Genomic DNA, 57,671 nt, shown 5'->3' on the forward strand with positions numbered 1-57,671 from the left:
CCATCCCATAAACCAATGTATCCTTTTTATCTTTTATATCTCTCCATTTAACAATTCTCAATTTCATTATATTGCCATCCTTATCAATAGATTCTTCTATAGTTTCAATAATAGCTCCAGTTACAGAAACCGCAATATCATTTTCATAATATAGTTGTGCAATTTTAGCTGGAAATAAATCAAAATTATTTTTACCTATAACTCCATATTTTCCTTCTTCAAAATTATGACCAAATTTATTTAAATATTCAGGATTAACATAATTTATAATAAACTCATCACCTCGTTTAACTTTTTGCCAAACTGGTAACGGAAAGTCTTCATAACTTCTATTAAAAATTACCATATTGTCTTTTAAATTGGCATTTCTCTCTTGTAAAGTAGCAAAATCTACTTTTATATCTTGGTTTTCTGTTCTTAAAAAATAAGTAGATACAGTTAAAAACAATAACGAAGCGTACGTAATTACTTTATGTTTTTTTCTAAATTAGAAACCCTAGACAAAAGTCGTCTAGATCTGGTAGTTAAATTACTCATACTTTTTCATTTTGGGGGTTAAATAAAAAAGAAACCAAATTAAACAAAATACTTTCAAATGTATTTGTATATAATTTCGATAAATTTTTAAGATTAAAAGAAATTCTATTACTTATTTTTCTAAAAAAATCAATAAAAAAGAATCTAGTAATAGATTTAGATTGAAATTTTAAAAAATTATTTCTTGAATAAATACCACTCTTATAAGAATACATGTTAAAAAAATATTTTTTAACAAATACAGCAAGTGACTCAATATTAGTTTTTATCTTATCCATAATTGGGGGGATTTGGATCCTTTAAATAACTAAATACCTATTTTGTATAGATAAATGTATAGAAACAAATATAGAAATATATTATACAACTACCAACAGTATTTTTAAAAAAATCTATCTTTTATTAAAAAAGAATTGAGCCTTTATTAAAAAGCAGAAAACTCATCTAAAAAAGATGAGTTTTTGTGACCATGGCAGGATTCAAACCTGCAACCTCTTGAGCCGTAATCAAGTGCGCTATTCAGTTGCGCCACATGGCCTTAAATCGGCTGCAAATATAATAGCATTTTCTGAAACTAGAAAATCTACACCCACTTTTTATGAGTTTATTTTTTCTTTATAATTTTCTACAATAATTTTTGCTTTTTCTAAGTCAGAATTTAATACATGTACTTCAACAGAACTCCTGTTTTCTCCAAATCCTCCCAATCTTGCAGATTCGAATTTATCTTTTATAATAGAACTGATTCCTTCTGTTTCTAATAAATTTTTCAATCCATTAACTATAATATTGGATCCAGTAAATAATTTAGTGTGTTCTGTTTTCATAATTTTTAGTTTTAATCAAGTGAATTTATAGTTACAAAAGCTCTCCAACCAATAATTGCTAATTGAAGTTTTGAAGCTTTAGAAATATCCAACTCTCTTTTTGTGAAAGAAGGTAAAAGTAATTTATTAACTTTAGCTAATGATCTAAATATCGGTTTTTTCATTATTGTTTGATTAGTCGTCAAATTTAATGAAAAATAACAACTCAATCTATTAAGAATGAGTTGTTTTAATTAAACTACTTTTTCTTACTCATTAAACCTTTTGCAATGTCTGCGCCTATTAAAGATTGTAATAAGTTATTATTACTTCCCTCTTTACCACCAGAAATATATGTAGATGGTAAATTTAATTCTTTAATTTGTTGTGCGACACCTACAGCTGTTTTGTATTCCCATTCTGCTTTTTCCTGAGGCGTTAAACCAGCACTAACTAATTTAGCGTTCTCGTAATACTGTGCATCGGCAGCAACTTTTTTACTTTTAGCTTTAAACTGTTCTACCTCATATTGTTTCTTTTCCATAATTAAATTAAAACCTGCAACTTTAGCTGCCGTTTCTGCTTCAATCGTTTGTTGAATTTGAATTTTTTCTAAACGAGCACGTTCTTTTGCTTTTTCAGATTCTCCTTTTGCAACCTCTTTTTTTGCTCTATAATACTCGCGTTCTGCTTGTTGTTTTTCTAATTGTGTTTGTGCAACTTCATTTTTTTGTAAATCTAAACGTTCATCAAACGAAGTTTCCCAATCGATACCAGTAACCTGAGCTTGGTAAATTTTTAAACCGTATTGTTTTAAAGAGTTTGTATTATCTCTAATAATGTTTCCATCTGTTCCTCTTTTAATTCTAAATTTTTTCTGTTTACTCGATTTTCCAACGTTTATTTTTCTAACAGTTGTTGTATCCCCAACAATTTCATTTGAATTTTCTGCTTCATAATATTGTTCCACTTGATACATCCCATTTTCTAGTTGATCTCTAAAATACCTATCAAAATCAGATGCTTGTCCAGAAATATAATCTTGAGCATCCATTAATTTACAAGTGTTTTTTATAGCTGCATCTATGTTTGGTAAAACCCTACCAAATATCAGTTTAGATTCGCTTTTATTTCTATCTGCCATGTTTAAAAACACTTCTTCATCATTAATATTTACTCCAACAATAACAGAAGTACTTATTTCTGCTTTAATAGCATCGCTAAACTCCCACTTTTGAGCTTTTCTATTATAAATACCTTGGGCATTTTTAGGTAATTCATTACTATTTTCTACAATAATGTCTTTTATAGAAGTTTCATAAGAAAGAGGAATTATTCTTCCCCACCATTTTAATTTTAATCCCTGTGTGGTAATCATTTTGTCTCCACCTGTTACATATTGTACTGCATAAGCTGTACCTGCATCAGCATAAAAAAACATTCCGTTTAAGATTGCAATAAATACACCCAAAACAATTATTTGAAAACTTCTTTTAGAGTTTGGAATATTAAATTTTGGGTTATTTGTAAAAACTTTTTTAAAATAAATGTTGCTATTCCAATAACAACAAGTGTAATTCCGATAAATTTTAGCATAGTTAGTTTGTTTTAAAAGGTTAATTAGAATAAGAATAGAAATATTATTTCTGAAATAAATTTGATAGTTTCTAGAGCAATAAGAATCATAATTAATAGTGTTAAATAGTTAGTAAATATGGGTAAATTGGTAATTGTTTTCTCAATATATGAGAATTAGATTCTTACTACCAAACTTTTACTAACATAATAATTAATTTAATTTACAATATTAAATCATAAAAACTATTTTAGTTATAAAACATAACTTCATTACTACAGTATAATAGTAATTAATAACAAATAAAATTAAAAAAGATATAAAACCATTAGTAAATAAAGGGATATATTTTCACTTTTATAAAAAGTAAAGGGTAAAGTGTTTCAAAATAACACGAAATAGCGCTTTTTATCTTTTCACTATAGCATAAAGTGATAAAAATGTATCTTCGCAAAAAAATGAAAATAGATGAATTTTCTACTAATTATTATCGGTTTAGTTTTATTAATTTTTGGCGGAAACTGGTTATTAAAATCTGCTGTTGCCTTATCATTAAAACTTAACATTTCTAAAGTGGTTATTGGTATGACTGTAGTTTCTTTTGCAACATCTGCTCCAGAACTTATTGTTAGTATTAATGCAGCTTTAAATGGGTCTTCAGATTTAGCTTTAGGTAACGTTATTGGTTCTAATATTGCAAACCTTGGATTAGTTTTAGGCATTACATTACTCTTAGGGGCAATGGAAGTTTCTAAGGGCTTCTATAAACTTGATTGGCCAGTTATGATGATTGCTTCTGCACTACTCTTCTTATTTTTATCAAATGATAATATAATTACTCAATTTGAAGGAATACTCTTATTCTCATTTCTAGTGATATTTTTAATCTACCTTTTAAAAACTCAGAAAAACGAAATTCCGGATGAAGTTAGTGAAAATGAAACTCCTTTATCAGCAAGTAAAACAACATTGTTTTTTATTTTAGGCGGCCTAGGTCTTTGGGGTGGATCAGAATTATTAATAAAAGGCGCTACTTCTTTAGCACAAGATTTTGGTGTAACAGAACGCGTTATAGGTGTTACCATTATCTCTATTGGAACTAGTATACCAGAATTAGCAGCCTCAATTATAGCTGTCGTTAAAAAAGAAAAAGCTATTTCTTTAGGTAATTTAATTGGATCAAACATTTTTAACATATTAGCCGTTTTAGGCATTACATCTATAATAACACCTATTTCTCTTTCTGATCAAAGACTTTTAACAAGCGATATTTATTGGATGCTTGGTATCTCTTTTATTGTTTTACCACTCGTTTTTATCCCTAAAAAATTTAATTTAACCTGGAAAGAAGGAAGTCTTTTACTAATAGGATATTGTATATTTATTTATCAAACCTTATAAAATAAAAAAGCCATCAATTTAGATGGCTTTTTTATTACACAGTTTTTTCCTTTTTTAGAAGTATAAGTAACCAAAATAAAATAGCAACTCCAATTAATGCAAATATTGTAATCATGTTCCAAGTGAATTCAAAACCATATTTATCTACCATTTGCATACCAGCGTTATGACTAAATATATGTGATAATGAAAAAGCTATTGCATACAACGCCATATATTCACCTTGATTTCCTTTTTGTGCTCTTTCTACAGCAAATGCATTCGAAAAAGGGAAAGCAATCATTTCTCCTATTGTCATAAACAACATTCCTATTATTAAAATTCCTAACCAAGAAGATATATTTAAAACAACAAAACTAACAGCTACTAAAAACAACCCGATAGCAATTAACTTAATTTTTGAATTCTTAGAATCTTCTAACCATTTTATCAATGGCATTTCGAATAAAAAAATAAAGAAGCCATTAAAGCCCATTAACAACCCAATATCTAATTCCGATAATAATCGAACGTCTTTGTAATACAATGGCATCGTAGAAAAATATTGTAAAAACACAAATCCGAATATAAACATGGCAACAAAAAACACCCAAAATGCTTTATCTGAATAAGCAGATACAGGGTTTTCTACTTTTACTTCATCTTGTATTTTTGCTTTCTTCGGATGCAATACTTGCAATAACAAAACAGCTGCTAAAACACAAGTAACGCCATCCATCCAGAATAAACCATTGTATCCAATACCTGTAATAATTAAACCACCAACTGCAGGACCTGCTGAAAAACCTAAGTTAATTGCAAGCCTTATTAAAGTTACAGAACGAGTTTTATTTTCTGGTTTACTATACGCACTTAAAGCTACAAACATTGCTGGTCTAAACGCATCTGCTACCAACATTACTAAGAATATTCCTGCGCAAAATCCTTGAAAAGTGGTTATAAATTGCAGTAAAACAAATAAAACACCTGTTAAAACTAAACTTACTAGCATTACTTTATAATAGCCAATTTTATCTGTTAACTTACCTCCTAACCATGTACCAACAACAGAACCTAAACCAAAGAAAGACATAATCCAACCAACATCTGATAATGTAAAATCTAAACTTTTAGTAAGATATAATGATAAAAACGGAATTACCATTGTACCTGCTCTATTAATAAGTGTAATTAACGATAACCACCAAACCTCTTTAGATAAACCTCTAAAAGTATTGATATAATTGTGAAATAAGTTTTTCATTTTTACTAATTAATTTCTATTACAAATTATTATTTGCAATTATTATAAAATAAAAAAGTCCGACTTTGAAGTCGGACTTTTTTATTTGTTTTATTTAATATTGATAATATCAAAACATATATATAGACCGATTGTTTCGTGAAATCCACGATTTTTGGGTTAAATATGTAATGACAGTTTTCATTTTGTTTTTATTTGAAGGTATAAAACTACATAAAATATTTGAATGTTGTATTTTTATAGGATGAATTTTAAAAAAAGAATCTTTTATGCAGTTGTTATTCTGTTAATCCTTTTTATTTCTAATATTTTTATATCTACAGGATATTTTAGAACAATTGAAAATAAATTTGATGGTAAGATTGTTAAAAAAATAAATATTGTTGGCGCAGAAGATATTATGATAAGCAAGAAAGATAGTTTTGCAATCGTTTCTTCTACCGCAAGAAACAAAAGACCAAATACAGAACAAGAAATTGGTGGTTTGTATTTAATCGATTTAAAAAATGACAATTTCAAATCAATACATTTAACCAAAAATTTAAAAAAATCATTTGCTCCTCACGGAATTTCTATGTTTCAAGAAAAAGGTAAAACTACAATTGCAGCAATCAATCATACTTTAGAAGGCGAATTTATAGAAATTTTTACGCTTAAAGATGAACAACTAACACATCAAAGAACATTAAAAAACGAATTAATATTTAGTCCGAATGATATTGTTTTATTAGATGAAAAGCGTTTTTACTTTACAAACGACCATAAATACAAAGAAGGAATAGGAAGACTTGCAGAAGATTATTTAGGAATTGCAGCTTCAAATGTAATCTATTTTGATGGGGAAAAGTATCTAGAAGTTACAGACGAAATTGCTTACGCAAACGGAATTAATATTGACTCAAAAAGGAATTTAGTTTTTGTAGCATCACCAAGAAAATTTTTGGTAAAAGTGTATAAAAAAATAAAAATGGAACCCTTACATTTATAGAAGACATCGATTGTAAAACAGGTGTAGATAATATAGAATTTGATAAGGATAATAATTTATGGATTGGTGCTCACCCTAACTTAATGCATTTCGCTTCTTATGCAAAAGGTGATAAGAAAATAGCTCCGTCAGAAATTATAAAAATAAAATACACCAAAAAAGGAGATTATAAAATTGATCAAGTTTATATGGAAGATGGCACAAATATGTCTGCTTCTACAGTTGCTGCTCCTTTTGGAAATCTAATTTTAACAGGAAATGTAATGGACAATCATTTTCTTATTTTAGAAAAAAATTCTAACTAATTATATACTTTAGCAGTTATGAAAAAAATAAGTTTTGTTTTTGCTCTATTTCTTCTATTTACATCTTGTGGAAGCAGAAAATCATTCCAATCTTTTTTAACGATCATAAAAGTGATTTAGGGGTAACAGCTTTTCAAGTCCCTAATTTTATGAGAGCGTTATTAACAAATATTTCGCCAGAAATAAATGACTTATTTGGTAATGTTAGAGATTTTAAATTTATCACTTTTAAAGATATATCAATAGAAAAACAAACGCAGTTAATTTCTGAAATGAATTTAGTTACAAATAATAATTTTACAGATGTTTTAAGAACAAATACTGTAGAAAAAAGAAAAATTGTTTCGGTAAAAGAAGATGGCAATGTAGTTACACAAGCAATTATTTTTAATTCTACTTTAGCAAAAACTTCTGTATTTTATTTAAAAGGGCGTTTTAATCCTGATAAAATAAAGGAATTATCAAAAACAGATCAGTTCGAAAACTTGTCTTCTAAACTGATACAGAACTACCAATCTGCACCTTTAACTCCAGGATTTAACCCTAATTAATCATGAAAAAATTTATATTTCTTTTTTCTTAGCACTAATAATTTCTTGCAATTCGCAAGATAAACGTCCTGTAATTGGAGAAACCGAGTATCAGCAAGAACTTAATGCTAGTTATAAAGACGCTTCTAAATCGCCTTTAAAAAAGAAGGATTTAAAACAATTTAAAGGATTAGATTTCTTTCCTATAGATTCTACTTTTATAGTAAATGCAAAATTAACAAAAACAGAAAATGCACCTATTTTTGAGATGGCTACAACAACAGATAGAAAGCCATTATATAAAGAATACGGAATTTTAGAATTCAATATAAAAGGCACAAATTGTACGTTAACAATTTACCAAAGTCAGGCTGAAGCAGAAGACGAAAAATATAAAAACTATTTATTTTTACCTTTTACAGACGATACTTCTGGTGAAGATTCTTATGGTGGCGGGCGATATATGGATGTTTTTACTACAGATGAAAAACCCAACGGAACGATTGAATTAAACTTTAACAATACTTACAATCCGTATTGTGCTTACAACGAAAAATATTCTTGCCCATTAACACCAAGAAAAAATCATTTAGATATCGAAATTAAAGCTGGTGTTAAGGTTTTTAAGAAGCATTAATTTTAGAAGCTATTTCCTGCTTTACGTTCTATCTTTTTTCTCAAAAAAGGATGCCACTTCAATCAGGGCTAAGCTAATTTATAAATTATAGGCTTAAATATAAACACAATAGTTTGCAAACATATCTAGCCCTGATTGAACGACTTGTTTGAGCTCTTTTTTGAGATGCTGATTTTTATCAGCACGAAGAAAAAGCGAGTAGTGAAAGCAGGAAATAGCTTCAAAAAAGACTATGAATTCAACGAAATTTCAGCTTTTAAATCCAACTCAATCGCATTTTCTAAAGCTTCTAAATGTGGTTTTCTAACTTTTAATTTTGTTGCAGCGTGTGCTTTCTTATTCAGTTTAGTAAACATTTCTGCAACTTTAATTGCAGTAGGCAACAAATGTGTTTCCGGAACAATCACATCTAAAAAACCTGCTTTTAAAGCATCTTTAGAACTAAATATTTCTGCATTATTTACACTTCTATTTAAATAAACTTCAGATAGACGAGATTTTGCAATTGCAATACCAGCATTGTGCATTGTCATACCAATCATTACCTCGTTTAAACCAATTTTAAAATCGCCTTCTACACCAATTCTATAATCTGATGATAGCAACAAAAATGCTCCTTTTGCGATAGCATGACCGTTACAAGCAATAATAATTGGCTTCGAAAAAGACAACATTCTTAAAGACAGTTTTGAACCTTTAGTAACTAATTCTTTAGCAGATTCAGCTGATTTTGTCATCACTTTTAAATCGAATCCACCAGAAAAAATACCTGTTGTTCCTGTTAAAATTACAGTTTTATCGTCTTGTTCCGCCTTATCTAAACCAGCATTTAAACCAGCGATAACATCATGAGAAATTGCATTTGCCTTTCCGTTATTAATAGTTATTATAGCATAATTTTCTTCTGATTGGTAATTTACAAATTCGTTCATTGTTTATATTTTATTTACATCAACTTATTAGAAGTAGATTTTTAAGGTTACTTTTTTATATAAATTTTACTAAATAAATCCCTGCAAAAACCGCCAAAAATCCAACTACAAAACTTGCAATTGTATAAAAAGCGAAAGAAGTAAAGTCTCCAGATTTTAAAAAAACTTGATTTTCATATGCAAATGTAGAAAAGGTAGTAAATCCTCCACAAAAACCTGTTGCTAACAACAATGTATGGTTTTGATTAATTGCATCATTTTTAGCCACATAACCTAAAATTACACCTATTAAAAGACTTCCTAAAACATTAGCAACAAAAGTTCCTAATGGAAAATTCCCCTCTGAATTATTTAACCACTTACCAATTAAAAAGCGTAAAACACTACCAAAACCTCCTCCAATAAAAACAAATAGTAAGTTTTTCATTATAGCTTTATATCTTCAGCATCTCTCCAATTTTTCTTTTGAGTAACTGTTCCTTTATTTAAAATCATAATTCCAGGATTTGCTCTAATCATCGTTTTTAAAGTTGTTTCATCACAAAATAAAAACTCAAAAGGAAGTTTAAATTTTTTCTCGGTTAATTCAATAATATCAGAAAAAGAAGCTGAGACACCATATACTCTATAGCCTTTTTTTATAGCTCTATCTGCTAATTTTTTAACCTCTGTAAACCCCTCAAAATCAGAGCCGTTTAAATTATATGCAATTACTAACATTACTTTTTTCATCTTAAAAATCTCTGGTGCTAAATCATTTTGAGAATTTTCTAAAACAAAATCGTGAACAGGAGGCATTTCTCCATCATCTTTATACTCCATCCCTTTAGGTATACTTTTACCAATAGCGTAAGCTCTAAAATCTACAATAGGTAAATGAACTAAAACATAATAGGTAACAAAAGCAGATAAAACTAAAGACCAGAAAGTAATTTTACCTGGCAACCAAGTTGTTGTAATTGGTTTTATAAGTTTAGTTTTATAACTTAGAAAAACAATTAAAACAGTAAGTATAACATCCTTATAAAAAGAGGTCCAAGGTGTTAGTTTTAAAAAATCTCCAAAACAACCACAATCTGTAACTTTATTATAATATGCAGAATACCAAGTTAAAAATAGAAAAAGTAATATTGTAACCAATAAACTTCTAACTGTAAATTTTGCGCGCCAACCAACCAATAATGCAACGCCTAAAACTATTTCTGCAATAATTAGAAATATTGCAAAGGGTAAAGCAAACGGAATTAAAAACTCCATATTTAAAACACCGTCAGAAAAATATTCTTCAAACTTGTATTTAGAGCCAATTGGGTCTACCAGTTTTACAAAACCAGAAAATATAAATAAGGCTCCTACTATTATTCTTACTAATTGGACTAGTATTTTCATAAAATAAATTTTAAACTTCTCAATGCAAATTTTCTTTTAAATAAAAAAGATCGCTTAGTTCCTCGCAATTACGATTTCTAACCTTGTACTCTACTACTTTACAACTTTAAGACTTTGCAACTCTAACACATTTTTTATCCTAAATGAATCATTGCAAAAACTGCATAATTAATCATGTCTTGGTAATTAGCATCAATACCTTCAGAAACTAGTGTTTTCCCCTTGTTGTCCTCAATTTGTTTAACTCTTAATAATTTTTGTAAAATTAAATCTGTTAAGCTAGAAACACGCATTTCTCTCCAAGCTTCACCATAGTCATGATTTTTATTTAACATTAACTCTTTAGTTATTTTACTATGCTTATCATATAAAAGTGCTGCTTGTTCAGTTGTTAAATCCGGATTATCTACAACACCAAGTTCTAACTGAATTAGCGCCATTATCGAATAATTAATAATTCCAATAAATTCAGATTTTTCTCCTTCATCTACTTTTCTTACATCATTTTCTTGTAACTGACGAATTCTTTGCGCTTTTATAAAAATTTGATCAGTTAAAGAAGACAAACGTAAAATTCGCCAAGCAGAACCGTAATCAGACATTTTTTTGATGAATAAACTTCTGCAACCTTTAATTACAGCATCATATTGTTTGGATGTATCTTGCATTTTTATGTAAAAAGTATTTGCGTAAAAATAGTAAATCTTAAATCCAATTCATTTATTTTTACAATGAATTTATCAACCGTTAATTTACTTAAGAATGAAAAGAATTGTAGTTTTTTGTGGATCTAGTTTAGGATATAATTCTATATACAAAGATGCCGCCATAGAACTTAGTAATTATTTTGTAAAAAAATATTGGATTGGTTTATGGTGGTGGAAAAATAGGAATGATGGGTGTTTTATCTGATACAGTTCTTGCTCAAAATGGCGAAGTTATTGGTGTAATTCCTAAATTACTGGAAAAAGAAGAGGTTGTGCATTCTGGAGTTGAAGAAATGATTGTTTGTAAAAACATGAGCGAACGCAAGGTAATTATGAGTAAATTGGTTGATGGCTATATTACGCTTCCGGGAGGTTTTGGAACTTTAGATGAACTTTTTGAAGCTCTTACTTTAAATCAATTACATATAGAGCAAAAACCAATTGGTATCTTAAATGTAAATGGTTTTTTTAATGCTATTTTAGTACAATTAGATAAAATGGTTGAAGAAGGCTATTTAAAACAAACCAATAGAGAAATGCTAATTGTTGGAAATTCTGTTAATGATTTAATGCAAAAAATGAATGCTTACAAAGCTCCAAAAATAAGCCATGTAATTAATAAAGTAGTAAGATAAAATGACAATAAATTGTAAAGGCTCCTTAATAGATTTGTCATCTCCAAAAGTAATGGGAATTTTAAATATTACTCCAGATTCCTTTTTTGATGGTGGAAAGTATAAGAATGAAAATGCTATTCTTAATCAAGTTGAAAAAATGCTTTTAGAAGGAGCTACTTTTATAGATGTTGGAGCTTATTCTTCTAGACCTGGAGCAAAACATATTTCTGAAACAGAAGAATTACAAAGAATTATTCCTGTTATTGATTTACTAATAAAAAACTTTCCAGAAATTATTATTTCTGTAGATACTTTTAGAAGTAAAATTGCCTATGAAAGCGTTAAGTCTGGAGCAGCAATTATCAATGATATTTCTGGTGGAAAAATGGATGATAAAATGTTTGAAACTGTTTCTAAATTACAGGTTCCGTATATTTTAATGCACATGTTAGGCACTCCACAAAACATGCAATTAAATCCTGTTTATAAAAATGCAACAGAAGAAATTATCTCCTTTTTTGCAGCACAAATTTTTAAATTACATCAACTAAAATTAAACGATGTTATTATAGATGTTGGTTTTGGTTTTGGAAAAACTATCAATCATAATTTTGAAATTTTAAAAAACTTATCGCTTTTTAAAAACCTAGATACTCCTATTCTAGCAGGAATTTCCAGAAAATCGATGCTATACAAAACCTTAGATATTTCTGCACAAGAAGCCTTAAACGCAACCACTTCTGCTAATACAATCGCCCTTTTAAATGGTGCAAATATACTTAGAGTTCACGATGTAAAAGAAGCAGTAGAAACCGTGAAAATTGTGAAGCAAGTTCTCTAAACAATTACTAAAGTTAAGATTTAACTCCCTTTTTTTAAGAAGCTATTTCCTGCTTTTCGCTATATCTTTTTGTAAAAACAAAAAGGATGTCGCTTCAATCAGGGCTAAACCTATTTGCAAATTAGTTGCATAAAATAGAAGCCCTTTTTTATTAAAAATTTACAGTAATATCTTCACCAAATACAATTTCTTATCAAACAGTAAAATCACTTTACTATTTATAATAACAATATATTATTAAAATTTTGTGGCACTCTTTTTGTTAAAGTTATGTTAACGCCAAAAATCTACCTAGACAAACTTTAAACATTCCTTTCAAAATATTTTGAAATAAAAAACCATTTATTAACTTTAAAACTAGGTATTATGAGTAGAAAAGACACACCAGAAATTAATGCTGGTTCAATGGCAGACATCGCATTTTTATTATTAATCTTCTTTTTAGTAACCACAACTATGGATACAGATTCCGGAATTATTAGAAAAATTCCTAAAAAAGAAAAAAATTACAGATAATATCCTCATCAAAGAAAAAAACATTTTAGAAGTAAACATTAATCTAAAAAATGAATTATTTGTTGATGGAGAAGTTATTCTATTAAACGATTTAAAAAAGGTAGCCATCGATTTTATAGATAACGGAGTCGGTGTTGATAAAAACAAACAACCTTGTAATTGGTGTAACGGAAAGAAATTAGAAACATCTTCAGATCATCCTTCTAAAGCTTTTATATCTATTAAAGCAAACAGAAATACAAATTACGAAACTTATATTTCTGTTTTAGACAATTTAAATAGTGCATACACCCATTTACGAAATAAGTTATCTGTAGATGTATACAATCAAAATTATACAAGTTTATTAGATGAGTTTAAAAATTCGAATAACAAAAACAAGCAGATTGAAGCTAAAATTAAAATAATTCGTGAAAAATATCCACTCTTACTTTCAGATTCAGAAATAAAAAACTGATATTGTACACACAAAATTTATTAGTACTTTTACCTCAAATCATTCAATTTTAAATGCTAGATTTTATTCCTTTTTCAATTTTAGATGTGCTAGATATTTTGCTAGTTGCTACACTACTCTACTACATTTATAAATTATTAAAAGGTACTGTTGCTATTAATATTTTTATTGGAATTGCATTTATTTTCCTAATCTGGAAAATTACACAAGCCCTAAAAATGGAAATGTTAAGTGGTATTTTAGGCTATTTACTTTCTGGAGGTGTAATTGCTCTTATTATTGTGTTTCAGCAAGAAATTAGAAAGTTTTTATTAATGATTGGTACTACAAACTTTTCATCTAAAAAAGGTTTTTTAAATCAACTAAAGTTTTTACAATCAGAAATTAGCTCGGAAATAGATACCGAGAAAATAATAAGAGCATGTAGTAATATGTCCAAAACTAAAACTGGTGCTCTTATTGTTATTGAAAGAACTAATGGTTTAGACTTTTTAATAAACAATGGCGATGCTATGAATGCGCTTGTAAACGAAGTTATATTAGAAAGTATCTTTTTTAAAAATAGCCCTTTGCATGATGGTGCAACTATTATTAGAGATAATTTTGTAGTTGCTACACGTGTAGTTTTGCCCATATCCGATAGCACAAAAATACCCGCAAGATTTGGATTAAGACATAGAGCTGCAATTGGTGTTAGTGAAAAAACTGATGCAGTCTGTTTATTAGTTTCTGAAGAAACAGGAGAAATATCATATATAAAAGATGGCGGTTTTGTTTTGCACTCAACAATAGACGAATTAAACGAAAAACTTAAAAACGATTTGGCTTCATAAAAAAAAGGTTCTCTAAACGAGAACCTTTTTAATATTAAATAAAATGTAATTCCTTATTTAGAAGGAGCCATTTTAGATTGAATTTGACTTAATACACTTTTAAATTTAGCTTTAGATGAATCATCTAAACCTGCAACTAAACTTTTTCCTTGTGCTAATAATTCAGCTCCTTTTTTTACTAAAGCTGGTTTCTTTAAAACATCACCTTTAGCAGCAATATAATCTTTTGCATACGTTGCGTAAGATTGTAAGTGCTCAGTAACTTTTGGATTATCAAAACTAGGGATAGAAATACCTTCTAAAGCAGATGCAACCATATCAGAAACTTCTTTTTTAGCTTCTTCTACTTTAGTTACTACATCTGTTTTAACTTCTTCGATTTCTGTTACAACTTCTGTTTTAACTCCATCTTTAGCTTTTTCAGCTTCCTTTTTTTCTCCTTTACAAGATGTTGCTAATAATGCACCAACAACCAATACTGATAATACGATTTTTTTCATTTTTGTTTTGTTTTAGATTGAAACGTAAAGGTATATCAATATATATGATATTTTATCTTTTTAGAGAAAAAACGACAAAAATATCCATCGAAGTAAACTTACCTTAAAAAAGATAAAACACTGATAATAAAAATTTTAAGAAGCCTTATCTAAGCTAAATTGCTTATCATATAAATTTTTGTAGTAACCATTTTCTTTTTCTAGTAATTCTAAATGAGAACCTTCTTCTACTATAAAACCTTTATCCATAACAATAATTTTATCAGCCTGTTTTATAGTTGCTAATCTATGTGCGATTACTATTGATGTTCTATTTTTGGTAATAGTTTCAGTTGCAAACTGTATCATTTGTTCTGCATAAGCATCTACAGAAGAAGTTGCTTCATCTAAAATTAAAATACTTGGTTTACTAACATACGCTCGTAAAAAAGCAATTAATTGTCTTTGACCAGAAGATAACATAGCTCCTCTTTCTTTTACGTTGTAATGATAACCATTAGGAAGTGTCATTATAAAATCGTGAATTCCTATTTGTTTTGCTGCTTCTTCTACTTCTTTTAATGAGATATTCTCATTTTTTAAAGTGATGTTATTTAAAATAGAATCTGAGAATAAAAAGACATCTTGAAGTACAATAGCAACTTGATTTCTTAAATTTTCTAAATCATATTCATTTACAGAAACTCCATCAACAGAAATCGTACCACTATCTATTTCGTAAAAACGATTTATTAAGTTTATGATTGTTGACTTTCCTGCTCCGGTTGCCCCAACAATTGCTATTGTTTGTCCGCTTTTAACATCTAAAGAAATCCCTTTTAGAACTTCTTCTCCTTTAATGTAACTAAACCTTACCTCTTTAAAACTGATATCTCCCTTTAACTTATCTGCTTTAACTATACCACTTTTAGCAATACTACTTTCTGTATCTATTACTTTAAAAACACGCTCACCAGCAACAATTCCCATTTGAAGCTGATTAAATTTATCTGCAATTTGCCTTAAAGGTCTAAACAACATTTGTGCAAATTGAATAAACCCCATAATCATACCCACAGAAATTCCAGAATTCTGAATAGCTTGTCCGCCACCAAACCAAACAATTAATCCAATACCAATAGAAGATAAAATTTCTGCAATAGGGAAGAATACAGAATAATACCAAATTGTTTTTACATGGGCTTTTTTGTGCTTGTCATTTATTTCTTTAAAATTTTCATATTCAATACTTTCCCGATTAAACAATTGTACAATTTTCATACCAGTAACTCTTTCTTGCACAAAACCATTTAAGTTTGCAACTTGGTTTCTAACCTCTTGAAAAGTAGCCTTTATTGCAACTTGAAAAAGTTTAGTAGCATATACTAATATTGGTAAAATTGTTAAGGTTATTAATGCCAACTTCCAATTTAAAATTAGCATAACTACAGTTACTGCAAACATTTTAAGAATATCACTTAAAATTGTAAAAACACCATTGCTAAAAAAGCTGCAATTGTTTCTATATCAGAAACTACTCTTGTAACTAATTTACCAACAGAATTATTATCAAAATAAGACATTTTAAATTGTAAAATATGCCTGAATATTTTTGCTCTAATATCTCTAATAATATGTTGGCCAACCCAATTTGCATAATAAATAAAAATAAATTGCAGTGCTACTTCAACAAACAAAACACCAAGCATTAATAAAGTATAGTTTAACAAACCTGCTTTGTCTTTAGATAATATATAATCATCTACAGTATTTATTAAAATATAAGGTGATAACACAGAAAATAATGCTAATAATATTGTAGACGATGCTGCTATAAAAAAGTACAAACGATATCGTTTAGCAAAAGACATTAATCTTGAGAAAATTTTAATATCAAAAGCGTTTCCTGTTTTTTCTGCCAAAATTTAATATTTTATTTGTGTTAAAAATAAGCCCTTTGCTGGTACAGATAATCCTGCATTACCTCTATTCTTACTTTCTATTATTTCTCTAAAACCATCAACAGTAATTTTACCTAAACCAACATCTAACAAAGTACCTACAATTGCTCTTACCATATTTCTAAGAAATCTATTTGCAGAAATATGAAATATCAATTCATTACCCTTAGATTCCCAATATGCTTCTGTAACATCACAATTAAAAGTGTAAACATCGGTTTTAACTTTAGAAAAAGTTTGAAAATCTGTATACTCTAACAATAATTTTGCTGCTTCATTCATTAACTGAATATCAGGTTTTTGAGAATGAATTTGCCATGTAAAGTCTAATAAAAAAGGATTTCTTCCCATCCAAATTTTATACTCATAACTTCTTGAAATAGCATCAAATCTAACATGCTTTTCACTATCAACCAAAAAAACTTTGTAAACAGTAATATCGTTAGGTAAAATTGAATTTAATTTAAAAACCAAATCTCCTTTTAATACTTTATCTACATCAAAATGAGCAAACATTTGTGAAGCATGGACACCTGTATCTGTTCTTCCTGCTCCAACTACTTGAATATTTACTTGAGTAATTGTACTTATAGCTATGTTTAGTTTTTCTTGTACAGAAATAACATCTGGCTGAATTTGCCAACCATGATAATTTTTACCGTTATAAGAAAGCTCTATAAAATATCTCAAGAATATATGTTTTTGAAGACCTCAAAATTACGGAATTTATTTTGTTATCCTTACTTTTGAGACTCTAAGAGACGTTAAACTTTTCTTACAGTTTTGAAATGAAAAAAATTTTACTTTTATCGGACACACATAGTTACATCGATGATCAAATTTTAAAGTTTGTAAAACAAGCTGATGAAGTTTGGCACGCAGGCGATATTGGTGATTTAAATGTGACTGACACAATAAAAAAACTAAAACCTTTAAGATGTGTTTATGGAAACATTGATAATGCAGATGCTAGATCTGAATTTCCTTTAGATAATAAATTTTTAGTAGAAAATGTTTCCATTTGGATAACACATATTGGTGGTTATCCTAACAAATACAATTTAAGAATTAGAGAAAATATTACTAAAAACCCTCCAAAAATATTTATTTCTGGTCATTCTCATATTCTTAAAGTTCAGTTTGACAAAAAACTGAACCTATTACACCTAAACCCAGGAGCAGCAGGCAATCATGGATTTCATAAAGTTAGAACTATGTTACGATTTGAATTAGAAAAAGGAGAAATAAAAAATTTAGAAATTATTGAACTAGCTCAGAGAGGATAATCTCTTCTTTTTCTTTTATTGGGATCTCTACTTTAATATGAGTACCTTTTCCTTTATAAGAGGTTATTTTAAATTGACCTTTCATCATCTGTATTCTAGCTTCAATTTGATTAATTCCTAAACCATCTTTGTTATCTATTTTAGATTCGTCAAAACCAATTCCGTCATCAGTAATTTGAATTACAATTTTACCATCTAACTCCTTTATTTTAATAACAGCTTTTTTAGCTTTACTATGTTTTAAAATATTATTAGTTAATTCTTGAATAATATTATGAACTTTAATTTCAAAATTTTGATGATATCTCCTCAAGTTTTCAATTTCAGCTTCTATTACTAAATCTGAATTTGAATATTTTTCTGCAATATCTTTTGTTGCAAAATTTAAACCGAATTTTAACAATACAGATGAAACTAAAGTATGAGATAAATCTCTAATTTTCTTAGACGCTTCGTTTATAATTTTTTGAGTTTTATCAATCTCAACCGGAACTCCATTATCAAACTGTTTTCTTGTAGCTTGCAAATGTAAATTAGCAGATGATAACATTGCACTTACGCTGTCGTGTAAAACTTCTGCAATCTCTTTTCTCTCAGATTCTTTCCCATTTAAAGTAGCATCCAAAACTCTTGCTTGAGATTCTGATTTTAATTTATCTAAATTTTGATTTTGTTTTAACTCAGTCTGAGTTAATTTTAATTGTAAACTTTTTTGTCTTAAAATATAATAACCTATAACAATTATCATAGAAATTAAAAGGAATATCCCAATAACTATAATACTCCTGTTTTTATCTTTCTCTTGTAAAATTCTAACTTTTTGTTTTTCTTCTAAAAGTTTTTTCTCAGTATCAAAATCATACTCATGCGATAATTCGGCTATAATACTTCTAAATTCTTTTTCCCGAATAGTATCTTGTATGTTATAAGATTTTTCTTGATAATCATAAGATTTATAATCTTTAAGATTACGCATTGCCCATGCTAAATTATAATACAAACTAGCTTTGGTTCTATTAGCAGAAGGATCATCGTTATTTTTTATTAAATCTAGTGCTTCTAAATATAAATTCTTAGCTTTTTTGTATTCTTTTTGAGATAAAAATATATTACCCAAATTATTGATTGCTTTAGCTAATCCTATATTTTTATTTAGTTTTTTATGAATTACAATAGCTTTCTTAACATAACTTTCTGCTTTATCAAAAATCGAATCTTTTTCATAAATACCAGATAAATTACTAAAAACAACCGCTTTCATCCCCTCAACTTCAATACTCAGTTCGGGTAAGTTTTCTACTTTTTCATAATAATGCTTTGCACTATCTGTATAGTATAATCTATTATTTTCATTTTCAGCAATAGAGAGTTTTTGATAGGAACTACCTATTCTTAATAACGTTTTTGCATAATTAGAATCTGAGAATTTTACCCTATCATCTTCTAAAACCGAAATCTTAATTAATTCTAAAGATTTTTTATAAAACTCTAAAGATTTTTTATTTTTATTTGTTCTATTATAAATACTTGCTATTAAAAATGAAGTTTTAAAAGACCAAAAACTCACATTATTATCTTTACAGAAATCGTAAAATATAAAAGCTTTCTCTAAAGCTTTTACATAATTCTGTTGTTTATATAATTTATCAATTACTAAAAACTTCTTAACGTATAAGCTATCATTATGTTGCAACAAAAAAGAAACCTTATCATTTAAGGTTTCTTTTTTGTTTACATTAACTGCATTAATCTGATATAAATTAAAACAAATAATAATTAATATTATTTTTTTCATTTGCAATAAAAAATTGGCTAAAATTAGTTATTAATAGTCTTCACCATCATCTACTATAACTCTAGGCTTTCTTACTACAACTGCAGCAGCTTTAGCATTAGAATTATTTGAATGATTTACAAAATCAATTTTCAATAGTTTTCCTTCTTCTTTCTCTAAAGTTCTAGAAAAATTATTCTTTGAAGATTTACCTTTATCTAAATGAATTTCGTGTGTTGCTAATTCTTCATTATAAACAAAATCAACTGCTACTTTATCATTAACATTAAAATCTAAATCAAAAGTTCCATCCTCATTTTTAGAAATAGAATATTCATTTAAGAATTTTTTATTCTTGCCTGATTTATTTGAAAACTTAATATTGTCATCAAATACAGTAATAGTAGGTACTTTATTACTGTTCTCACTTATAAATTCTACTTTAAAATTCTCTTCTTTAAACCATAAATCTGAAGCAGAATTTATTTTATCTCCTTTAACATTTTTAGATTTTGATAAATAAAATTCATTTGAACTTTCATCAGAATTTTTTAACACATCTACTACAACATCACTATTTACATTTAAAGCGACAGAGTATGCTCCTGTAGCATCTCTTTTTAATTCATACGTTTTAAGTAACTCTGTACTTTGTCCTTCTTGTAAAATTACTTCTTCCGTAGAACAAGATGTAAAACCTAAAGTGAATAATACTACGGCAATTAGAGTGTTAATTTTTTTCATTTTTTTAGTTTGTTTTAATTACTAATATACTTTTATTAAAATAGTTGGGGAAATTTATAATTGTCTCAAGGGATTTAATTTAAAATATTAAAAAGGGGATTTATACTATTTTGTTTTTAACTGCATATACAGCTAAACCAACTGAGTTTTTTACTTTTAATTTTCTTAATAAATTTTTTCTATGCGTTTCTACAGTACTAAGCCCTAAATTTAATTTGTCTGCAATTTCAGGAGAATTGTGTTGTTTTGATATCAATTTTAAAACATCTAACTCTCTATCTGTTAAAGTTTCTTTTAAAAACTTATCTGGAGCATCACCAATTGGTACATGTTGGCCAGCAAAAGTTTTTACAAGAATATTTTGAATATCGCTACTAAAATACTGTTCACCATTTGCAACTGCCTTAATAGCATCTACAATATGCTCTCCTGCATTATTTTTAGTAATATATCCATTACAACCTAAACTTAACATTTCTTGCACAATCTTTATATCATCATAACTAGAAAGTATAATAACGTTTTGTCTGATACCAACTTTATTAAAGTGTTTTAAAACTTCAAAACCGTCTAGAACTGGCATAGTAATATCTAATATTAACACATCTGCCTTATTTCCTTTCTTTTCAAACCAATCTATTACCTCTTTTCCTGTTAAAGAATAATCTCTGATTTCAATGTCTTTGTCTGTATTTATTACAGCTATAATCCCTTCGATTAATATCTTATGATCATCAGCTACGTGAACGTATATCTTTTTTTCATTACTTACATTACAAATTTAAACTAGTTTAAAGGATCCTACAATCCCTATTTATGATGAAATTTTCACCTCCCCAAAAACAGGGAGAAGCCTCCCCTTTTTTAGGGAGATGAAATATCTAAACATCTGAATTACAGTTGTTTAAATTTATGATTTTTTTAAAATATTTTAAGCATATAAAGTTAAGAATAAAATGAGAAAATTAAAATTATTCTTAAAAACAAAAAACCGAGAATAATTTCTCGGTTTTTATTTCGCACTAAATATACTATTTGTTAGTTTTATCGAATTCTATCTGCAGATTTCACAAGATCTTCATCCTTTTTTATAGCTTTATTTGCCAAAACAACAAGCAAAATAACCAAAATTGGAATAAACATCCCAATACCTTTCTCAGAAACCATAGTTTCTCCAGATAATGTTAGAGATAAATAAATCAATAATCCTAATAAAAAAAGATTGATCAGAATTATAATACGTCCTATTACAAATTGAAGCTTTCTATTTTTAAATAAAAATATAGTTACTAAAGCTAAAATTGATGACGCTATGAACATAAGAGGTATTACCTTAAAAGTAATTAACTCTTCCGAAAACAAATCTAAAACAAAAATTTGTTCTTTTAAAGTATTCCATAAATTAAATACAAAAATTAAACCTCCAGAAACTGCAGCGGCTAAAATTAAATAAATAGTTTGTATTCTTTGTATCATAAGTAAATTATAGAATCACAAAAGTAAAACTTCTTTTTCAAAAAGAAAACTACAAAGTAAAAAAAAGCATATATTTGTAATACAATAACCACACTAGTAATATTGTATAGTACTATATACAATAGTTAAAACTCAAAATTATAATTTTTAAAGAATCTTAAAAAATTAAGATTTCATATAACTTAACAATAACATAAATGTTCGAAATATCTGAACTAAAAGCAAAAACTCTTGTAGACCTTCAAGTAATTGCAAAATCTATTGGACTTACTAAAACAAGTCAATTAAAAAAGTTAGACTTAGTATACCAAATACTAGACACTCAAGCGGCTAGTCCTTCTTCAATTAAAAAAGAAGTTGTTAAAGAAAAACAGGTGAAAGCTGAGAAGCCAAAAAGGAAAAGAGTTGTAAAAAAAGCTCAACCTATAGAAACTAAAAAAGAAACAGCTGAAATTGAGGAAAAAGCACCTGTAAAAGAAATAACTATAGATAAGGTTGAAATAGAAAAACCTATAGTTAGAAAACCTACACCTAGAAAAGAAGTTCTTAAAGCTAAAGAAGCTAAAGAAGCTAAAGAAGCTAAATCTAATTTAACTGAAACTTCTAAAACTAAAGAAGGTGCAAAAGAGGTTAAAACTGATAACAAAGATAGTAAGGAAACAAAACCTACTCAAAATCAGCAAAACAAGAATAAAAATAATACCTCTCAAAAAAATCAGCACAATAACAAAAATCGAAATAAAGACAATAGAGATAAAAATAACTCTAACAGAAATAATGGAAACAAATCTGGAAACAGATATAAAGATCCAGACTTTGAGTTTGATGGTATTATAGAAAGTGAAGGTGTATTAGAAATGATGCCTGATGGTTACGGTTTTTTACGCTCTTCTGATTACAACTACTTATCTTCTCCAGATGATATTTATGTATCTCAATCTCAAATTAAGTTATTTGGGTTAAAAACTGGTGATACTGTAAGAGGTAATGTTCGTCCTCCAAAAGAAGGTGAGAAATACTTTCCTTTAATTAGAGTTTCTAAGATTAATGGATTAAATCCTAACTTAGTTAGAGATCGTGTTTCATTTGAACACTTAACACCATTATTTCCGCAAGAAAAATTTAATTTAGCTGAGAAAGGTAGCTCTTTATCTACTAGAATTATAGATTTATTTTCTCCAATAGGAAAAGGTCAAAGAGGAATGATTGTTGCGCAGCCAAAAACTGGTAAAACCATGTTACTAAAAGATGTGGCTAATGCAATAGCAGCTAATCACCCAGAGGTTTATCAAATTGTTTTATTGATAGATGAACGTCCTGAAGAGGTTACTGACATGAAGCGTAACGTACGCGGAGAGGTTGTCGCTTCAACTTTTGATGAACCAGCAGACAAACATGTAAAAGTTGCTAATATCGTTCTTGAAAAAGCAAAACGATTAGTAGAATGCGGGCATGATGTTGTTATTCTATTAGATTCTATCACACGTTTGGCTAGAGCATATAATACTGTGGCTCCAGCTTCTGGTAAGATTTTGTCTGGTGGTATAGATGCAAATGCATTACATAAGCCAAAAGATTTTTTGGAGCTGCAAGAAATATTGAAAATGGAGGTTCATTAACAATTATAGCTACTGCTCTTACAGAAACTGGTTCTAAAATGGATGAAGTAATTTTCGAAGAATTTAAAGGAACTGGTAATATGGAATTACAATTAGATAGAAATATTTCTAATAGACGTATTTATCCTGCAATAGATTTAATTAAATCTTCTACTAGAAGAGATGATTTACTTTTAGACGCTAAAACAGTTCAAAGAATGTGGGTATTACGTAAGTATCTTGCAGACATGAACCCTATTGAAGCTATGGAATTTATAAATGATAGAATTAAGTTCTCTAAAAACAATGATGAGTTTCTTATTTCAATGAATGGCTAAATAAAATCAATTATTAAAGTAAAAAACACCTTTTTGAGAAATCGAAAAGGTATTTTTTATTTATAATAACTATAGATTGGTTGGTTGACATAAAATTTATATTAATTGATTTAACCACATTAATACATATTCATAAATACTTTATTATTAATAAGGACAGCAGAAAAAATAAATATATAAACAAAAAAATCCGTTCAAATAATTTGAACGGATTTTATATGATAAATAATACGTCTAAAACTTTAGTTAGCTACATACATGTTTGCTCTATTATCTTCAATTTTAGTAGCTTTCTTTATAGCTTCATAAACTTTAAATGTAGAGTTTTTTCTTGATTCAGAAATTCTTTTTCTGTTAGCTTCATAATTAGGTAAAGCAGTTGGTAACTCCTTCTTAGTTACTTTAAAAGCAAATACACCTTTAGCTCCTTCTAGCCCACTATATACCTTATTAATTTCTGCATTATACATAGCGCCTATTATTTTAGGCTCAGTTCCAACACCTGAAAGAACAGAAGTTTTTAAAGAAACATTACTGCTACTTCTAACCGATACACTATTATCTTTAGCTATATCTCCTAAAGTTGCTCCATTAAATTTTTCTAAAAGTAAAGCCGCTTTCTTTTTATTCATTAAAATAGGTCTTACTTGTCCAGTAGCATTCTTAACTGGCATTAAACCTTTAGGTGTACTTCCTTTTACTATAGCAACAACATGGCTTCCTTCTAAATCGAAACGCTTAAATGTTCCAACTTTAGAATCTTTTCCAAACGCCCAACTTACAATCTGTCTTTCAGATCCTAATCCAGGTACATTTTCATCTAATACTTTTAAACCTACAACAGGTTTAGTAATGTATTTGTTTTCTCTAGCAACATCAAAATAATTTTTTCCTTTAGAAATTTCTAAAGCAAATTGTTCTGCATTTCTATAAACATTATTTTCAGTAGTTTCCGAGGCTACAATTTTTCTAGAATAAGTAGCTAATTTTAATACTTTTTGTATGTTCTTTTGATCTGTAATCTTAACTACATGAAAACCAAATGGGGTTTTAACAACTTGAGTAGTTCCCTTTTTATTAGTAAAAGCAAAATCTCTAAAAGCTGGCGTCATTCTCGTATAATTAAACCAGTCTAATTCTCCACCTTTATCTGAGTTTGATTTATCTGAAGAAAACTTTTTGCTAAAGCTGAAAATTTTCTATCACTTCTTTTAACAACTTTTAAAATACTATCTGCTAATTTCTTAGCTTCTTCTTCAGTTCTTGTTATATCAGAACCAACTCTTTGTCCGCCAACATAAGGAATTAAAATATGATTCGCTTTTACAGAATCTGGCATTGAGACAACATCTGTAATTTTAGAAAGCTTGAAGTATCCTTTGTCTTTATATGGACCAACTATTTCATTTTTGTTTCCGGCAAAAATTCTATCTGCATTTTCTTGATTAACAAAGTTTTTATACTGGAATTCGTTATTCAAACCTAAATCAGATCCATTTTCAGATAAAAAGATACTATTATCAGTAGCTTTTTCAAAATCAGCTATTAAAGAAGCAACATCTTTTTTAATAGCTTCTTCATCTTGAGAAGTAGCAACAATATTAAATTTAACGTAAGAAATATCTCTAGATGCTTCTACTTTAAAGTCTGCTTTATTATTATTTATATAATCTTGAATTTCAGACTTACTAATGTTTACTAAGCTATCTGCAATAGTAGTGTAAGGCACATAAACAAATTGAGAATATAATTTAGTATTATCAATTAAATGTTCATTTTCTCCTTCTTTTAAAGAAGCGCCTAATCCAGCAGCAACTAAATTATTAAAAGTAGTTCTCTCTGCATTATCTCTAATCTGATTCATGTAATTAGACCATTGAGACCACAATGCTGTACTATTTTCTTTTTCATTAGCTAAAAATTGCTTGAATTTACCTTCATCAAACAAACCCGCTTCATTTTGATATTCTGGATTACTTTGTACAAATGATGCATTTACTATTTGTTGCCAAACATCTGCTTCACCAATTGTTATACCAGCTTCATCTAATTGTTTTTTGTAAATCTTCTTTCTAACGATATTATCCCAAACAGTTTTAGCAGCTTGCATTTCAGATACATTACTTCCTGCTTGCTGTTTATATGAATCTAACTCACTTGCAAATTCTTGTCTAGAAATAGCTTCTCCATCAATTTCTCCTATTTCATTTATTTTGCTTGAGTTGAAAAAATCACCAAGTGTAGATGGATCTAATACAAAAGCAAAAAGTGCTAATCCAATAATTATAATTAAGAACATTGAGCGTTCTCTAATTTTTGATAAAACTGCCATACTTATTTATTTATTTTCAGTTGGCGAATATACGATTTTTGGTTTTAATATTACAACCCATTTTACACTTATTAGTAGTATGTTAAGTGTATTTTCTCTATACAAAAGACAGTATAGTTTTAATTATCTTCTCGATTTAGAATTTTAAGAGATACTTCATCAATTTTTGCTCCACTAATTTTTAAAATAGTAATTTCAAAATTATCGAGTTCAATAACCTCTTTTTCTTCAGGAATATTTTCTGTATGTTCAATAATAAAACCTCCTAAAGTTTCATAAGCTTCAGATTTTAAAATATTTAATCCATATTCTTCATTTAAGTAATCTATTTCTAATCTTCCTGAAAAATTAAACTCAGTATTACTTATTTTTTTCTAAAAATTCTTGAGAATCGTGTTCATCTTCAATTTCACCAAATAATTCTTCTACAATATCTTCAACCGTAATCATACCAGAAGTACCTCCATATTCATCTACAACTACAGCTACACTTTTATGCTTTTTCATTAATGTATTTAAAATATCATTAATCATCATAGATTCGGGTACAATTTCTAGAGGCAGTAAAATAGATTTTATTGTTTTTGGTTTTTTAAATAATTCAAAAGCATTTACATAACCTACAACGTCATCTAAAGAATTTTTATAAACTAATATTTTAGACAAACCAGATTGGATAAAAGCATTTTTTAAATTAGTAACATTTTCATGAATTTCAACAGCTTCAATTTCGGTTCTAGGAACCATAACTTCTCTTGCTTTTACGTTCTGAAACTCTAGAGCATTTTGAAAAATTTGAATTTCAGAATCTACCTCGTCGTCTGTATTACCCGTTTCTAATTGTTCATTAATATAATTACCAAGTTCCTCTTTGCTAAATTCAGTTTTTTGTTCATCAGCATCTGTTTTAAAAAATACTCGTAAAAAGAAATCAGATATTTTAGTAATAAATTCTGAAAAAAATGAAATAAGTAATAGAAAAAATAAGCAGGAATAGCAAAAACTTTAAGAACCTCGTTTGCATAAATTCTAAAAATAGCTTTTGGTAAAAACTCTGCTGTAATTAAAATTATTAATGTAGAAATTAAAGTTTGTACTAGTAAGATAGAAAAGTCATTAAAATTGTTTAATGGAAGTATTCTTATTAAGAATTTCCCCATATAATAACTATAAATTACTAATGATATATTATTACCAACAAGCATAGTGGTAATAAATTTTGATGATTTCTGAGTTATTTTAGTAAGGATTTTTGGTATAAAGCCTTCTCTTTTTTTCTAACTCAATATGCATTTTATTTGCTGAAAAAAATGCGATCTCCATACCCGAAAAAAATGCGGATAATAAAATTGATACAATTATAATAATGAGTTCAACTTCCATTAAGAACTTTAAAAACTATTTATTTTGATTGTTTCTTTTTTCTACTTTTTTTCTAAAATATCGTTTAAAGAAAAAAACTAAAGTAATAAAGATAGCAAAAATAAAAGACAAAATAGCTCTTCCTTTATCTGAAGTAAAGCTAGTTATTGCATCAATCAAGAAAAAAATAGCAATTACTATATAACCGTATTGAAAAAGTTTCCAAATTTTATTCATAAAAATATTATTCTGAGGTTTCTAACCTTCCTGTTGTTTTTTTTGCAAAATGTTTAGATAAATCATCTTTAGATTCAAATCCTATTCCAAAAATAGTATCTTTTTCTTTAGTAAGCTTAAAGGCTTTTTCTGAAACAAAATATTTAGTCTCTTCATCCCAAAATAATTGTTCTGTTTCTAATCTTGATTGATCTGTATGATTAATTACAACTACATTTCCTTTAATTTCAGAAATAGAAGTTTTTGCATAAGATAAAGCGTAATTTCCTGTAATGGTAACAGAATCCGAACCTTTGTTTTCGAAATTTATAATTTTAATTCCTTCTGGAAATTCACTATAAGGATGCTCTTTTCTATTACTAAAATCTAGCATTAATGGCGTTATTAATTTTGAAGTAATTCTTCCAGAATCTTTATATACATGAAAAGCATTTTTAGCAGAGCCAACAGGTAAATTTTTATCTGCTAAAAAATCTCTAACTTTTTGTGTATCATTAGAACAAGAAAAAAGCATTGCCAATACATAAAGTACAGCAATGCTTTTAATTATTATATTATATTTCTTAATCACAAAATATTAATTAGGAACTCTTACTGTTTCACCAATCCAACATTTAATTGTATAACTACTTCCTGGAGTAACTCCTTCTGTAAAAATAATTTTTTTACTAGGTAAATTGGCTCTGTATGAAGCTATATATTTTCTTGCTGCAGAAGAAATACTAGGGTCTACAGATGATGCTTTTTGAGCTTGTCTTAAAGCTGCTGCATAAACCATTCTTTTTTCAAACTCGTTGCTACCGCAATTATTAACACTAGATTGATATAATCTTGCAATTAACAAATAAGCTTTACCAAAATTAGGATTAAACTTTAAAGCTTCTCTTGCTAGACTTCTTGCTTTAGATAGTTGTCCTCTAGATTTTGCTGCTTGTGCAAATTTTAATTTAGTTTTAGCCTTTTTTAATGGATCTGTTTCTAAATCAAATGCTTTTTGTCTCATAGCTGTTGCTCCAGAAGTATCTCCATTTTTTTCTAAAATACCAGCATAAAAAGAATATGAATCTGGTGATGGTGCAGATTCTGCATATGCTTTAGCTAAAGTTTCGTATAAAGGATCTTCTTGACACCCTTTATTAAACATTCTAGACACTGCTCTTCTTAACCAAGTTGCATTCCCTTTATTTGCTTCAAAATCTCTTTGATATAATGGCACTAAACGCTCACATGTTGCAATTTCAGAAATAATTGCATCTAAACCACCTTCTACTTGTCCTAATGCTTTTGAATTTATTTTATATGCTCTTAATCTTCTAGCTTCTTTTTTACTTAAAACTACAGTAGAGTCTTTAGTTAATTTACTAATTTTCTTAGAATAATCATCTAATTTTTCACTTACAGACTCAAGTACATCATCATAGGTATCAAATACTTTTTGTGGGGCAGTATCTTTATTTCTTGCTGTAATACCTTTAAAGTATTTAAAAATATTTTTTACTCCCATATCTCTTGGAGAGATATTATATGCTGTTTCTAATATTTTGAAAATTTCATCTTCAGAAGCCAAGTTATTTTTTGCTAAATATGTAGCATAATCACTATGTGCTTTTGCTAAATTATTTTTAACATCATGGTGTTTAGGAAAATACTGTAATCTCTGCTCATAAACTTTTTTAGCTAAAGCAGGATCTTTTTTAACATCTTCTGCTAAAGTTGAACCATATTTATAAATATTTACAGATAAATCTTGACAATTACTCATTAAGTATTCCCAGTTAGGAAAAGCCTCATCGTATTTTTTAGATTTAAAATCTCCTTTAAAAAGGTTATATTTTATAGTACACTCTCTCTTAGCATCATCTTGCGCATTTGTTTTCCCAGTCGCTAATAGCATAGTTACTGCTAGTAAAAACGTAATTTTCTTCATTTTAGTTGTTTTTTATTAATCAATTTTTCTCTTTATAAACCAAAGATCAGTCAAAGATAGGCTTAATCTAAAGTTAAAATAATTTTCTTCAATTAAATTGTTGTCTGTAGTTCCTCTTTTTCCAAACTCAAACCCCATATTTACAGTAGACATTCTTTTTAATGGTAAACCTAAACCAAAAGACATGCCAAAGTCGTCAACTTTAGCAAAATTTGAATTATTTCCAGATCCATCTACCAATAAACCTGTTTTTTCAAAACGCAAACCGGCTCTATAAGTTACTCTATTCCAATAACTAGAAATAGAATTAATTTTAGGCAAATAAAAACCACCCAAAGAAAATCTGTTCGATTTCCCATATTTATAAGCATTGTTTGTTGTATTTAAAAAACCTGTAGCTTCAATAGAGTTCTGATTTTCGTATTCTAAACCAGCATACCATTTATCTATTTTACCTAAACCAACACCTAAAGTAGTTTTTAAAGGCATATTAAACTTGCCATTTATACTAGAAGTAGAAGTAGTATCTCTTGGAATTTCTGTTCCTGTTGAAGAAAATGATAAAGAATACAAATAGTCATTACCAGTAACTTCAAAATCATTTCCTAACTTAAAAGTAGCACCAAGTGTTAATATTTTTTGGTCTTTTAGTTCCTTTTTGTATTGCGCTCCTAATTTTACAGAACCACCTCTTACAACAGCAACTTCTTCAAATTTAGTTGCTAATGCCACACCAATTTTTTGGTGTTTAATACTATTATCTATGTTACCAAAACTATAATCTGCCTCTATACCAACAGAGAAGTTTTTAAAAGGCTCAATACCAAAACTACCGTAAATTCTATTTACTCCACCATTTCCAGCAAAAAGTGAAACTTCTGAAATATCACCATTTGCATCCAAAATAGTATTAGACAAAGAGTAACCAACTGAAGATACAGGCTGTAAACCTAAAGACATACCTGCTTTTTGACTTAAAGGAATTCCTATAGCAATATAGCTTAAACTTGTTGAAGTTGAACTTTGTTTAGAAGTTCCGCTTTTTACAGTTAAATCATTATTTAACATTCCAAAAGCATATGTAGTATATCTTAAACTTGAATATGCTGCAGGGTTTGTAAAATTTAAATATTTGTAGTGGCTATAAGCAACACCTATGCCTCCCATTGCACTCTGCTCTACAGTTGTAGCATTAAACTCATCACCAATACCAAAAAAAGAATATGGAGACGAATTTGTTCTTTGAGCTGATAACGTAAAAGTTGTTATTAGTAAAAGTGCTATTAGAATCTTTCTAATCATTATTTATTATTAAAAATCAATATTCCATTTAATCCTTCTAGGAGAAAATTTTGATTGGCAAATATGCTACTTTTTAATTGTTTTGACAAGAAAATTGTATCTCCTCCTGTTAAAACAACTGTTAAATCTGTATATTTTTTCTTGTATTGATTAATAATTCCTTCAATTTCTTGTATAACACCGTTTACTACTCCAGAATTTATACTTTCCTCTGTGCTCTTTCCTATAAAACCAACAGGTTCTTTAGTATTTAGTAAGGGTAATTTCGAAGTATAATTATTTAGAGATTTATACCTTATTTTTATTCCTGGAGAAATAGCACCTCCTAAATACTCTTGTTTTTCATTAACAAAATCATACGTTATACATGTTCCCGCATCGATTATTAATACGTTTTTTTGTGGAAATTTAGAGACAGCTCCACAAACCAAAGCAATTCTATCTACTCCTAGAGTTTTTGGAGTACTATATAAATTTTTAAAAGGTACATTAGTTTGGGAAGAAACAAATAGAAAAGGAACCATTTCCTCTAACTTTTTTAGCTTATTTGGCGGTAAAATAGCTACACTTGAAATTATTGCAGAAGAAATTTTATGTTTTTTAATTATTTTTTTTAATTCAGAAATAATAACAACTCTATTAAAAACAAGCAACCCTACAACCTTATCTTTCTCAAATACAGCTACTTTAACCCTAGTATTACCTACATCAACTGCTAAATTCATTTTATCAATTTTTAATAATTTCAAAAATACAACACATTTTTTTAAGTTTTCTCTAGGAGATGTAAAAAAACGTATTATATTTGCATCCGCTAAGGCAATGGTACCTTAGCTCAGTTGGTAGAGCAAAGGACTGAAAATCCTTGTGTCCCTGGTTCGATTCCTGGAGGTACCACTTAAAACCCGAACATCTTGTTCGGGTTTTTTTATATCTTTTATTTATTTAAAATATCTCTAATAATTTTTAAATGATGATTTGTATGAAGCCTAAGAAACTTTATGGTTTGTTTTTTATTTAATTGCTTAAATAAAGGATGTATAAAGTGCTGATGATCCTTAAGAGTTGTTATTAATTTAAGATTCTTAGTTGCTAAATCTAACTGATTTTTTACATCTCCAATTGATATTTCTTCTGGCGGCAATACTCTTTTTGGAGACTTTGCCTTTCCTCTTGGAAAAAAACCTATAGTAAAAGTAATTAATCTTAATAAATTAAACTTAGAATTATAATCTCTAACATCTGATTTTATTAACGCTACAGAAACATTATTTATTACTTTTAAGGAATGATCTAAGTGCCAACCGACACTTCCTTTGGAAATTTCTTGATTTCCAACATCAAGATATTTTAAATAGCTATTAATTAATTCTAATTCTTTATTTAACATGTATAAACCTTTTTATTTTTAACAAAAAAATCCAACTAAAAAGTTGGATTTATATATTTATTTCATCATTTGAAGATTGTTAAGCTCTAAATTTGTAAGCTCTCTCCATCTACCTCTAGGTAAATTTTTCTTTGTTAATTCAGCAAAAATTACTCTATCTAACTTATTTACTTTGTAACCAACATGTTCAAATATTTTACGAACAATTCTATTTCTCCCAGAATGTATTTCTATACCTATTTCAGATTTTGGCTGCCCATCTACATATGACACTGCATCAATAAACACTTTTCTACCTTCAATAATAACTTCTCCTCTTAGCTTTTCTAAATCTTTTAAATCTAACTTTCTATCTAAAGAGGCATGATATAATTTACGAACATTATGCTTAGGATGTGTTAATTTTTTAGCTAAATCTCCATCATTAGTAAACAATAAAAGACCTGTAGTATTTCTATCTAATCTACCAACCGGATAAATTCTTTCTTTAGAAGCATTAGAAACTAACTCCATAACCGTTTTTCTACCACGATCATCATCCATCGTAGTTATATAGTTTTTAGGTTTATTTAAGAGAATATACCTTTTTTGCTCAGGTGTAATAGAAGTACCATCAAAACGAACTATGTCATCTGGCTGTACTTTATATCCCATTTCTGTAACAAGCTTCCCATTAACTTCTACACTACCATGTTCTATATAAGTATCTGCCTCTCTACGAGAACAAACACCAGAATTAGCTATGTATTTATTTAATCGAATTCCAGTCGATTCATTTGCTTTGGGGGTAGACTTTACTTTTTTAAAGTCTTTTTTAAAACTTTTTCTACTTAGAGGTGTGTTTTTTTTACCATCTCTTTGAGATGTACTTTTTTTACCTTCTTGTCGTCTTCTCGACGAGTTATTCTTTGAGTCCATTTATAAAATTTTGGCAAAGGTACTTAAATTGACTTTCTAATGCAGCCTATCTATTACTTTTTCTAATAATAGAGATGTATCTATAAAAACCAAACTAAGAACACCAACTAATAATAAAAGTTTTAAAATATTATGAAGAAATCGATACTGGTTCTGTCTTTTTGCTTTCCATAAATAAATACCAACAAAAGACAAGGTTATTAAAGCTGCATAAAAATAAAACCTCATATAACTTAAAGCCGGATAGCTGAATAAAATAATTATCGGAAAAAAAGTTGACAATAAAAGAAACAAAGACAATTGTTTTGTTTTTAACTCTCCATAAACCACCGAAAATGTTTTATAATTGTTTACTATCGCACCTTTTATATTTTCTAAATCTTTTATTAATTCTCTTACCATAATAACTAAAAACAAAAAAATTGCATGTACAAATATAATTTTAGAGAAGTTTTTATAATACACAAATACGGCAAAAAATGGTAAAATAGTTAACACTGTAGCAGATATTAATCCGGTAAAAGCATATCTTTTTAGTTTATGAGAATAAAACCAAATACTAAAAATATAGACAGAAAAAAACATTGCTGATTTTAAAGAAACAAACAATCCAAAAGTAAATCCTAAAAAATTTAAGAAAAAATAAAGTGATAATTTAGTTGATTGTTTTACATAATTATCCAAACCAGTTTTAACAGGTCTATTAATTTTATCTACTTGTACATCATAAAAATTATTAATGATATAACCAGCCGCAACTACACAAACTGATGCTAAGACGATATAAAGTAGATCTATATCAAAAAAAACATGTCTTATAGATTTTTCTGGTGAAAAGATAAATACTGCGGCTAAATATTGCGCTATGATTAAAACTAAAATGTTATAACCTCTAATAACCGATAATAAACTGAAGATTTTTTTAATAAAGTCTTCGTATTTGAAGAACTCATGAGTGTAATTTTTAGAACCTATAAACCAATTCTAATTTATAGTCTTTAAGGCTTTCTTGCGCTTTAGAAAAATCTTCTGTAAAACCCAAAATGTAACCTCCACCACCAGAACCACAAAGTTTTAAATAATAATCATTCGTTTTAATCCCTTTTTCCCAAACTTTATGAAAAGCATCAGGTATCATAGGTTTAAAATTCTTTAATACTATTTTTGATAGATTTTTTACATTTCCGAAAAGAGATTTCACATTTCCTTGTAAAAAATCTTCGATACAAGCATCAGTAGAAGCAGAAAATTCTTCACTCAACATTTTTCTAAAACCTTCATTTTTCATCTTATTCATAAAAATACTTACCATTGGCTCGGTTTCTCCAATTTGTTCAGAATCCAATAAAAACACAGCCCCTTTACCTTCCTTTTGAGATGGAATTCCAGCTGGTTCAATATTTTCTTTAGAATTAATTAAAATTGGTAAACTTAAATATGAGTTTAATGGATCTAAACCAGAACTTTTTCCATGAAAAAATGATTCCATTAGAGAAAAAACTTCTTTTAAACTCAACAATTTATCTCGCGTTAAGTTTTCTAGAACAGTAATCTTATTATTTGCATATTTATCATAAATAGAAGCTACTAAAGCTCCAGAACTACCTACACCATAACCTTGAGGAATAGAAGAATCAAAATACATTCCTTTTTCTAAATCTGTTTTAAATTCTTTTAAATTAAAAGAAACTAAATCTGAATTTAAAGCAGAAATATAATTGTAAAATTTGAATAAATTTTCGTTAGACGTTTTAGAATTTCCTTCTAAAACTTCCGTTGTTTTCAACGCTCCTCTGTAAGCATTAAAAGGTATAGCTAAACCTTTAGAATCTTTTATAATCCCATATTCTCCAAAGAGAAGAATTTTAGCGTAAAATAGTGGTCCTTTCATATTTTTTTAATCAATAGCAATGCAAAAATACAAATTAAATTTTTAAGTTAAATTATATCAAATATTTTTATAAAAAGTTTTCCAAACACCTACTTTCTCACCTTTTTTATATTTACCTCGAGATTGTATTTTTCCATTTTTATAATACGTTTTCCAACTTCCTTCCCTAAAACCATTAGCATACTTACCAACGCGTTGTGTTTCTCCTGTGTTATAATATTCTATAAAGTTTCCTTCTGGTTTTCCTTGAACATAATTTACTTTTTGAAATAGTTTTTCATTTTCGTAATAATAATTAACTACACCAATATACATTTCCTTATTAGGCTCATTAGTAACACTTAAACCTTGCATTTGTTTTTTTCCTGAAATATAATAGTCAATTATTAAATAACCTTTTTCTACTTTCTTTGGAGCAATCCTGTAATACTTAGCATTTTCTTTAGTTGTTAGATTCCAATTAGAATCGAACCAAATAGTTTCTTGGGCAGATAGAGAAGAAGTTAAAAACCCAACAACCATTACAATAATTAAAGTTGAAGTTTTCATAATATTAAGTTTTAAGGTAACAGATAGTTTTATCGCTTTTTTGCTCCAAAACCTGCTACATCACAAATATAATGATTTTTCTGGCAGTAATTAGATAACTGACTATCAATAAACTGAATTACATTTTCTCTTTCATTCTCAGGAAACAAAACGTGCACATTTGCACCTGCATCTAAAGTAAAACAGATGTTACTATTGTTTTCTTCTCTGTATTCCCAAATTTTATTAATAATTTCTAAAGTATTAGGTTTCATTAAAATAAAATAAGGATTACTAGTTAACATCATAGCGTGCAAGGTTAATGCCTCACTTTCTACTAATGAAATAAACTCTTTTATACTTCCTTCTTGTAAAATTTTAGACATTTTACATAAATTTTCATTTGCTTGTTTAAAACGATTTTCTGCGTACGGATGGTTATGCATTAAATTATGGCCAACAGTACTAGAAACTTGCTTCTCTCCTTTATCTACCAATAAAATTACATCTTGATAATTTTCAAAAATAGGGTTTATGCTGAAAGGAAATTGAACACCATATAAATCTGAACTTCCTTCAATTTCGGGGTGTTCTCCCCAAACTACTAATGGACCTTCTATACTTCTACTTGCGCTACCAGATCCTAATCTAGCTAAAAATGATGCTTTTTTATTGATAGATTCTACAGATAAATCAGGATTTAATTCTTGCTCTAAACTCATTAAACACATAGCAATTGCACTTAAACCACTTGCTGATGATGCAATTCCGCTTGAATGTGGAAAAGAATTTTCTGAATTTATTGTCATTTCATATTCAAAAATATAAGGACAATACTCTTGAATTCTTTTAAAAAATTCTGCAATTTTAGGCTTAAACTCTTCTTTTGGTTTTCCTTCAAAAAATAAATTAAAACTTACCTCTTCTGATTTTTCTTTCTTAACAAATTCTATAGTGGTTATCGTATGGCAATTGTTTAAAGTAAAACTAATCGATGCATTTTTTGGTATTTGAGGATTACTTTTTCCCCAATATTTAACTAATGCAATATTACTTGGTGTTTGCCAAGTAAAGCTAGCGTTATTAATATGTTTTATTGCTGATTTTACTAAAAATTGATCTGTATTCAAGGTCTAAAAATTTTTAAACAAAGATAAAGTTTAGCCTACACTTCTGCTAATTTTTGTAAAACGGATTCTTTGTAACCTCTACTAATTGGCAATGCTTTTTTATGAATCTCTATATGCTCATTAGTATAAGATGTAATATTTTTAAATGAGATAATAAAAGACCTATGAATTCTTAAAAATAATTTTGAGGGCAATTTTTGTTCTAAACTAGTAATAGTTTCTCTAATTACTATTGTTTTTTCTGTAGTAAATATTTTAACATAATCGCTTAAACTTTCTACATACAAAATAGAACAAAAATCTACTTTTACCATTTTTCTTTCTGATCTTACAAACATGAAATCATTATTAATTTCATGAACTTGAAGTTTAGAAATTTTTTGTGTTGCCTCTAAAAATCGATCAAAACTAATAGGTTTTAATAAATAATCTACTACATTTAAATTAAAGCCATCAATTGCATAATCTCTATATGCAGTAGTAAAAATTATTTGAGTCTTGTTATTTATTACTTTCGCTAAACTAAGTCCTGAAATCTCCGGCATGTTTATATCTAAAAAAAATAAATCGGTTTCATTTTCTTCTAAATGTAAAAGTGCTTCTGAGGCATTTTTACAACTTTTTACGAGTTCTAAGTTTGGAGTTTTAGAAATATAAGATGCAATAATTTCTCTTGCAATTGGTTCATCATCTACAATAACACAACTTAACTTATTCCTCATTTTTTAGATTGATTTTTAAATTAACTCTAAACGAAGTCACCTTTTCTACAATTTCTAGATTATAATTATTAGAATACAACATTTCTAATCTTTTTTTATGTTCTCTAACCCAATACCGTTTCTAGAACTTTTTTATTTTTTGATGAATTTTCTATTGAGAAACTAAGTTCTTTTACATCAACTTTTAATGTAATATTTACACTTACAACCTCATCAATTTGAGCACCGTGTTTAAAAGCATTTTCTACAAAAGGCAGGAGTAACATTGGTGCAATTTCTAATTTTTTATCAATTAATTTTTTATCGAAACGAATCTGTAATCCTTCTTGAAATCTTGATTTCTCTAAAGAAATATAATCTTCAATATGATTAATTTCATCCTGTAAACGTACTAAAGACTTATCAACCTGGTATAAAATATAATCTAATAAATTAGATAACTTTAAAATCATATCTGGTGCTTTATCAGACTTTTTTATAGCAAAACCATATAAAGTATTTAATGTATTAAATAAAAAATGCGGATGAATTTGCATTTTCAAAAATTTTAATTCTTGCTCTTTTAATTGCAATTGCGTTTGTAAAAATTTATTCTCTAACGTTTTCTTCTCTTCTAAAGATTTATAATTATGCTTTAAAATTTTAATAGCACTGGAAATCGATATTATTAACAAGACACAAACTAAAATAACTCCAGAATTTTTTGTTAATGCTGGCATTTGCTGAAACTCTAAATTATAAAAGAATACAAAACCAAAAACCACCGTCATTAAAACAGCACAAACAATAAAAACAACAGCATAAAAAGTATATAATAAAAATTGTCTATATCTTTTAGCTATTAAAAAACTAGGAATTAAATAGTAAACGAAAACGTAAGAAGAAGAAATGGAAATTGCACTTAAAATACTAGAAAACCAAAAAATAAAATTTTCATTATTAGAACCAACACTAAAAAAAAGTGAGAAAAAAACCATACTGCAAACCAAAAAAAAATATGTAAAGAACATTTTTTTACGATTTCAATTCTAGTTTTGTTCATTTTACAAATAAACTATTTTTTTATATTGTTTGAAAAAAATATAGACGAAATACATTTTTAACGAGTGATTTTACAACATTTAAGCTTTATTCATTAAAAAAGGAATATGTGTTAAAACCAAAACTAAACTGGTAACTAGTCGCAAAAAAATTAAAACAATTAGTAAAAACATAATTTAGCTATGTAATTTTAAAACAAATATTATGAATTTTATCATGGAAGGTGGACCTGTATTTATGGTTCCTTTATTAGTCTTATTAATTATTATTATAATTTTATTTATAAAAGGGTTAAAATCAAACACATCAAAAACTGTTAAACTAATTAATTCTCTATCGCTATTCTCTTTTGTATTTGGAGTTCTCGGTTTTATAATTGGTTTATTAGGCGCATTAGAATCAATTGCAGTTGCTTCTGAGGTTTCTAGTAATGTTTTAGCAGCTGGTTTAAAAACAGGATTGCTTTCTCCTGCTTTAGGAATGGTAATTTTTCTTTTAGGAAAACTGTTTTCTATTATTTTAACTTGGACAAAGAAATAATGAGACCTTTTGAAATTATTTTACTTCTACTATCAGTAGCATCAATTTTTTATTTTTCTATCAGAAAAAATTCTACAAACAAAAAAATAGAACTGACCTTAATTTTTGGCTTGTTAGCTATTCATCTAATTTTCGAAAGCTATAGGTGGCAAATGATTCCAATATATATTTTACTACTCGTTTTTACTATTTGTTCTTATAAAAATCTTTTACTTTTAAAAGGAAAATGGTTTTTAAAAACTATAAAAATAATTGGTATATTCTTCTTACTAATTATTGGATTTATTTTACCAAGTACTTTACCTATTTTTAAACTTCCAAAAACAACAGGAAGTTATAAAGTAGGCTCACAATACATGCATCTAAAAACCGATAGAGAAGAAACTATTACAGAAAACAAAGATGATAAAAGAGAGTTAATGATTAAAGTTTGGTATCCTGCAAACATCAAAAATGAAGAAAAAGAGCCTTATTTAAATGATGGTGATCGTTTTAGCTTTGCTGCAAAATATGGTTTACCAAACAGTACTTTCAACTATTTAAATGCTATTGAAACAAATACCTATTTAAATCCAAAAGTGGCGGAAAACAAATTCCCTATTCTTATTTTTTCTCATGGTTCTTACTCAAAAGCTTCTGGTTATTATGCAATTATTGAAGAAATTGTAAGTCATGGATATATCGTTTTAAACATTAATCATACTTATGAAAGTACAGGAACTTTATTTCCAGACGGAAGAATAAAACTTTACAACAAAACATACGACAACAAGTATATTAGCACTCAAGAAATGGCAGAATTAGCATGGAAAATGCAACAAGATTACACCAATGCTAAAAACGAAGAAGAAAGATTAATTACTTCAGATTTTGCTTTAAAAAATTACATTGCTGCAGATATTTCTAAAAGGTGGTCTAAAGATATTTCTTCTGTGATTGATGTAGTAGAAAACTGGAATAATAATTCTTTTTTAGCGAATCATTTAGATATTACTAAAATTGGTGTTTTTGGGCATTCACAAGGAGGAACGTCTGTTGCACAATCTATTTTAGATGATAAAAGAGTTTCTGCTGGCGCAAATTTAGATGGTGTTCAATGGGGAAACATGATTGACACTTTAGTTACAAAACCCTTTCTTGTAATTTCATCAGATTGGAAACATCCACACCCAAATTACAACAAATACGCATATAGAAATGGAGGAACAGATATTTTCTATGAAGCTAAAATTAAAAACTCTGGTCATGCAAGTTTTATGGATATTCCTTTATTGATTAATATTCCTCAGTTAAATGAATCTGGCTCAATAAACCCTAAAGAAGCTTATCAAACCATAAACGAAACTCTTGTTTCATTTTTTGATAATCACTTAAAAAATAAGCAAAACGATTTATTAAAATTGAAGGAAAAACACCCTTCTTTAGAAATAGATTTAAGGCAATAATCTTTTTTCAATACTGATAACAAGCATCATTTTTTAAATTAGAAATGATGCTTTTTTGTTTGTATTTTTGCCATTAATGAAACAAAAAAAGGTTTTCTTATTATTAAATGGTGAAGTTCCAAAAATGCTTCCAGATTTATCTGATTACGATCTTGTTTGCGCAACAGATGGCGCATATCATTTCTTAGAAGAAAATAAGATCATTCCAGATTTTGTTTCTGGCGATTTAGATTCTTCAGAAAAAATCCCTAAAAACATAAAGGTGGTTCATACACCTAATCAAGATTATACAGACTTTGATAAAATACTTCAAATCTTATTTGATAAAGGTTTTTTTATGGTTGATGTTTATGGAGCAAGCGGCAAAGAGCAAGATCATTTCTTAGGAAATTTACACACTGCAATTCAATGGAAAAAGAAACTAAAATTAACTTTTTTAGATAATCATAGTCGTTTTTTTAGCAGATAAAAGCACAACTGTTTCCAATTGTAAAAACAAAACCATTTCTTTAATTCCTTTTCCAAAAGCAACAAATATTACAACTGAAGGTTTACAATATCAATTAAATAAAGAAGATTTAATTTTTGGCAAAAGAATTGGCACAAGAAATAAAGCCATTAAAAACGATATACAAATTACCTTTAAAAATGGGGAGTTATTCATTTTTATCAATCATTTATAAAACAAATTATGAGTAGAAAAATAAAGTTATTGTGGGATTTTAGAGGAGAAGATGCAAAAGCAACCGCTAAACATCATACTATTCATTTAAAAGAATTTGCAGAATTAGAAAACTTAAATTTTCATGAAATTGATATTCAAGAACAAAACCCAATGTTAGCTTCTGCTTTTATAACTGTTGATGAAGCTGATATGAAAACCTATAGAAATGCCTTAAAACCTCATCGTGGAGAAGTAGGATAATCATCAATAAAAAACATACAAAATTGCATTTATGAGAAGAATTCTCAATTTAATTACAATTTTAATTTTCTTCTTTACCATTCCTTTTTCATTTTCTCAAGAATGGAAAAACCTAAAGGATTACAAAAAACAAACAGGAAAAACTGTTCTTACCAATGGTAATTGGTTAAAAAAAGACAGATGTAAAAATTCTGAAATTTGGCAAAATGCCAACCGTTTTAACTTAACTACAGAAAAAGGCAATTTAAAATACAAGACCATTAGTCAAATACGAGATTTCTATATTTGGTTTGATTACGAACGCAAAAAACTTGGGCACGAAATAAATGCATTCGGAGTTGCAGCAATTGTTGCAGGTCAGTTATCTAATTTCGACAATTACTTTATTAGAACTTTTATTGTTCGCAACAAAGAAGTCATTTGGTTTGGTAACCAAGGCTCTAAAGATGTGCTTGCATTTGCATTTCCGTTAATAAAAGAAATCTATTTTTCTAAAAATCTTTTAAAAGGCGAAAAAGCGAAAGAATGGGATATTAAAAACGGAAAAATTGAACAATGCCAAATAGTTGAATCTATCTATCAGCAGTTATCTCCAAAAGCAATTCTTAAACTAGAACGAATGGCAAAAGGAAAAGGCATTTACAATTTGGGTGTAAAAAACGAATTGAAATTTGAAGGAAATATTAGAGATTGTAAAGATAGATACAAACATGCATTCACAAAATTATATCAGTTTTACAAGAATAAAAAGTAAAATTATTTCCATTTAATACCACAACCTATACTTGGTTTTTGGTTGTCTATAGGCAATTTATTCATCAACAAATTATCTAAAGAATTTCGCATATCAAAACCTGTAACCAGCTTTCCATTTCCGGGTCTAGAATCATCTAATTGACCGTGATAAACGGTTTTTAAATCCGCATCAAAAACATAAAAATCTGGTGTGCAAGCAGCATCATATGCTTTTGCTACATCTTGTGTTTCATCATACAAATAAGGAAAAGGATACTTTTCTTCTTCTGCCAATTGCTTCATAAAATTAGGAGCATCTTGTGGGTAATTTTCAATATCATTAGCACTAATTGCAATAAAATTTATGCCTTTTTGCTGATACTCATTCGCCATTTTTACCAACTGAGCATTAACATGAATAACAAACGGACAATGATTACAAATAAACATAATTACGGTTCCTTTTTCTCCTTTTGCGTCTTGCAAAGAAACCTGCTTATCATCAATCGTATTTAATAAATTAAAATCTGGAGCTAAAGTTCCGTTCTTAAATTCGTTTGATTCTGCTCTTGCCATATTTTTATTATTTTTTATTAAACTCGTCATTGCGAGGAACGAAGCAATCTCTTTATTTATAGGAAGATTACTTCGTAAACTAGCAATGACGAAATGGTTTAACTATTCTGCTAACGCTTGCGCACAAATAAAACCACCTGTCCATGCATTTTGAAAGTTGAAACCACCAGTAACAGCATCAATATTTAAAACTTCACCAACAAAGAATAGATTTTCATGTTTTTTACTCTCAAAACGTTTAAAGTTAATCTCCTTTAAATCAACTCCACCAGCAGTAACAAATTCATCTTTAAAAGTAGTTCTTCCGTTTGCATTAAAAATGCCATTTGTTAATTGATTTGCTAAATTATCTAATTGCATATTATTTAAATCTGCCCAATTCTGAGTTGCTTTTATACCTGCTGTAAGTACAAAACGCTCCCACAATCTTTTAGAAACCTCTGCAAATGGAGATTTTAAAATTGCTGTTTTTCTAGGCTCCTTCTTTTTTAAATTTAATAAAACATTTAATACTTTATCGGTTGGCCTAGATAACCAATTTACTGCCACATTGTATTGGTAATTTTTATCTGCTAAAATTCTTGCGCCAAAGGCGGATAATTTTAAAACCGCGGGTCCGCTCATACCCCAATGTGTTATTAACAAAGCTCCTGAAGCTTCAAGTTTTGTCCCAACAATGTTTACAGTTGCATTTGGCACCGAAGTTCCTAACAAGTCAACTAATCTTTTATCATTAATATTAAAAGTAAACAAAGACGGAACAGGCGCTACAACTGCATGTTCTAACGTTTCACACAATTCCCATACTTTTTTAGAACTTCCGGCAGCAATTACTATTTTATCAGCTTCAAAAACATGTTCTTTTGTGTTGATAATCCATTTATTTTCTTGTTTACAAACTGATTTTACACCACAGTTTGTAAACACTTTAATACCTAGTTTATCAACAGCTTTTTGAAAGCAATCTATAATTGCTTGACTTGTATTTGCTTCTGGAAAAACACGATTATCATCTTCAATTTTTAAAGGAACTCCTCTATCATCAAACCATTCAAAAGTATCACCTGTCATAAACTTATGAAAAGGGCCTAATAATTCTTTTTCTCCTCTAGGATAGAATTTTACCAATTCTTTTGGCTCAAAACAAGCATGTGTAACATTACATCTTCCACCACCAGAAATTTTAACTTTCTGTAAAACATCTTTTCCTTTTTCAAGGATAATGATCTCTAATTCCGGGTTATTTTCTTTTGCATTTATTGCTGTAAAATACCCTGCTGCTCCACCTCCAATAATTATTACTTTACTCATTTTTTTCGTTGTTGTCAGTTCGAGTAATTTTGTTTTTTTTTCAAAATTACATCGAGAACTTTTGTTAAATCATTTCGATACAATTTCGTCTAAAAATGAAATCACTCGATGTGACATACCTTTATAAAACCATCTGATTATAAGTCAGTATTGTTTCAAACCCTTTATTTTTAAAATAAGCTGGTGTTTCAGAATTTCCTGTTACTAAAACAAAATCCCCGCCCCAAGCTCCTAAACTTTTTATTGCTCCGAAATAATCTGGAAATAACTTTTCTTTAACAGGTTGTAATTTAATAATTGAACTGATAATTTGTTCGTGTTCAATTATTAAGTCTTCAAATTCTTGTAATGAAATTACTTTTAAAAATTGATCAGAAATTTCTGAAATCCTTTTTATTTCTTCATCAAAATTGATATTACTTTCTCTAAATTTCGCAATTCCTTCTTTAGAATCTTGTTTCTGATTTAAGTGTACAAAAAACAAGTTTTCTTTAAAACTTGGATTGAATTCTACTTGTTCAACTACAGGGTTTTTATCTTTAATTAGATAAAAAACAGGAGTATCATTCTGTGCACAAGCAATATCATATCCACTTCCTTTAAAAGAATTCCACAATAATTTAAAAGCATCTACTTTTGCCCATGAAGCAACAGAATTTATTAAAGTTGATGAAGTTCCTAATCCCCAGTTTCTAGGAAAAGTTAGATTTGTTTTTACAACAAATCCATTTTCTGATGCTAAAAAATTTGAATTTAAACTTTTTGCTTCTTTTAAAATATCTAACAATGTTTCTGCAATAACTTCTCCACTTCCTTCTTTATCAGAATTAAATGTACAATTAACCAAACGTAGCTTTTTTAAATCGAAAACCGCTTCAAACCAACATTCTCCAGTATTTGTAAAACTTCCCCAAATAATTTGAGGTTCTTTTATTTTTTCGACTATTAAATTTTGACCAAATTTTGTAGGTATTGCTAAAGATTTTGCGCCATCTAAAACAAGGTATTCACCTGTTAAAAGTAATTTTCCGTTAGAGTAAAAATTCATTAAAGAAGATTAAACTGTTTAAAATGATGTGTAAAATGTTTTACCTGAAACTTTTTCCAATATTCGAAATCTAATGTTCCAAAAAACGGATGCACTATACTCCTATTTTTATCATCAGTAAAAACCTTAACAAAAAATGCCACTTGATTTATCAAATCATCTATAGCTTCTTCTATAGAATCAAATTTTAATTCATTAGGGTCTTCTGCTAAAAAAGAGGCTTTAAAACCAGATTGTAATTCATTTTCAGTATTTAAAAATGGCATTCTACGAGCTGCTTTATCATCAGAAACAAAAATATCTACTTTCCAATTACCATTTGCTATTTGTGTTACTGCACTTAAATGCTCTACCATTTGTTGTGCATTCATTTTTCCAAAAACAGCTTCAGAACCTGGATTTAAAGTAGATAATTGTTTTCTAACATTCTGTTCATCTAAAAAATCTACCCAATTAATTTTTGGTTTTCTTAAAGAATTTAATTTTTCTACAACTGCAGAATGTGTAACAGTTCTTTTATCAAAATAACTAGTAATTATTTCTTTTTCGGTTTCTGTGGCGTTAAACTGATTTAAGATATTCTGCAAATGCATTTTCATATGTCCGTGCTGAATTCCTTTAGTAGTTAAAGCTCTAAGAGCTGCAAAATTTTGTGCTAAACCTGCAGCTGCCATAATTTGCATTAACGTTCTTGCTGAAGGTTTTTGTAACATTTCTAAAGATAATTTTGCCATAGGATGTAAAGCGGTTAAACCGCCAACAGTTCCTAAAGCTAAAGGAATTTCTATCCAAAATTTAAAAATACCCTCATCTATAGAACAATGAGACAAACTAGAATATTCACCAGATCTTGCTGCATACGCATGCGCTCCGGCTTCTACTGCTCTAAAATCGTTACCAGTTGCTAAAACAACGGCATCAATTCCGTTCATAATTCCTTTATTATGTGTAACAGCTCTGTAAGGTTCTACCTCAGCTATTTTTACAGCTTGATAAAATTTCTCTGCAAATTTCTGTGGATTTTCTCCTCCTAATTCATCAATTTCACAACTTACTTCTGCTCTTACCAAACACTCAGGAACAAAATTTGACAAAATACTCATTACAATTTCAATGTCTTCCTTTTCAAACTTTTTTGCAATTGCTTCTAAGCAAGAGTTAATAAAGTTTGCTCCCATTGAATCTTTCGTTTCAAAGGTTACATGTAATTGATAGTAATTTTGTAGTTTCTCTGTTTTATCAATTAATTTAATATCTAAAATTCCGCCACCACGCTTTTCCATATTTTTAGTAATGGAAGCTGTAGCTGCAAATAATTCTGTTTTATTCTGATTAAAATAGTTTTCTAAATCGGTTTTATTACCAGCAAACATAAAATGAACTTGTCCTATTTTTGTAGTACCTAAAACAGTGGTTTTAAACCCGCCTCTTGTGCTCCAAAATTTACCTACTAAAGAAGCAGCAGCAACTACAGAACTTTCTTCTACAACCATAGGTATTACATATTCTCTACCGTTAATTACAAAATTAGGCGCAACACCGTAAGGCATATAAAAATTAGAAATTGTATTTTCTATAAAATCATCGTGCAATTCTTGTAAATCTGTATCAATATTCCAATATTGCTTAATAATATTTACCGTGTCCGATTGATTATGGAAGTAGTTCTTAGTTAACCAATCAATTTTTTCTTCTTTGGTAAACTTTGAAAAACCAGATATAATTTTGCTCATTTAAGTTATTATAAAGGATCAACAACAAATATAATTTAAACCTTTTGAAATATATGACATAATCAAGTTTTCTCTGTTTTTGAGCTATTTTTTGCGGATTTTTACGTAAACTTGGCAAACTTTTATCAAATACAAAGTAACAAATGAAAAAAATATTCATTTTAGCAACCATAGCACTTTTAATTGGTTGTAAAGAAAATACAGACTCTTCTGCAAAATTAACTACTGGAACTAAAGAAATTACACTCGAAAAAATTTGGGATGGAACATTCTCTCCAAAAAGAATGAATGCTTTAAATTCTATGAATGGCAATTTTTATTCTTTATTAAATACTGATAAAGAAACAAAAGCAACCACAGTAGACAAATATAGTTATGCTACTTTAGAAAAAATTGAAACGATTGTAAGTAGTGCTAACTTAAAAGAATTAGAAAATTTCTCTTCTTATAGTTTTAATAACGATGAAACTAAAATTATTTTAGGAACCAATTTCGAAAAAATTTTTAGGCATTCATATAAAGGTACTTTTTATGCCTATGATATCGCTTCTAAAAAAATAAGCTTAATTGGTAAAGAAATTCAAGAACCTGTTTTTTCTCCTGATAACAAAAAGGTTGCATATGCTAAAGACAATAATCTTTTTATTAAAGATTTTTCTAGAAATAAAATAACTCAAGTTACTAAAGATGGAAAAAAGAACAGCATTATAAACGGAATTACAGACTGGGTTTACGAAGAAGAATTTGCTTTTGTAAGAGCTTTTGAATGGAGCAAAAACAGTAAACATTTAGCTTATTTACGATTTGATGAAAGCAATGTTCCTACTTTTTCTATGGATATGGTTGGTAAAGGTAACTATCCAGATCAACAAGTTTTTAAATACCCTAAAGCTGGAGAAAAAAATGCAAATGTTACTTTACACATGTATTCAGTTTCTTCTAGAAACAGTAAAAAAATAGCATTAGGAAAATATGAATACATCCCTAGAATTAAATGGTCTAATGATGCAGATGTTTTAGTAGCAACTACGCTAAATCGTCATCAAAATAATTTAAAGTTATATAAAGTGAACGCTTTAAGAGCTAACTCTACTTTATTACTAAACGAGACAGATAAGGCATATATAGACATCACTAACAACCTTACTTTTTTAAATGATAATAGTTTTATTTGGACTAGCGAAAAGGATGGCTATAATCATATTTATCATTACGATTTTAACGGAAAACTAATCAACCAAATTACAAAAGGAGATTGGGAAGTAACTAGGTATTACGGATTTAATAAGAGTAAAAAAACAATTTATTATCAATCTGTAGAAACAGGATCTACAAACAGAGGCGTTTATTCTATTGGTTTAGATGGACAAAATAAAAAGTTACTTAGTAATGAAAACGGACAGAATACTGCAGCGTTTAGTAAAAACTTAAACTACTTTATCAATACTTTTTCATCTTCAGAAATACCACCAATTTACTCTCTTTTTTCTGGTGAAGGAGAAATGTTAAAAGTGATAAAGGATAATACTGAATTAAAAGAGGAATTAGAAGATTATAAAATGAGTCCTAAAGAGTTTTCTACAATTAACATTAATGGAAACGATTTGAATATGTGGATGGTAAAACCTGCAGATTTTAATGAGAATAAAAAATACCCAATGTTAATGTTCCAATATTCTGGACCTGGTTCTCAACAAGTTGGTAACAAATGGAATGCTGCTAATGATTATTGGCACAATATGCTAGCACAACAAGGAATGATTGTGGTTTGTGTTGATGGACGTGGAACTGGTTTTAAAGGTGCTGAATTTAAAAAATCGACATACCTAAATTTGGTAAAGTATGAAACGGAAGATCAAATTGCTGCTGCTAAAAAACTAGCAGAACGTTCTTATATTGATGAAAATAATATTGGTATTTGGGGTTGGTCTTTTGGCGGACACATGAGTACAAATGCATTGCTTAAAGGAAGCGATATCTTTACTACTGCAATTGCTGTAGCACCTGTTACTTCTTGGCGTTTTTATGACACAGTTTATACAGAACGTTTTTTAAGAACTCCACAAGAAAACCCATCTGGTTATGATGATAATTCTCCTGTAAATTATGCCGAAAAATTAAAAGGAAATTATTTACTTGTTCATGGTACTGGAGATGATAATGTACATGTACAAAATTCTTATAGAATGATAAATTCTCTTATTGAGGCAAACAAACAGTTTGATATGTTTATTGTACCAGACAGAACTCACGGAATTTACAAAGGGAAAAATACTCGTTTGAATTTGTATACTAAAATGACAAACTTCATTCATGAGAATTTAAATAAAAAATCAAACAAATCAATAGAAATTAAAGGATAAACTTATGTCAGATACTGCTATTAAAAATTCAGAAGACCAACAAATGTTTGGTCACCCAAAAGGATTATTTTATTTGTTTTTTGCTGAACTATGGGAACGATTTAGTTTCTATGGAATGAGAGCATTGTTAACGCTTTATATGATAGATCATATTTTTGAAGCTATTGTAGAAAGAGATACAGCTACTGCAGTTGTATATGCTTCTTATGGTTCTTTAGTATATGCATCTACAGTAATTGGTGGGCAAATTTCTGATAAAATTATGGGAATGAGATCCTCAATTTTTTTAGGAGGAATCTTGATGGCTTTAGGTCATTTTGTTTTAGCAGTTGAAAATGATATTGCTTTCTTTTTAGCTCTAGCTTTTATTGTTGTTGGTAATGGATTTTTTAAACCAAACATTTCAACTTTTGTTGGAGCCTTATATAAAGAAGGTGATGTAAGAAAAGATTCTGGTTTTACCATTTTTTATATGGGAATTAATATTGGTGGATTTGTTGCACCACTTTTATGTGGATGGTTAGCTTTAAAATATGGATATCATTATGGTTTTGGTTTAGCAGGTATTGGGATGATGGCTGGTTTAATTTTCTTTTGGAGTGGTATTAAAAAGAATGTATTTGGAGATAAAGGAATGCCGCCAAGTAAAGAGATTTACGAAAAGAAAATTCTAGGAATTCCTCAAAAAACATTAATACCAATTATATCTGTTTTATTTGTTCCTGTAATTGCATATTTACTTTCTTCTTGGAAAGCAAATTACGTAAGTGGTATTTTTAAATTTATAGGCTTTGCAGTTTTAGCCTATTTAGTCTACATCATGGTTAAACTAGACTCTGATGCTCGTAAAAAACTAATAATGGCAGTTTTAATTACTTTTTTTATGACGCTTTTCTGGGGTTTCCACGAATTATCAGGAAGTGTAATTACTTTATTTGCCTCTAGAAATGTTGCTTTAGATGGAATTATGACTGCAGCTCAAACAAATGCATTAAACTCTATGTTTATCATCTTCTTAGCTATTCCAATATCTTTACTTTGGGGTTATTTAGCTAAAAAAGGATTAAATCCAAGAACTCCATATAAATTTGGTTTAGGATTACTTTTAGCTGGTGTTTGTTTTTATATCCTTTCAATTAGTGGTGCAAGCGCAGATGAAAATGGAATGGTACCATTTGCATATTTATTAATTATGTACTTTATTTTATCTATTGGAGAATTATTTATGTCTCCTGTAGGTTTATCAAAAATAACAGATTTATCACCCAAAAACATTGTAGCTTTTATGATGGGAGTTTGGTTTTTATCGTCTGCTTTTGCATTTCAAATTGTTGGTTTTATAGGCGAACAATTAGCAGTAGAAAGTACAGATAAAAATGTTGGTGGTTTAGAAACTTTAACAATTTATACAGATGGTTTTCATTTAATTGCTATGTATGCACTTGGAGCTGGAGCTATAGTATTATTATTCTCTCCATTAATGAAAAAATTACTAGGAAACGTACACTAAAAAAATTAATCGAAACCTCATAAACTTAAATTTATGAGGTTTTTTGTTTTTAAAAACTACTAAAAATGAATGCAAATACATCTAAAGAATTTAGTTTATTAAATCACAAACCAGACTTATTTGTTTTATTCTTTACAGAAATGTGGGAACGTTTTTCTTATTATGGAATGCGTGCAATCTTTGTATTATTTTTAACCGCTTCATTTTCTGATGGCGGTTGGGAATGGACTAGAGAAAGAGCCTTAGGTCTTTTAGGTATCTACACAAGTTCGGTTTATTTAACGCCATTAATAGGTGGTATTATTGCTGATAAATTATTAGGGTATCAAAAAGCAGTAGCTTTAGGTGCATTGGTTATGACTTTAGGACATGCAGCTATGTCTCTAGAAACAGAAACAACCTTATACATTGGTATTGGATTATTAATTATTGGTAATGGTTTATTTAAACCTAATGTAACTTCTATGGTTAGTGGTTTATATGATAAATATCCAGAACGAAAAGATGGGGCATTTACTATTTTTTATATGGGTGTAAATGCAGGTGGATTTCTAGGTGTTTTATTATGTGGATTTTTAGCAAACAACTTAAGCTATGCTTGGGGTTTTGGATTAGCTGGTATATTTATGTTTTTAGGAACATTACAATTCTGGTTTGGAAGAGATATTTTTGAAAATGTTGGTATTTCTCCAAGTAAAAAGGTAGACTTGTCAGATAATGTTGCAAAGATTGAAATTAAAGAAGATGAAGTATCTCAAAAAGTACAAAGAGATAGATATATAGTTGTAGGTCTTTTAGCATTTTTTACTGTATTCTTTTGGTGGGCTTTTGAGCAAGCAAGCGGTTCTATGAATATTTTTGCAAGAGATTATACACAAAGAACTTTAACTGGAGATTCTGCTATGATTTTTAAAATAGTAGATGTACTAGTTTCTACTGTACCACTATTGATAATCTCATGGGTTTTACTAAAATTATTTGGGCAAACTTTTAAAAAAATATCACTTTCTAACATTGTATTAGGAACTAGTTTTGTAAGTATCTGGGCTATTGTTATTTGGAAATTATCTGTAATTATACCGCAACAAAATGCCGAAATAGAAGCTTCTTGGTTTCTAATATTAAATTCTTTATTTATTATCTTCTTAGCTCCTTTGTTTTCTAAATGGTGGGAAAGTAAATTTAATCCTTCTGCGGCTGTAAAATTTGGTATTGGTATGATTCTTTTAGGAATCGGATTCGGTGCATTAGCTTACGGTTCTAGCGCTATACCACAAGGTGCAAAAACAGCTTCTGTTAGTTTAATTTGGTTGGTTTTAGCATACTTGTTTCATACGATGGGAGAATTATGTGTTTCTCCTGTTGGTTTATCCTACGTATCTAAATTAGTACCACCTAAAAAAATAGGAATGATGTTTGGTATTTGGTATTTAGTAAATGCATTAGGTAATTATTTAGCTGCAAAAACAGGTAGTTATATAGATCTTATTGTAGAACAATATTCTATGTCTTTCTTCTTTTTAATATTTACATTAATTCCGGGTGTTGTAGGCTTGATCTTTTTAGTTTTAAACCCAATTATCAAAAAATTAATGCATGGAATTAGATAAAGTCAATTTATTGTAAATTTGGCACATCATTTGCGACTTATAAAATATGAAAAAAATAATTTTACTTTTAACAATTATAACTTTTAGCTTTAATACAAAAGCTCAAGAAAAAATAAATTGGATAACCTTAAATAAAGCTTTAGAACTTCAGAAAGAAAATCCTAAAAAAATTATGATGGATGTGTACACAAATTGGTGTGGTCCTTGTAAAAAGTTAGATGAACAAACTTTTCAGAATAAAGACGTTATCTCTTATGTAAATAAAAACTACTACGCTGTTAAATTTAATGGTGAAGGAGATGAAGTAATAAATTACAAAGGATCTACTTTTAGCAATCCTAATTATGATAAAACTAAAGCTAATAAAAGAAATAGTTCTCATGAATTTGCAGATTACATGCAAATAAGAGGCTATCCTACAATTGCTTTTTGGGATGAAGAAGGCAAACTGTTAGTTCCATTAACAGGCTTTTATAATCCTCAACAATTAGAGTTATACCTTAAAATGTTTTATAATGATAAGCATAAAGAGATAACTTCTCAAGAAAAATTTACTGCATATTCTAAAGCTTTTAAACCTCAGTTTAAAAATTAGAATTTCTACTTTTAAGTATAAAAGCTCCATTTCTACCCGTATAATGAAATGGAGTTTTTTGTTTTTTAGACGTAATTTCCCATCTATTTATATAGCTTTTATAATTACTACCATCTGCAATTATTTGTTTTGGTTGTAATACTCTAATTAATCGTTCTAAATTTATTTTAGGTGAATATTGTAAAACGACAATCGGATTTTTTAGCTGGTTCAATTTATAAACGCCAAGGCTATCTATTAACAAAATCGGAGTTTTATCAAACTTAAAAACAGCATTAATATTGGTTTCTATAATTTTGCTTACATTTTCTCCAATTTTATAAGAAGGTATTAAATTTAATTTTTGAAATGATAAACTATCTAAATTATGATACACATCTAACCTACCTTCTCCTCTAATTCCTATAACAGACTTTCTACTTTTATGGAAAACAATAAATTCTTTTTTTGTTTTCTTTTGATAGTTTTCAAACACAAAAACACTTTGAACAAATAGAATTGATATTAAAAAATAAATTACTTTTTTAGGAGAAAAATAAATTAACATTCTTGTTAAGAAAACAATTGTCACATACAATGCAATCATCATTAAAAAAGAAAGAGAAATCTCTTTTAATAAAAATTCTTCTTGATTAGAAATCCAACTTACAAAACTATTCATCTGTGAAATAACAAAACCATAAACATTTGCTAAAAACTGAGGTAAAACACCTAGCAAAGACAAAGTAATTACCAAAATACCACCAATTAAAATAGCACTTAAACAAGGAATAATTATTAAATTAGATAACAAAAACAAACTTGGAAACTGATGAAAATAATACAGTGTTAATGGTAGAATACCAATTTGAGCAGCCACAGAAACCGTAATTAACTCCCATATTTTTTTATCAATTAGAAAACTTGGTTTATATATTTCATACAATTTGGGTTGCACTCTAATAATACCAAAAACAGCCAAATAACTTAATTGAAAACCTACATCAAATAAAAACATTGGTTTTACAATCAATAAAAAAAACAGGGATGTAATTAAAGAAAACTCAACTACATTTTTTCTCTGAAAAGACATACCAATTGCCAAAAAAGTAAACATAGTTACAGCTCTTACAACAGATGCAGAAAGACCTGCTACAAAAGCAAACATCCATAGAAATAAAATAATGAAAACTGTTTTTAAAAACTTACCTTTTCTCAGCTTTTCTAAAGGTTTAAAAAGCCAAGATAAAATAAGTAATATAATACCTACATGCAAACCAGAAACTGCAAGTATATGTATTGCTCCTGCTCTAGAATAATCTGAAATTAGCCCTTTAGATATGTCTTGTCTTTGACCAAGTAATAGCGCTTTAATAACTGCTAATTCATCTGTTTCAAAGTGATATTTTTCTAACGAAACTTGAATTTTTTTCTAAACACAGAAAATAAGCCTGATAAAGAAGCTCCCTTATAAACTAACCTTATAATTTGTGAGTTTTCTAAAAATAATTGTTGATGTACTCCTTTTTTAGCCAAATAGCTTTTATAATCGAATTGATGTGGATTTAAAGGCGTAATTAACTCTTTAAATATTGGTTTTACAAATAAGACCTCATCTGTTTTTAAAGACTTAAAAAAACTATCTTTTTTCACATTTAAAAGAACGATTCCTTTTGTTTTATTACTATCAATTTGTGTAATTTCAACTTCATATTTATCATAAAAATTACCAGATTTTAAAACACTATTAACTTTTATAATTGCCGTAGAATTATCTTTCAAATGATTTTGATAATACTCTTTATAATTAATATCATTATTAAAATAAACAACAGTAACACCTACAAAAAAGAATAAAACAAAAGATAAAAATGTAATTATTTGCCTACGCTTAACAAAAAGTAAAAACATAGAAATAAAAGCAAGTAAACCAAATAGTTTTAGAAAGCCAAATTGCCAAAACTGATAAAAAAATTGTGTAGAAATCCCTAAAATTAAGAGCACAACAAAGTGCAAGGGTAAATAGTTAAGTAACCTTTTCATAGCGAAATAAAGTTACAACTTTATTTTAAAAGAAAGGCTACAATACTTTTGTTGCTTTTACAAAAGCTTTTTTCCAATATTTTTGTGAGAGATTAGAAACAATAACTCCTTTAGATGTTGTAGCGTGTATAAATCGAATTTGCCCCTTAATTTTTGAAACAACCAAACCAACATGATTAATTCGTCTTCTACTTTTATTCGTTTGAAAAAACAACAAATCTCCTTTTTGAGCTTTACTTAAAGATATTTTTTTACCTCTTTTTGCCATATCTCTAGAAACTCTTGGCAACTTAAAACTCTCTTCACCAAAAGCAACATAAACTACACCAGAACAATCCATACCTCTTCTTGTTGTTCCATCAAACTTGTATTTTACACCTTTATATTTTAAAGCATTTCTTACAACCTTATCTGCTTTAGAAGTTGTTTTTTTAGTTGAATTAGCAACAGCCCTAGAAGATGAACACGAACTTAAAATCAATGAAAAAAACACTCCAATAATCAATAATTTCTTCATCTCCTATAATTTCAAATTATTAGTAATTAGTTTTGCCGTTTTTTCAGAAGCACCTTTACCTCCTAATATTTTTTCTAACTCAAAATAATCAAGAAATAAATGTTCTCTATGATTTTCATCTAAAATTTTAGCAAGTTCTTTTTTAAGGTTTTCTTTCGTAAAATCGTTTTGTATTAACTCTGTAACAACCTCTCTATCCATTATTAAATTAACTAAAGAGATAAATTTTAGCGTAATTATTCTTTTAGCTATTTGGTAAGATATATTTCCTCCCTTATAACAAACAACTTGTGGTACTTTAAACAAAGCTGTTTCTAAAGTTGCAGTACCAGAAGCTACTAATGCTGCATTTGAAATACTTAATAAATCATAAGTTTTATTGTTGATGAAACTTACTTTTTTTGACTTAATAATCTCTTTATAAAAAGAAAAATCCTGACTTGGAGCACCTGCAATTACAAATTCGTAATCAGAAAAATCATCAACCAAAGATAACATTACAGACAACATCTTTGTAATCTCTTGTTTTCTACTTCCTGGTAATAAAGCAATTATTGGTTTATTACTTAATTTATGTTTTGTTCTAAATTGATGTTCATCTACTTGTTCTCTTCCAGCAATTCCATCAATTAAAGGATGCCCAACAAAAGTTACATCGTAATCGTATTTTTTGTAAAAGTCTTTTTCGAAAGGCAAAATAACAAACATGTTATCTACATCTCTTTTAATATCTTTTACTCTACCTGCTCTACTCGCCCAAACTTGTGGAGAAATATAATAATTAGTTTTAAAACCTTGTTGTTTTGCCCATTTAGCAACTCGTAAATTAAACCCAGAATTATCTATAAAAACAATTACATCTGGCTTAAATTTAGCAATGTCTTTTTTACAAGATTTTATATACCCTAAAGCAGTTCTTATATTTAATAAAACCTCTACAAACCCCATAAAAGCTCGCTCTTTGTAATGGCTAACTAAATTACCGCCAACGCTTTGCATTAAATCTCCACCCCAAAAACGTATGTCTGCATTTGCATCTTCTTTATACAAAGCTTTCATCAAGTTAGAACCATGTAAATCTCCTGAAGCTTCACCTGCAATTATGTAATATTTCATAAATGTATACTATCTGGTCGAACGCAGTCGATACCTTATTAAAACCTCTCGACTGCGCTCGAAGAGACATAATCTCTATTAAATAAATTTTAAAATTAAAGTAGCTAAAGCAGTTAAAATTGTTGCTAATAAAACTCCTTTTGCTCTATGATCTTGTTTCTTTTTGATGAAAATAAAAAATACAAACAAATTAGGAATTGCCGCTAAAGACAATACTTTTCCATACAATTTTCCATCTGCAATAAATTCTAAAGTTTCATTAAAACTATATCTAGAAAAATACTCTAAATACAAGAAAATACCTGCTGCAGTTGCAAAGATTGAAATTAAAACTCCTATTAAAATATCTTTTTTTATAGTTCCCAAGAATTTAGTTTTTGAATCATATGATGTGCAGTTAAATCAAACTGAACAGGAACTATTGAAACATAACCATTTTCTAAGGCATACACATCTGTATCTTGCCCTTTGTCTCTGTTAACAAATTCGCCAGAAAGCCAATAATATTCTTTTCCAAACGGACTTTTACGTTTGTCAAAATCTTCTTTCCAAACACCATTTGCTTGTCTACATATTTTAACTCCTTTTATTTCTTCAGTTTTTAAATTAGGAATATTAACGTTTAAAACGATACCTTCTGGTAAACCATTTAAAAGAGTATTTAATGTTATTTTCTTTACGAACTCTTCAGATGGCTTAAAATCTGCATGCCATTTAAAATCTAATAAAGAAAAACCAATTGCAGGAATCCCTTCTATACCAGCTTCTACAGCTGCACTCATTGTTCCCGAATAAATTACATTAATAGAAGAATTAGCACCATGGTTTATACCAGAAACACACAAATCTGGTTTTTTATTTAAAATCTCGCTAA

The 57,671-nt window shown here is 28.3% G+C and carries 61 protein-coding genes, 2 tRNA genes and 4 pseudogenes (2 of these 67 only partly in view); 23 read left to right on the plus strand and 44 right to left on the minus strand.

The features are described 5' to 3' along the window. The 5 genes from N5A56_RS03075 to N5A56_RS03095 all read right to left on the minus strand — a co-directional run. Positions 1-448: the 5' portion of a hypothetical protein gene (locus tag N5A56_RS03075; protein WP_274270169.1), read on the minus strand. 29 nt of this gene lie to the left of the window's left edge; 448 of the gene's 477 nt are visible here — the first part of the coding sequence; its start codon is at positions 446-448; its stop codon lies off the left edge, out of view. A gap of 553 nt (positions 449-1,001) precedes the next feature. Next, positions 1,002-1,075 (minus strand) — tRNA-Arg (locus N5A56_RS03080). A gap of 58 nt (positions 1,076-1,133) precedes the next feature. Beyond that, on the minus strand, positions 1,134-1,364 hold the full coding sequence (locus tag N5A56_RS03085; protein WP_265726649.1) for a putative signal transducing protein: 231 nt from the start codon (positions 1,362-1,364) through the stop codon (positions 1,134-1,136). An 11-nt stretch (positions 1,365-1,375) separates the two neighbouring features. After that, positions 1,376-1,528, minus strand: a complete 153-nt coding sequence (locus tag N5A56_RS03090; protein WP_265726648.1) for an SsrA-binding protein — start codon at positions 1,526-1,528, stop codon at positions 1,376-1,378. Positions 1,529-1,602: 74 nt separating this feature from the next. Next, complete coding sequence (locus tag N5A56_RS03095; protein WP_265726647.1) at positions 1,603-2,814, minus strand: SPFH domain-containing protein; 1,212 nt, start codon at positions 2,812-2,814, stop codon at positions 1,603-1,605. Between the two features lie 573 nt (positions 2,815-3,387). Between N5A56_RS03095 and N5A56_RS03100 the strand changes: the two genes are divergently transcribed. Beyond that, entirely contained in the window at positions 3,388-4,320 is a 933-nt protein-coding gene (locus N5A56_RS03100) for a calcium/sodium antiporter (RefSeq protein WP_265726646.1), read from the plus strand. Between the two features lie 34 nt (positions 4,321-4,354). Here the strand turns inward: N5A56_RS03100 and N5A56_RS03105 are convergent, their stop codons facing one another. Beyond that, complete coding sequence (locus N5A56_RS03105) at positions 4,355-5,563, minus strand: MDR family MFS transporter (protein WP_265726645.1); 1,209 nt, start codon at positions 5,561-5,563, stop codon at positions 4,355-4,357. A gap of 244 nt (positions 5,564-5,807) precedes the next feature. Between N5A56_RS03105 and N5A56_RS03110 the strand changes: the two genes are divergently transcribed. From N5A56_RS03110 to N5A56_RS03125, 4 genes are all read left to right on the plus strand, one after another. Continuing rightward, positions 5,808-6,551 (plus strand): hypothetical protein, encoded by a 744-nt coding sequence (locus tag N5A56_RS03110; protein ID WP_274270170.1) that lies wholly within the window; start codon positions 5,808-5,810, stop codon positions 6,549-6,551. Between the two features lie 83 nt (positions 6,552-6,634). Further along, the gene (locus N5A56_RS03115) at positions 6,635-6,856 is read left to right on the plus strand and encodes a hypothetical protein (protein WP_274270171.1); all 222 of its coding nucleotides are present in this window, start codon (positions 6,635-6,637) and stop codon (positions 6,854-6,856) included. Between the two features lie 65 nt (positions 6,857-6,921). Then, positions 6,922-7,407 carry a DUF4252 domain-containing protein gene (locus N5A56_RS03120; RefSeq protein ID WP_274270172.1) on the plus strand — a complete coding sequence of 162 codons (486 nt, stop codon included), beginning with the start codon at positions 6,922-6,924 and terminating at the stop codon, positions 7,405-7,407. A gap of 199 nt (positions 7,408-7,606) precedes the next feature. Next, entirely contained in the window at positions 7,607-8,023 is a 417-nt protein-coding gene (locus tag N5A56_RS03125; RefSeq protein WP_420793187.1) for a DUF1684 domain-containing protein, read from the plus strand. 230 nt (positions 8,024-8,253) lie between these two features. On the opposite strand, the gene N5A56_RS03130 is transcribed toward N5A56_RS03125, so the two are convergent. The 4 genes from N5A56_RS03130 to N5A56_RS03145 form a co-directional block, all read right to left on the minus strand. Beyond that, a complete protein-coding gene (locus tag N5A56_RS03130) occupies positions 8,254-8,955 on the minus strand; it encodes a crotonase/enoyl-CoA hydratase family protein (protein ID WP_265726642.1) in 702 nt (233 codons plus the stop codon). 55 nt (positions 8,956-9,010) lie between these two features. After that, on the minus strand, positions 9,011-9,382 hold the full coding sequence (gene crcB / locus N5A56_RS03135) for a fluoride efflux transporter CrcB (protein WP_265726641.1): 372 nt from the start codon (positions 9,380-9,382) through the stop codon (positions 9,011-9,013). Continuing rightward, entirely contained in the window at positions 9,382-10,344 is a 963-nt protein-coding gene (locus tag N5A56_RS03140) for a DoxX family protein (protein ID WP_265726640.1), read from the minus strand. The genes crcB and N5A56_RS03140 overlap by 1 nt, the downstream gene beginning before the upstream one ends. Positions 10,345-10,478: 134 nt before the next feature. Further along, positions 10,479-11,012, minus strand: coding sequence for a DUF1599 domain-containing protein (locus N5A56_RS03145; protein ID WP_265726639.1), 534 nt, complete (start codon positions 11,010-11,012; stop codon positions 10,479-10,481). A gap of 197 nt (positions 11,013-11,209) precedes the next feature. Between N5A56_RS03145 and N5A56_RS03150 the strand changes: the two genes are divergently transcribed. The 4 genes from N5A56_RS03150 (at position 11,210) to cdaA (ending at position 14,315) form a co-directional block, all read left to right on the plus strand. After that, positions 11,210-11,686: an LOG family protein gene (locus tag N5A56_RS03150; protein ID WP_274270173.1), complete on the plus strand. Its 477-nt coding sequence runs from the start codon at positions 11,210-11,212 to the stop codon at positions 11,684-11,686. Position 11,687: 1 nt separating this feature from the next. Beyond that, positions 11,688-12,509 (plus strand): dihydropteroate synthase, encoded by an 822-nt coding sequence (folP, locus tag N5A56_RS03155; RefSeq protein ID WP_265726637.1) that lies wholly within the window; start codon positions 11,688-11,690, stop codon positions 12,507-12,509. 366 nt (positions 12,510-12,875) lie between these two features. Next, positions 12,876-13,025, plus strand: coding sequence for an ExbD/TolR family protein (locus tag N5A56_RS03160; protein WP_265726636.1), 150 nt, complete (start codon positions 12,876-12,878; stop codon positions 13,023-13,025). 510 nt (positions 13,026-13,535) lie between these two features. After that, positions 13,536-14,315 (plus strand): diadenylate cyclase CdaA, encoded by a 780-nt coding sequence (cdaA, locus tag N5A56_RS03165; protein WP_265726635.1) that lies wholly within the window; start codon positions 13,536-13,538, stop codon positions 14,313-14,315. A gap of 53 nt (positions 14,316-14,368) precedes the next feature. Here the strand turns inward: cdaA and N5A56_RS03170 are convergent, their stop codons facing one another. The 4 genes and pseudogenes from N5A56_RS03170 to truA form a co-directional block, all read right to left on the minus strand. Continuing rightward, positions 14,369-14,815 carry a hypothetical protein gene (locus tag N5A56_RS03170; protein WP_265726634.1) on the minus strand — a complete coding sequence of 149 codons (447 nt, stop codon included), beginning with the start codon at positions 14,813-14,815 and terminating at the stop codon, positions 14,369-14,371. Positions 14,816-14,950: 135 nt separating this feature from the next. Beyond that, the gene (locus N5A56_RS17670; RefSeq protein WP_420793188.1) at positions 14,951-15,865 is read right to left on the minus strand and encodes an ABC transporter ATP-binding protein; all 915 of its coding nucleotides are present in this window, start codon (positions 15,863-15,865) and stop codon (positions 14,951-14,953) included. 12 nt (positions 15,866-15,877) lie between these two features. Continuing rightward, a pseudogene (locus tag N5A56_RS17675) lies at positions 15,878-16,665 on the minus strand (ABC transporter transmembrane domain-containing protein); the annotation flags it as partial. Between the two features lie 54 nt (positions 16,666-16,719). Continuing rightward, positions 16,720-17,445: a tRNA pseudouridine(38-40) synthase TruA gene (truA, locus tag N5A56_RS03180; protein WP_265726633.1), complete on the minus strand. Its 726-nt coding sequence runs from the start codon at positions 17,443-17,445 to the stop codon at positions 16,720-16,722. 98 nt (positions 17,446-17,543) lie between these two features. Between truA and N5A56_RS03185 the strand changes: the two genes are divergently transcribed. Next, positions 17,544-18,041, plus strand: a complete 498-nt coding sequence (locus tag N5A56_RS03185; RefSeq protein ID WP_265726632.1) for a metallophosphoesterase family protein — start codon at positions 17,544-17,546, stop codon at positions 18,039-18,041. On the opposite strand, the gene N5A56_RS03190 is transcribed toward N5A56_RS03185, so the two are convergent. The 4 genes from N5A56_RS03190 to N5A56_RS03205 form a co-directional block, all read right to left on the minus strand. Then, complete coding sequence (locus N5A56_RS03190; protein WP_265726631.1) at positions 18,016-19,836, minus strand: tetratricopeptide repeat-containing sensor histidine kinase; 1,821 nt, start codon at positions 19,834-19,836, stop codon at positions 18,016-18,018. The genes N5A56_RS03185 and N5A56_RS03190 overlap by 26 nt on opposite strands. Positions 19,837-19,866: 30 nt before the next feature. After that, positions 19,867-20,559 (minus strand): hypothetical protein, encoded by a 693-nt coding sequence (locus N5A56_RS03195; protein ID WP_265726630.1) that lies wholly within the window; start codon positions 20,557-20,559, stop codon positions 19,867-19,869. 100 nt (positions 20,560-20,659) lie between these two features. Further along, positions 20,660-21,340, minus strand: a complete 681-nt coding sequence (locus N5A56_RS03200) for a response regulator transcription factor (RefSeq protein WP_337994759.1) — start codon at positions 21,338-21,340, stop codon at positions 20,660-20,662. A 263-nt stretch (positions 21,341-21,603) separates the two neighbouring features. Next, entirely contained in the window at positions 21,604-22,035 is a 432-nt protein-coding gene (locus N5A56_RS03205; RefSeq protein WP_265726629.1) for a DUF4293 domain-containing protein, read from the minus strand. A gap of 197 nt (positions 22,036-22,232) precedes the next feature. Here N5A56_RS03205 and rho point away from each other — a divergent pair, with 197 nt between their 5' ends. Then, positions 22,233-23,654, plus strand: coding sequence for a transcription termination factor Rho (rho, locus tag N5A56_RS03210; protein ID WP_420793182.1), 1,422 nt, complete (start codon positions 22,233-22,235; stop codon positions 23,652-23,654). A 38-nt stretch (positions 23,655-23,692) separates the two neighbouring features. Then, a complete protein-coding gene (locus N5A56_RS17680) occupies positions 23,693-23,971 on the plus strand; it encodes a hypothetical protein (protein WP_420793183.1) in 279 nt (92 codons plus the stop codon). Positions 23,972-24,213: 242 nt separating this feature from the next. Here the strand turns inward: N5A56_RS17680 and N5A56_RS17685 are convergent. The 7 genes and pseudogenes from N5A56_RS17685 to N5A56_RS03250 all read right to left on the minus strand — a co-directional run bounded on the left by N5A56_RS17685 (position 24,214) and on the right by N5A56_RS03250 (position 31,856). Beyond that, positions 24,214-26,303: pseudogene (locus N5A56_RS17685) on the minus strand (peptidylprolyl isomerase). 119 nt (positions 26,304-26,422) lie between these two features. Continuing rightward, positions 26,423-27,686, minus strand: a pseudogene (locus N5A56_RS03225) (hemolysin family protein). Between the two features lie 15 nt (positions 27,687-27,701). After that, the gene (locus N5A56_RS03230; protein ID WP_265726627.1) at positions 27,702-27,902 is read right to left on the minus strand and encodes a hypothetical protein; all 201 of its coding nucleotides are present in this window, start codon (positions 27,900-27,902) and stop codon (positions 27,702-27,704) included. A gap of 7 nt (positions 27,903-27,909) precedes the next feature. Then, positions 27,910-28,473: an LPS export ABC transporter periplasmic protein LptC gene (lptC, locus tag N5A56_RS03235; RefSeq protein WP_265726626.1), complete on the minus strand. Its 564-nt coding sequence runs from the start codon at positions 28,471-28,473 to the stop codon at positions 27,910-27,912. 6 nt (positions 28,474-28,479) lie between these two features. After that, the gene (locus tag N5A56_RS03240) at positions 28,480-29,829 is read right to left on the minus strand and encodes a tetratricopeptide repeat protein (protein WP_265726625.1); all 1,350 of its coding nucleotides are present in this window, start codon (positions 29,827-29,829) and stop codon (positions 28,480-28,482) included. Between the two features lie 15 nt (positions 29,830-29,844). Then, positions 29,845-31,131 carry a BamG family beta-barrel-assembly machinery protein gene (gene bamG, locus N5A56_RS03245; RefSeq protein WP_274270175.1) on the minus strand — a complete coding sequence of 429 codons (1,287 nt, stop codon included), beginning with the start codon at positions 31,129-31,131 and terminating at the stop codon, positions 29,845-29,847. Then, positions 31,131-31,856, minus strand: coding sequence for a type III pantothenate kinase (locus N5A56_RS03250; RefSeq protein WP_265726623.1), 726 nt, complete (start codon positions 31,854-31,856; stop codon positions 31,131-31,133). The genes bamG and N5A56_RS03250 overlap by 1 nt, the downstream gene beginning before the upstream one ends. Before the next feature lie 99 nt (positions 31,857-31,955). Between N5A56_RS03250 and N5A56_RS03255 the strand changes: the two genes are divergently transcribed. Then, positions 31,956-32,028, plus strand: a tRNA-Phe gene (locus N5A56_RS03255). 40 nt (positions 32,029-32,068) lie between these two features. On the opposite strand, the gene N5A56_RS03260 is transcribed toward N5A56_RS03255, so the two are convergent. The 8 genes from N5A56_RS03260 to N5A56_RS03295 form a co-directional block, all read right to left on the minus strand. Beyond that, a complete protein-coding gene (locus N5A56_RS03260; RefSeq protein WP_265726622.1) occupies positions 32,069-32,521 on the minus strand; it encodes a DUF1569 domain-containing protein in 453 nt (150 codons plus the stop codon). A gap of 57 nt (positions 32,522-32,578) precedes the next feature. Then, positions 32,579-33,439 carry a pseudouridine synthase gene (locus tag N5A56_RS03265; RefSeq protein WP_265726621.1) on the minus strand — a complete coding sequence of 287 codons (861 nt, stop codon included), beginning with the start codon at positions 33,437-33,439 and terminating at the stop codon, positions 32,579-32,581. A 36-nt stretch (positions 33,440-33,475) separates the two neighbouring features. Then, positions 33,476-34,414 (minus strand): geranylgeranylglycerol-phosphate geranylgeranyltransferase, encoded by a 939-nt coding sequence (locus tag N5A56_RS03270; RefSeq protein ID WP_337994760.1) that lies wholly within the window; start codon positions 34,412-34,414, stop codon positions 33,476-33,478. After that, complete coding sequence (locus N5A56_RS03275) at positions 34,404-35,330, minus strand: mevalonate kinase family protein (protein ID WP_265726620.1); 927 nt, start codon at positions 35,328-35,330, stop codon at positions 34,404-34,406. Before N5A56_RS03275 ends, N5A56_RS03270 begins: the two co-directional genes overlap by 11 nt. Before the next feature lie 57 nt (positions 35,331-35,387). Beyond that, positions 35,388-35,879, minus strand: a complete 492-nt coding sequence (locus N5A56_RS03280; protein ID WP_265726619.1) for a toxin-antitoxin system YwqK family antitoxin — start codon at positions 35,877-35,879, stop codon at positions 35,388-35,390. 29 nt (positions 35,880-35,908) lie between these two features. Continuing rightward, positions 35,909-36,988, minus strand: a complete 1,080-nt coding sequence (locus tag N5A56_RS03285; protein ID WP_265726618.1) for a diphosphomevalonate decarboxylase — start codon at positions 36,986-36,988, stop codon at positions 35,909-35,911. 35 nt (positions 36,989-37,023) lie between these two features. Continuing rightward, positions 37,024-37,710, minus strand: coding sequence for a LytR/AlgR family response regulator transcription factor (locus N5A56_RS03290; RefSeq protein ID WP_265726617.1), 687 nt, complete (start codon positions 37,708-37,710; stop codon positions 37,024-37,026). A 104-nt stretch (positions 37,711-37,814) separates the two neighbouring features. Next, positions 37,815-38,687 carry a sensor histidine kinase gene (locus tag N5A56_RS03295; protein ID WP_274270176.1) on the minus strand — a complete coding sequence of 291 codons (873 nt, stop codon included), beginning with the start codon at positions 38,685-38,687 and terminating at the stop codon, positions 37,815-37,817. Positions 38,688-38,955: 268 nt separating this feature from the next. Here N5A56_RS03295 and N5A56_RS03300 point away from each other — a divergent pair, with 268 nt between their 5' ends. From N5A56_RS03300 to N5A56_RS03325, 6 genes are all read left to right on the plus strand, one after another. After that, entirely contained in the window at positions 38,956-39,291 is a 336-nt protein-coding gene (locus N5A56_RS03300; protein ID WP_265726615.1) for a hypothetical protein, read from the plus strand. Between the two features lie 152 nt (positions 39,292-39,443). After that, on the plus strand, positions 39,444-40,736 hold the full coding sequence (locus N5A56_RS03305) for an alpha/beta hydrolase family protein (protein WP_265726614.1): 1,293 nt from the start codon (positions 39,444-39,446) through the stop codon (positions 40,734-40,736). Between the two features lie 76 nt (positions 40,737-40,812). Further along, positions 40,813-41,205, plus strand: a complete 393-nt coding sequence (locus N5A56_RS03310) for a thiamine diphosphokinase (RefSeq protein WP_274270177.1) — start codon at positions 40,813-40,815, stop codon at positions 41,203-41,205. Between the two features lie 67 nt (positions 41,206-41,272). After that, the gene (locus tag N5A56_RS03315) at positions 41,273-41,419 is read left to right on the plus strand and encodes a hypothetical protein (RefSeq protein ID WP_274270230.1); all 147 of its coding nucleotides are present in this window, start codon (positions 41,273-41,275) and stop codon (positions 41,417-41,419) included. Between the two features lie 8 nt (positions 41,420-41,427). Continuing rightward, positions 41,428-41,661: a hypothetical protein gene (locus tag N5A56_RS03320; RefSeq protein ID WP_265726612.1), complete on the plus strand. Its 234-nt coding sequence runs from the start codon at positions 41,428-41,430 to the stop codon at positions 41,659-41,661. A gap of 31 nt (positions 41,662-41,692) precedes the next feature. Then, the gene (locus N5A56_RS03325; protein ID WP_265726611.1) at positions 41,693-42,415 is read left to right on the plus strand and encodes a hypothetical protein; all 723 of its coding nucleotides are present in this window, start codon (positions 41,693-41,695) and stop codon (positions 42,413-42,415) included. A gap of 2 nt (positions 42,416-42,417) precedes the next feature. Here the strand turns inward: N5A56_RS03325 and N5A56_RS03330 are convergent, their stop codons facing one another. The 5 genes and pseudogenes from N5A56_RS03330 to N5A56_RS03345 form a co-directional block, all read right to left on the minus strand. Continuing rightward, on the minus strand, positions 42,418-42,972 hold the full coding sequence (locus N5A56_RS03330; protein WP_265726610.1) for a thioredoxin family protein: 555 nt from the start codon (positions 42,970-42,972) through the stop codon (positions 42,418-42,420). A gap of 102 nt (positions 42,973-43,074) precedes the next feature. Then, the gene (locus N5A56_RS03335) at positions 43,075-44,283 is read right to left on the minus strand and encodes a BaiN/RdsA family NAD(P)/FAD-dependent oxidoreductase (protein WP_265726609.1); all 1,209 of its coding nucleotides are present in this window, start codon (positions 44,281-44,283) and stop codon (positions 43,075-43,077) included. A 121-nt stretch (positions 44,284-44,404) separates the two neighbouring features. Next, complete coding sequence (locus tag N5A56_RS03340) at positions 44,405-45,331, minus strand: GYDIA family GHMP kinase (RefSeq protein WP_265726608.1); 927 nt, start codon at positions 45,329-45,331, stop codon at positions 44,405-44,407. Next, positions 45,331-45,789 carry a DUF1569 domain-containing protein gene (locus N5A56_RS17330; RefSeq protein WP_337994761.1) on the minus strand — a complete coding sequence of 153 codons (459 nt, stop codon included), beginning with the start codon at positions 45,787-45,789 and terminating at the stop codon, positions 45,331-45,333. Before N5A56_RS17330 ends, N5A56_RS03340 begins: the two co-directional genes overlap by 1 nt. A gap of 6 nt (positions 45,790-45,795) precedes the next feature. After that, positions 45,796-47,064 (minus strand): annotated as a pseudogene (locus N5A56_RS03345) (hydroxymethylglutaryl-CoA reductase, degradative); the annotation flags it as partial. A 143-nt stretch (positions 47,065-47,207) separates the two neighbouring features. On the opposite strand from N5A56_RS03345, the gene N5A56_RS03350 reads away from it, so the two are divergent. The 4 genes from N5A56_RS03350 to N5A56_RS03365 all read left to right on the plus strand — a co-directional run bounded on the left by N5A56_RS03350 (position 47,208) and on the right by N5A56_RS03365 (position 53,142). Further along, positions 47,208-49,427 (plus strand): S9 family peptidase, encoded by a 2,220-nt coding sequence (locus N5A56_RS03350; protein ID WP_274270178.1) that lies wholly within the window; start codon positions 47,208-47,210, stop codon positions 49,425-49,427. Between the two features lie 4 nt (positions 49,428-49,431). Further along, complete coding sequence (locus N5A56_RS03355) at positions 49,432-50,937, plus strand: peptide MFS transporter (RefSeq protein WP_265726607.1); 1,506 nt, start codon at positions 49,432-49,434, stop codon at positions 50,935-50,937. Positions 50,938-51,002: 65 nt separating this feature from the next. Then, positions 51,003-52,547: a peptide MFS transporter gene (locus tag N5A56_RS03360; protein WP_265726606.1), complete on the plus strand. Its 1,545-nt coding sequence runs from the start codon at positions 51,003-51,005 to the stop codon at positions 52,545-52,547. 46 nt (positions 52,548-52,593) lie between these two features. Beyond that, positions 52,594-53,142 carry a thioredoxin family protein gene (locus N5A56_RS03365; protein ID WP_265726605.1) on the plus strand — a complete coding sequence of 183 codons (549 nt, stop codon included), beginning with the start codon at positions 52,594-52,596 and terminating at the stop codon, positions 53,140-53,142. Here the strand turns inward: N5A56_RS03365 and N5A56_RS03370 are convergent. The 6 genes from N5A56_RS03370 to surE all read right to left on the minus strand — a co-directional run. Next, positions 53,132-54,547 carry a ComEC/Rec2 family competence protein gene (locus tag N5A56_RS03370; RefSeq protein ID WP_337994762.1) on the minus strand — a complete coding sequence of 472 codons (1,416 nt, stop codon included), beginning with the start codon at positions 54,545-54,547 and terminating at the stop codon, positions 53,132-53,134. The two genes, N5A56_RS03365 and N5A56_RS03370, sit on opposite strands and share 11 nt — an antisense overlap. After that, positions 54,532-55,164, minus strand: coding sequence for a DUF4131 domain-containing protein (locus tag N5A56_RS03375; RefSeq protein WP_265726604.1), 633 nt, complete (start codon positions 55,162-55,164; stop codon positions 54,532-54,534). Before N5A56_RS03375 ends, N5A56_RS03370 begins: the two co-directional genes overlap by 16 nt. Positions 55,165-55,201: 37 nt before the next feature. Beyond that, positions 55,202-55,681 (minus strand): C40 family peptidase, encoded by a 480-nt coding sequence (locus N5A56_RS03380; RefSeq protein ID WP_265726603.1) that lies wholly within the window; start codon positions 55,679-55,681, stop codon positions 55,202-55,204. Between the two features lie 3 nt (positions 55,682-55,684). Beyond that, positions 55,685-56,797 (minus strand): lipid-A-disaccharide synthase, encoded by a 1,113-nt coding sequence (gene lpxB, locus N5A56_RS03385; RefSeq protein ID WP_265726602.1) that lies wholly within the window; start codon positions 56,795-56,797, stop codon positions 55,685-55,687. Between the two features lie 78 nt (positions 56,798-56,875). Further along, positions 56,876-57,163, minus strand: coding sequence for a hypothetical protein (locus tag N5A56_RS03390; protein WP_265726601.1), 288 nt, complete (start codon positions 57,161-57,163; stop codon positions 56,876-56,878). Beyond that, positions 57,151-57,671, minus strand: partial view of a 5'/3'-nucleotidase SurE gene (gene surE / locus N5A56_RS03395; protein ID WP_265726600.1) — the 3' portion only. 250 nt of this gene lie beyond the right edge of the window; only the last 521 of its 771 coding nucleotides appear in the window; its start codon lies beyond the right edge, outside the window — the gene reads right to left on this strand; the stop codon is at positions 57,151-57,153. Before surE ends, N5A56_RS03390 begins: the two co-directional genes overlap by 13 nt.

Origin of the sequence: Polaribacter ponticola, assembly GCF_026191475.2 — a bacterium.
GTDB lineage: Bacteria > Bacteroidota > Bacteroidia > Flavobacteriales > Flavobacteriaceae > Polaribacter > Polaribacter ponticola.

Coding starts and splice junctions, on each gene's coding strand:
- N5A56_RS03085 (WP_265726649.1), bottom strand. CDS start 1,364: ATGAAAACAGAACACACTAAATTATTTACTGGATCCAATATTATAGTT.
- N5A56_RS03090 (WP_265726648.1), bottom strand. CDS start 1,528: ATGAAAAAACCGATATTTAGATCATTAGCTAAAGTTAATAAATTACTT.
- N5A56_RS03100 (WP_265726646.1), top strand. CDS start 3,388: ATGAATTTTCTACTAATTATTATCGGTTTAGTTTTATTAATTTTTGGC.
- N5A56_RS03105 (WP_265726645.1), bottom strand. CDS start 5,563: ATGAAAAACTTATTTCACAATTATATCAATACTTTTAGAGGTTTATCT.
- N5A56_RS03110 (WP_274270170.1), top strand. CDS start 5,808: ATGAATTTTAAAAAAAGAATCTTTTATGCAGTTGTTATTCTGTTAATC.
- N5A56_RS03115 (WP_274270171.1), top strand. CDS start 6,635: ATGCATTTCGCTTCTTATGCAAAAGGTGATAAGAAAATAGCTCCGTCA.
- N5A56_RS03130 (WP_265726642.1), bottom strand. CDS start 8,955: ATGAACGAATTTGTAAATTACCAATCAGAAGAAAATTATGCTATAATA.
- crcB (WP_265726641.1), bottom strand. CDS start 9,382: ATGAAAAACTTACTATTTGTTTTTATTGGAGGAGGTTTTGGTAGTGTT.
- N5A56_RS03140 (WP_265726640.1), bottom strand. CDS start 10,344: ATGAAAATACTAGTCCAATTAGTAAGAATAATAGTAGGAGCCTTATTT.
- N5A56_RS03145 (WP_265726639.1), bottom strand. CDS start 11,012: ATGCAAGATACATCCAAACAATATGATGCTGTAATTAAAGGTTGCAGA.
- folP (WP_265726637.1), top strand. CDS start 11,688: ATGACAATAAATTGTAAAGGCTCCTTAATAGATTTGTCATCTCCAAAA.
- N5A56_RS03160 (WP_265726636.1), top strand. CDS start 12,876: ATGAGTAGAAAAGACACACCAGAAATTAATGCTGGTTCAATGGCAGAC.
- cdaA (WP_265726635.1), top strand. CDS start 13,536: ATGCTAGATTTTATTCCTTTTTCAATTTTAGATGTGCTAGATATTTTG.
- N5A56_RS03170 (WP_265726634.1), bottom strand. CDS start 14,815: ATGAAAAAAATCGTATTATCAGTATTGGTTGTTGGTGCATTATTAGCA.
- N5A56_RS17670 (WP_420793188.1), bottom strand. CDS start 15,865: ATGATTATGGGGTTTATTCAATTTGCACAAATGTTGTTTAGACCTTTA.
- N5A56_RS03185 (WP_265726632.1), top strand. CDS start 17,544: ATGAAAAAAATTTTACTTTTATCGGACACACATAGTTACATCGATGAT.
- N5A56_RS03190 (WP_265726631.1), bottom strand. CDS start 19,836: ATGAAAAAAATAATATTAATTATTATTTGTTTTAATTTATATCAGATT.
- N5A56_RS03195 (WP_265726630.1), bottom strand. CDS start 20,559: ATGAAAAAAATTAACACTCTAATTGCCGTAGTATTATTCACTTTAGGT.
- N5A56_RS03205 (WP_265726629.1), bottom strand. CDS start 22,035: ATGATACAAAGAATACAAACTATTTATTTAATTTTAGCCGCTGCAGTT.
- rho (WP_420793182.1), top strand. CDS start 22,233: ATGTTCGAAATATCTGAACTAAAAGCAAAAACTCTTGTAGACCTTCAA.
- N5A56_RS17680 (WP_420793183.1), top strand. CDS start 23,693: ATGGATGAAGTAATTTTCGAAGAATTTAAAGGAACTGGTAATATGGAA.
- N5A56_RS03230 (WP_265726627.1), bottom strand. CDS start 27,902: ATGAATAAAATTTGGAAACTTTTTCAATACGGTTATATAGTAATTGCT.
- N5A56_RS03240 (WP_265726625.1), bottom strand. CDS start 29,829: ATGAAGAAAATTACGTTTTTACTAGCAGTAACTATGCTATTAGCGACT.
- bamG (WP_274270175.1), bottom strand. CDS start 31,131: ATGATTAGAAAGATTCTAATAGCACTTTTACTAATAACAACTTTTACG.
- N5A56_RS03250 (WP_265726623.1), bottom strand. CDS start 31,856: ATGAATTTAGCAGTTGATGTAGGTAATACTAGGGTTAAAGTAGCTGTA.
- N5A56_RS03260 (WP_265726622.1), bottom strand. CDS start 32,521: ATGTTAAATAAAGAATTAGAATTAATTAATAGCTATTTAAAATATCTT.
- N5A56_RS03265 (WP_265726621.1), bottom strand. CDS start 33,439: ATGGACTCAAAGAATAACTCGTCGAGAAGACGACAAGAAGGTAAAAAA.
- N5A56_RS03275 (WP_265726620.1), bottom strand. CDS start 35,330: ATGAAAGGACCACTATTTTACGCTAAAATTCTTCTCTTTGGAGAATAT.
- N5A56_RS03280 (WP_265726619.1), bottom strand. CDS start 35,879: ATGAAAACTTCAACTTTAATTATTGTAATGGTTGTTGGGTTTTTAACT.
- N5A56_RS03290 (WP_265726617.1), bottom strand. CDS start 37,710: ATGAGGAATAAGTTAAGTTGTGTTATTGTAGATGATGAACCAATTGCA.
- N5A56_RS03295 (WP_274270176.1), bottom strand. CDS start 38,687: ATGGTTTTTTTCTCACTTTTTTTTAGTGTTGGTTCTAATAATGAAAAT.
- N5A56_RS03300 (WP_265726615.1), top strand. CDS start 38,956: ATGAATTTTATCATGGAAGGTGGACCTGTATTTATGGTTCCTTTATTA.
- N5A56_RS03305 (WP_265726614.1), top strand. CDS start 39,444: ATGATTCCAATATATATTTTACTACTCGTTTTTACTATTTGTTCTTAT.
- N5A56_RS03310 (WP_274270177.1), top strand. CDS start 40,813: ATGAAACAAAAAAAGGTTTTCTTATTATTAAATGGTGAAGTTCCAAAA.
- N5A56_RS03320 (WP_265726612.1), top strand. CDS start 41,428: ATGAGTAGAAAAATAAAGTTATTGTGGGATTTTAGAGGAGAAGATGCA.
- N5A56_RS03325 (WP_265726611.1), top strand. CDS start 41,693: ATGAGAAGAATTCTCAATTTAATTACAATTTTAATTTTCTTCTTTACC.
- N5A56_RS03330 (WP_265726610.1), bottom strand. CDS start 42,972: ATGGCAAGAGCAGAATCAAACGAATTTAAGAACGGAACTTTAGCTCCA.
- N5A56_RS03335 (WP_265726609.1), bottom strand. CDS start 44,283: ATGAGTAAAGTAATAATTATTGGAGGTGGAGCAGCAGGGTATTTTACA.
- N5A56_RS03340 (WP_265726608.1), bottom strand. CDS start 45,331: ATGAATTTTTACTCTAACGGAAAATTACTTTTAACAGGTGAATACCTT.
- N5A56_RS03350 (WP_274270178.1), top strand. CDS start 47,208: ATGAAAAAAATATTCATTTTAGCAACCATAGCACTTTTAATTGGTTGT.
- N5A56_RS03355 (WP_265726607.1), top strand. CDS start 49,432: ATGTCAGATACTGCTATTAAAAATTCAGAAGACCAACAAATGTTTGGT.
- N5A56_RS03360 (WP_265726606.1), top strand. CDS start 51,003: ATGAATGCAAATACATCTAAAGAATTTAGTTTATTAAATCACAAACCA.
- N5A56_RS03365 (WP_265726605.1), top strand. CDS start 52,594: ATGAAAAAAATAATTTTACTTTTAACAATTATAACTTTTAGCTTTAAT.
- N5A56_RS03375 (WP_265726604.1), bottom strand. CDS start 55,164: ATGAAAAGGTTACTTAACTATTTACCCTTGCACTTTGTTGTGCTCTTA.
- N5A56_RS03380 (WP_265726603.1), bottom strand. CDS start 55,681: ATGAAGAAATTATTGATTATTGGAGTGTTTTTTTCATTGATTTTAAGT.
- lpxB (WP_265726602.1), bottom strand. CDS start 56,797: ATGAAATATTACATAATTGCAGGTGAAGCTTCAGGAGATTTACATGGT.